Genomic DNA, 55,266 nt, shown 5'->3' with positions numbered 1-55,266 from the left:
TGCAGTGCTCCAGCGGCAGGTCGCTGGTCGCCTCGTAGGTGAGGATCGAACCGACTTCCTGGGCCAGTTCCCGGAAGTTCTTTGTGCTGATATCGGCACGGCGCATCAGGCCGAGCTTGTGGCGGATCAGCGGATGGCGGATCTCTCGAATAGACATGGGGGCGGCTCCGGCGCTCGATTAAACCGACGTAGAGTAAAGCATCGCCGTGCCACGGGCTACGCGGGTTACGTTGATCTCACGACTTGCTGAGCCGGGGGCGGTTGAGTATCGTGCCGACCCTTCGCTTCAGGACCGCGCAGTAGTCTGAGCTGACTGACCGGTCAGGCAGATTGCATAGGCAGCGGGTCGTTTTTTTCAGGCGGTCGAGCGCCTGGCGACTTTTCAACCAGGCCCGTTCCCGCGATTCTGACTTCTCAACGCTAGCCCATCTGGAGAAATGCTCCATGTCCGTCGATCTCGTACACATCCGCCAGATCATGGCCGAAAGCGACTGCCTGTACACCGAAGCCGAAGTCGAAGCGGCCATCGACGCCGTCGCCGGGAAGATCAATGCCGAGCTGGCGGAGCGTAATCCGGTAGTGTTCTGCGTGATGAACGGCGGGCTGATCTTCGCTGGAAAGCTGATGACCAAGCTGAATTTCCCGCTGGAGCTGTCCTATCTGCACGCTTCGCGCTATCGCAACGAAACCAGCGGTGGCGAGCTGTTCTGGAAGGCCAAGCCGGAAATCTCCTTCATCGATCGCGATGTGCTGATCATCGATGACATTCTCGACGAAGGTCACACGCTGGGCGCGATCATCGATTTCTGCCGGCATGCCGGTGCTGCCGCGGTGCACACCGCAGTGCTGATCGACAAGGATCATCAGCGCAAGGCGCGCCCGGATCTCAAGGCCAACTATGTCGGCCTGCGCTGCATCGACCGGTTCATCTTCGGTTACGGCATGGATTACAAGGGCTATTGGCGCAACGCGCCGGGCATCTTCGCCGTCAAAGGACTGTGATATCCGACGCCGCTTTCGAGCGGCGTATCCGATAGCACCTGAGCCACTCTGGCGACCCGAAGTTCGGGTCGCTATGACGCTACGTCGCGGCGTCTTGTTTCGTTTCGTCTCAAACGCTCCGCGGCTGCGTAACGCAACCACACGCATCAGGCGTTTTGCGCTTGCGCGCCTTCCCTTCGCCCCGCCTTCATTTCCTGCGCCGTAGTGCTCGCGACAGCGAGACCGCTCCAGCTACACCTACGACTTTCGGATAAACGTCACAAGTTTGCGTGTCGTTTTGTCACGGCCGCTCTATTTCGGCCTTTGCCGCCCGGGGAATCATGGCTAAGCTCGATGTGCCATACCCCGGCGCGGCGCTGTGCCATCGCGCTCAAATCCAATGCTGGAACGGTCTTTCATACTTAAGGATGACAGGCTAAATCAAACCTTCGTGCGCTTAACCCCCCGCAGACCTCTGGGTAGGGTTGGCGTACATCGAACCAACCAGGAGCGCCTCATGACAAAAACAACAAGGCAAGGAATCTTCCAGCCCACATCCCTCGCTCTGGCGATTGCCCTGAGCACCGCGGCACCGGCTTACGCGGTCAACTTCAACATCGGTGAAATCGAAGGCCAGTTCGACTCATCCATGTCGATCGGCGCCAGCTGGTCGATGGCGGATCGCGACATGGACCTGGTCGGGATCAACAATGGCGGCACTGGTTACACCCAGACCGGCGATGACGGTCGGTTGAACTTCAAGAAGGGCGAGACCTTTTCCAAGATCTTCAAGGGCGTGCATGACCTCGAACTGCGCTATCGCGACAGCGGCGCGTTCGTACGCGGCAAGTACTGGTACGACTTCGAGCTGAAGGACGAGAGCCGCCTGTTCAAGGACATCAGCGACAGCAACCGCAAGGAAGCCGCCCAGTCTTCCGGCGCTGAAATCCTCGATGCGTTCCTCTACCACAACTATTACCTGGGCGAGCTGCCAGGCACCGTGCGTATCGGCCGGCAGGTGGTGAGTTGGGGTGAGAGCACCTTCATCGGCAACTCGATCAACTCGATCAACCCGCTGGACGCCGCGGCGTTCCGCCGTCCGGGCGCGGAGATCAAGGAAGGCCTGATTCCGGTCAACATGCTTTACCTCTCGCAGAGCCTGACCGACCGCCTGAGCATGGAGGCGTTCTATCAGCTGGAGTGGGACCAGACCATTGCCGACAATTGCGGTACGTTCTTCGCGGGCATGGACGTTATCCAAGATGGGTGTACTGATTTTGATGTATCAACGAATGCCATTGCAGGAACTGGGCTCGATCCAATCGCATCTCTTTTAGGACAGGGCTATACGGTTACTGGTGAGGGCATCCGAGTTCCTCGCGGCGGGGATCGGGATGCTCGTGACTCAGGTCAATTTGGCTTGGCACTTCGGTGGCTTGGCGATTCAACCGAGTACGGCGCCTATTTCATGAACTATCACAGCCGGACTCCTGCTCTTAGTACTCGAAACCCAGGGCTGGCTACTTACGGAGCGGTAGGCGGATTTGATCCGCTAACTGGTACTGGGTCGGGCATCGTCGGGGCCACAGCCGCTCAGTTGCTTCCGCTCCTTATGACTGGAGCGATTTCCCAGCAACAATTTGCGGGTTTGCTTCAAGCACAAGGGGCGGGGGTCTTGTTAGGTAACGGGCAATACTTCCTAGAATATCCGGAGGATATTCGCCTCTATGGAGCGAGCTTCTCGACTACGCTTCCGACGGGGACTGCATGGTCAGGAGAAGTGAGTTATCGGCCTAACGCTCCGGTACAAATTAATGCCACGGACCTTGTATCGAGACTCGTTAATCCGGCGTTTGCTGGTCAGGAGCACCGCGGTTATAACCGTAAAGAAATTACCCAGCTACAGACGACATTTACCCATTTCTTTGATCAGGTCTTAGGTTCGGAGCGAGTGACAGTTGTCGGCGAAATTGGTTATACCCATGTTGGGGGGTTAGAGAGCACAAGTGAGCTTCGCTATGGTCGCGATTCCATCTTTGGTCTAGATACACCTGAATACGGTAATCATGGCTTCGTCACAGCCAACTCCTGGGGCTACCGCCTGCGCGCTATCGCCGACTACAACAACGTCTTCGCCGGTATCAACCTGAAGCCGAACCTGTCCTTCTCGCACGACGTCGACGGTTACGGTCCGAATGGCTTGTTCAACGAGGACTCCAAGGCCCTCAGTATCGGTCTGGATGCCGAATACCAGAACACCTACACCGCCAGCCTGTCCTACACCGATTTCTTCGATGGCGACTACAACACGCTGGTCGACCGCGACTTCCTCGCGTTCAGCGTGGGCGTGAACTTCTAAAGGGGGCGTTCGCTGACCGGTGCGTCGGACGGCACATCCGGTCAGCGACAAGTGTTACCGATGGCCTCCGGCCAAACAGATCAGAGGAACTGGAATCGTATGAAAACAACAAGAAAACTGTTCAGTGTCTTGGCTCTTTCCCTGCTCGCCAGCAGCGTCATGGCGGCGGCATCTCCCGAAGAGGCCGCCAAGCTTGGTACGTCGCTGACGCCGCTGGGCGCGGAAAAAGCCGGTAACGCCGACGGCAGCATTCCCGAGTGGACCGGTGGTCTGACGACCGATGCCGCACCGCTGAAAAACGGCCACCTCACCGATCCCTTCAAGGGCGAGCAGCCTAAGCTCGTCATCACCGCGCAGAATGCCGAGCAGCACAAGGACAAGCTGACTGCAGGCCAGCTGGCGATGTTCAAGCGCTATCCGGAAACCTACAAGATTCGCGTGTTCCCGACGCACCGTAGCGCCGCTGTGCCGGACAAGATCTATGAAGCGGCGAAGAAAAGCGCGCAGAACGTCTCGCTGGTCGAGGGTGGAAATGGCGTCAGCGGCTTCACCGAGAGCCGCTACTACGCGTTCCCGATTCCGCAGAACGGCCTCGAGGTGATCTGGAACCACATCACCCGTTATCGCGGTGGCAACGTGCGCCGCAACATCGTCCAGGCGACTCCGCAAACAAACGGTAGCTACACCCTGGTCCACTTCGAGGACGAAGTCGCCTTCCCGAGTGACATGAGCGATCTGGACGCCGAGCGCGCCAAGAACGCGCTGCTGTTTTTCAAGCAGCGCGTGACGGCGCCGTCGCGCCTGGCGGGCAACGTGCTGCTGGTGCATGACTCGCTCGATCAGGTGAAGGACCCGCGTCAGGCCTGGATCTACAACGCCGGCCAGCGCCGTGTGCGGCGTGCGCCGCAGGTCGCCTACGACGGTCCGGGTACCGCATCGGACGGCATGCGTACCACCGACAACTTCGACATGTTCAGTGGCGCGCCGGATCGCTACGACTGGAAACTGATCGGTAAGAAGGAGCTGTACATTCCCTACAACAGCTTCGAGATTGCCTCCAGTGACCTGAAGTACGCCGACATCATCAAGGCAGGGCACGTCAATCAGGATCTCGCGCGCTACGAGCTGCACCGTGTGTGGGAAATCGAGGCGAACCTGAAGAGCGGCGAGCGCAACATCTACGCCAAGCGTCGTTTCTTTGTTGACGAGGACACCTGGACCATCGTCCAGTCGGAGCTGTACGACGGGCGTGGCCAGCTGTGGCGCGTGGGCGAAGGGCACATGCTGCAGTACTACCAGCACAAGGTGCCGGCCTACGCGTTCGAGTCGCTCTACGACATCATTTCCGGCCGCTACATCGCGATCGGCATGAGCAACGAAGAAAAACCGTTCGACTGGGGTTACAAGGCATCCGCCCGTGACTTCACGCCAGCGGCCCTGCGTAACGCTGGGGTGCGCTGAGTCTCGAGCGGGTATGCGGTGTAAAAAGGGCGGCCAGAAGGCCGCCTTTTTTGTGCGCGCAGGGATGAGAGCACGCGCAGAACTGGGTGTGATCTGCGTGCAACGGGGCTGCTGATTGCACAAGCAGGTCGACAAAACGCTGCTGATGCGTCAGGTTGCACAGGTGGAGCGGACCGCCAGCAAGGGATACGCCTGGCCAGCCGCCTGCCATTTCATGGACTGAATATACGAATAAGAGAAACGTTGCCATGTCCGTACGCCTCCTCCCCGATGCGATCAGCGCCGCGACGGCGCAGGCGCAGGTTGCGACCATTCCACGTCTGCCGCCGGCGCATGTTGCGCGGCCGCGGCTCGCCGACGCCTTGCTTGCCGCGGACTGTCGGTTGCGGCTGATCTGCGCACCTGCCGGTTTCGGCAAGACGGTGCTGATGAGCGAATGTGCCCGCCGCATGCCGGCCGATACCACGCTGGTCTGGCTGGATCTGGGTGGTCGATTCTTCTCGCCGCAGGAGCTGTATGCCCAGCTGGCTGCGGCACTGGGCTTTCCGGTTGTGGACGGCGATGTGCAACGGCGGCTGATCGCGCTGCTCGGACAGGTTCGCCAGCCTCTCTGGATCATGCTCGACGATTATCCGCGTGAGGTCTGCCCGGATCTGGACGCCTGTCTGGACATGTTGCTGGAGCAGACCGCTGATTCGGTCAGCTGGTGGGTCAACAGTCGGCGGCAGCCGGCGTGGAAGCTGCCGCGCCTGTTGCTGCAGGGGCATCTGTTCGAACTCGACGCCGCCGCCCTCGCGCTCACCGCCGAGGAGCTGGCTCAGGTTCTGCGCGCCTATCGGCTACAACTGCCCGCGGACAGTTTCCAGCAGCTGCTGGCGGGTACCGAAGGCTGGCCTGCCGGCGTTTGTCTGATGCTGCTCAACGCCGATGAACAGGCGCTGCGCGAACGTCTGCTGGCCGGCACGCCGTTGCTGCGCGATTACATCCAGCGCGAAGTGCTGCAGGGCCAGAGCGAGGATATCCGGCGCGCGTTGTTCGCCCTCGCGCGAATGCCGCGCTTTTCCGCCGAGCTTTGCGACCACGTGCTCGATTGCACCGGCGCCGATTTGCTCGATGTGCTCAAGACCTTCCAGCTGTTCGTGCGGCAGATCGACAACTGCGGCGAATGGTTTCGCCTGTGGCGGCCGCTTGCGCTGCTGCTGCAGCGTTTTCCCGAGGCGACGTCATCGACGCAGGTGCATCTGCGTGCTTGCCAGTGGTTCGCCAGCCGCGGCGATATGCGCGAGGCAGTCGAGCATGCGCTGTGGGCCGGCCAGCCTGAGGTGGCGGCGAACTATCTGCAGCGTTACGGGCAGGAGCAGTTGCTGATCGGCGACAACGTCTCGCATTTTCTCAAGTGGCGCAGCGAGCTGCCGCAGGATCTGTTCGCCAGTACTACGCGACTGATCGTGCTGCAGGGGTGGGCGCTGATCGTGTCCGCGCGGCTCGACGAGGTCGACGACTGCCTGGCCGAACTTGCCAAGTTCTTCCCGCAGCCCGATGCTCGCCGGCAGATCCAGTTGTTGGCGCAATGGCAGGCGCTGCGCGGCTTCCTGGCCCGTTTGCGTGGTGAGCCCGAAGCGCGCGAGCACTGTCTGCAGGCGCTCGAGGTGCTTTCCGATCATGCCTGGGCGCAGCGTGTGCTGTGTCTGCAGGCGCTTACGCAGCACGCGATGGCCGAGAGCGAGCTCGAGCTCGCCCAGCACTACAACAGCGAAGGCATGAAGCTCGCGCGGCTCAAGGGCAGCGTGCTGTACGAGGTGATGCTCAGCGTTGATCGCATCCAGCTGCTGGAGCTGACCGGCGAGTTCGAGCGCGCCGTCGGCGTGCTCGACGAGGCGTTGCGTGCGCTGCGCGACACGGTTCGGCACAGCCCGATCATCGGCCGGCTGCAGCTGCTGCAAGGACATCTGCTGGCGTATCAGGGGCTGGACGAACAGGCCCGCGAGGCCTATCAGCAGGGGCGGTTGGAAACCGAAACCTGCGGCGATTCCTACGCCTTTTTCGGCTACGTCGGCCTCGCCGAACTGGCTGCGCGCAATCATGAATTTGCCGATGCGTATCACTGGTTGCGCGAGGCCGAGCGCCTCACGCAATGGCGACACGTACCGGAGGCGCGCTTTCGCGGCATCCTGCGGCTGATTACTGGCGTCGCCTGGCTGCATCAGGGTGAGCTGAAGAAGGCTCGCACGGCGCTGGAGCAGGTGCGGCAGCTATTCGAGGGCCAGCGCTTCCTGCCGCCGTCGGGGTTCTACGAGCTGCTGCCGCGCTTGCGCCGCTACCTGGCCGTCATCGACATGCTGGAGGGACAGCCGGAGGCGGCAGCCCAGGCGCTGCAAGGGCTGATCGAGCGGAATCTGCGAGCGCAGCGGCTGGGGTTGGCGTGCGAGTGCCGCTTCTCGCTGGCTGAAGCGCTGTTGGCGTGCGGCCAGCCGCTGGAGGCCGATCAGGAGCTGCGCAAGGCGCTCAGCGAGGCGGTACGCCAGCAGCTGGTCAAACCGCTTTACGAGCTGCAGCACCGCCAGCCGCAATGGCTGGCGCGCATCCTTCCGGCGGCGACCCGCGGCGAAAGCCTGCGCGACCGATTGCAGCAGTACGAGCGCGAGCCGGGCGAGGCGCCTGCCTGTGGCGATGACGTGCTGCTGAGCAATCGTGAGCTGACGGTGCTGCGGCTGATCGCGCAGGGCTGCTCAAATCAGGAGATCGCCGAGCAGTTGTTCATCTCGCTGCATACCGTCAAGACGCATGCGCGACGGATCAACACCAAGCTCGGCGTGGCGCGTCGTACCCAGGCGGTAGCCAAGGCCAAGGCGCTGGCCTGGCTCTGAAACGATGCGGGTAAGTCAGGGCTAGCGCCGGTGCCGGGGTTCAGGCGGAGCTGAGCGTGCCGGCTCGGGCGAGCGACATGAAGGGTTTCAGGATGCTTGTTGTTATTGTCGTGGCGGGAGGGCATGGCGAGCGATTTGTCGCCGGCTGAAGGATTACAGCGCGGCGACGCGGGCCCCTTCGGCGAAGCCGGATAGCGGTGGCGACTCGCCACGCTCGATCGTGAGGCTGACCCGCAGGCTGGTGATCAGTCGTTGCAGTTGCTGCGGGTCGCGCCATTGCTCGGCACTGATGAAGCGCTTCACAGCCACGCCCTTGGCGTCGGTGAGCGTCAGTAGAATGCTGCCGTCGGGCTTCTCGATGCTGAAGTTAACGCAGTAGTGCGGCTGGAATGCATCACTGATCCGCTGGAATGAATTCGTCATGCCGGAATACCTGTCTGGAAAGGCTGCGAGTCATTGACCCGGTCTGGGCCCTACAAGTTTCCGCCGCCCGGCCGCCCACGAATCGGGCTCGCTTCAGGCGTCGCGTGGCGGTAGCTCGGCAAGCGCCTCGGCGTTGTTCTTGAATGCTCGGGAGAAGACGTCGCGGTGGCGCGCCATGAAGATGCCGAGATCCTCGCTCTGCTGTTCGTTCAACGACGGCACCGCTTGTTGCAGAACGGTGGCTAGCGCTTCGGCCAGTTCCAGCATCTTGTCGTGACGGTCTGCTTCGGCTTTATCCATGAACAAACGCTCCAGGTCCCGGCTGCTGCGGTATACCACTTCGACGGCCATTAACCACCTCGGCTCAGTTGGCAGATTGATACTGTTTATTCATACAGGATAAAGGCTGAGGTGTCGGATGGGAAGGCGCGTGTTCAATCATCCCCGAAGCGGCCGCGCAGGTTCTCGGCTTGGAACTCCAGCGTGCTGGCGCGATAGCCTGCACGCAGCGGCGGCAGCGGCAGGCAGGATTGCCACTGCGCTCCACTCTGAAGATCACCAGGGCCCTGATAGATGGGGGCGTCGTAGGCGTTCTGTACCAGGTTGGTGCGGGTGCCGGGCACGTGCGCCGTCACATCCCAGCGCAGGCCGCGCAGCGCGCGTCTGCTGTTATTGCGCAGGGTGACGCGCAGCGGCTGCGCGGCTGGGCATGGCCCGGGTGCGTAGCTCAGGTGCAGTTCGAGCCTGCCGAGCAGCTGTCGCTCACGATGCTCTTGCCACAGCACCCAACCAGCTACCAGTCCCAGCATCAGCAGCGCGCCGAGCGAGATCGGCACCGCCCGCAGCGGATAACGCACCAGCAGCACCAGCCAGGTGAGGATGAGTAGGGCGCCGATCAACATGGAATTTCGCTCCTGAAGGCAGTGGCCGAAGCATTCGCTTCGCCCCTCCGAGAGTATTCGCTCGCCCGCCTGGTTGCTGCCGCGCCGGCTGCGGTTCAGTCGGGTTTGCTGCGGCTGGCCAGGCGCTCCAGCGCGGCGCGCAGCCGCGGATCGCGAATGCCTTCGGCGGTTGCGTGAATATTGTCGGCCGCACAGGCCGACAACGGCGTCGTGCGAGGCGGCTGGTGACGCGCCGGGGGCGGCGGCTGCACCTTGAAGTGGATGCGCTCGAGGCCGGCGAACTCCTCGATAGCTTGCAGCTGGCGCAGCAGACGACGTTGCTGATAACGCAGGCGCGTGGCCCAGTGACCGTCAGTCACGATCAACAGCAGGCAGCCTTCGCGCCACGACGCCACGCGGCAGTGCTCGCGGGCGGCCGGCTGTAGCTGGCTTTCCAGCAGGTGCTGCAGGCGATCAATGCGCCGCGCCTCGCCGAACAGCGCGCGCAGCGGTTTCGCTTCGCGGAGCAATGCGCCGGTGGCGCGTGCGGGCAGCGGACGAGAGGCCATGGCGGTTGCCTGAAAGATGGGGCGTTAATGGTAGCAGATGCCTGTAGCCGGCCGGTCGCGCGGCCGCCGTTGTGTCGGTGCGAACGCTGGAAAATCGCGCGTTGCCGGTCCTCCGGGCTGCGCAGTCGTGCTGCTTTCCTCATAGACGTTTCCGAGTAGAATGGCCGCTTTGCACGCTGGCGGGGTCACCCACGGTCGTGCCTCCATCCTCAGCATGGAAGTCCCTGTCGTATGTTTGCGCCTTTATTGAAGAAACTCTTTGGAAGCAAGAACGAGCGTGAAGTCAAACGCATGCTCAAGGCGGTGCAGGCCGTCAATGCACTCGAAGAACAGATGCTGTCGCTCACCGACGAGCAACTGCGCGCCAAGACCGAAGAGTTCAAGGCCCGTCTCGAGAAAGGCGAGACCCTCGATCAGATTCTGCCGGAGGCCTTCGCCGTCTGCCGCGAGGCCGGCAAGCGGGTGATGGGCATGCGTCACTTCGATGTCCAGCTGATCGGCGGCATGACGTTGCACGAAGGCAAGATCGCCGAGATGCGCACCGGTGAAGGCAAGACGCTGGTGGCGACCCTGGCGGTGTACCTCAATGCACTGGCCGGCAAGGGCGTGCACGTGGTCACGGTGAACGACTACCTGGCCCGCCGCGACGCCAACTGGATGCGTCCGCTGTACGAGTTCCTCGGTCTCTCGGTCGGCATCGTCACGCCGTTCCAGCCGCCGGAGGAGAAGCGCGCCGCCTACGCCGCCGACATCACCTACGGCACCAACAACGAATTCGGCTTCGATTACCTGCGCGACAACATGGCGTTCAGCATGCAGGAGAAGAATCAGCGCGAACTCAACTTCGCGGTCATCGACGAAGTCGACTCGATCCTCATCGACGAGGCGCGCACGCCGCTGATCATCTCCGGCCAATCCGAAGACAGCTCCAAGCTCTACCAGCAGATCAACACGCTGATTCCGCGCCTCACTCAGCACATCGAGGAGGAAGAGGGCGTCGTCACCCAGGAGGGCCACTTCAGCATCGACGAGAAGACTCGTCAGGTCGAGCTGAACGAGCAGGGGCATCAATTCATCGAGGAAATGCTGACCCAGGCAGGCTTGCTGGCCGAAGGCGAGAGCCTGTATTCGGCGCATAACCTGAGCCTGCTGACCCACGTCTATGCCGGCCTGCGCGCGCACAAGCTGTTCCATCGCAACGTCGAGTACATCGTGCAGAACAATCAGGTGCTGCTGATCGACGAGCACACCGGTCGCACCATGCCGGGGCGTCGCCTCTCCGAGGGCCTGCACCAGGCTATCGAGGCGAAGGAAGGCCTGCAGATTCAGCCCGAGAGCCAAACCCTGGCCTCGACCACGTTCCAGAACTACTTCCGCCTGTACAAGAAGCTGTCCGGCATGACCGGTACCGCCGACACCGAGGCGTTCGAGTTCATGCAGATCTACGGCCTGCCGGTCATGGTCATTCCGACCAACAAGCCGCTGGCGCGCAAGGATTTCAACGACCTGGTCTACCTGACCCAGGAAGAGAAGTTCGCCGCGATCATCGCCGACATCAAAGAATGCCAGGGGCAGGGGCGTCCGGTGCTGGTCGGCACCGCGACCATCGAGAGTTCGGAATACGTTTCCCAGCTGCTGATCAAGGAAGGCATCGAGCACCAGGTGCTCAACGCCAAGTACCACGAGAAGGAAGCGGAGATCATCGCCCAAGCCGGTCGTCCGGGTGCGGTGACCATCGCCACCAACATGGCTGGTCGCGGGACCGACATCCTCCTGGGCGGCAACTGGGAAGTGGAAGTCGCCAAGCTGGAGAACCCCACTGACGAACAGGTAGCGCAGCTCAAGGCCGAGTGGCAGAAGCGTCACCAGCAGGTGATCGAGTCAGGTGGCCTGCACGTGATCGCCTCCGAGCGTCACGAGTCGCGTCGTATCGACAACCAGCTGCGCGGTCGTGCCGGTCGCCAGGGCGATCCGGGCTCCAGCCGCTTCTACCTGTCGCTGGAAGACAACCTGATGCGCATCTTCGCCTCCGATCGGGTGAAGAACTTCATGAAGGCGCTGGGCATGGAAGCGGGCGAGGCGATCGAGCATCGCATGGTTACCAATGCGATCGAAAAGGCGCAGCGCAAGGTCGAAGGCCGCAACTTCGACATCCGCAAGCAGCTGCTCGAGTTCGACGACGTGGCCAACGAGCAGCGCAAGGTGATCTACCACATGCGCAACAGCCTGCTGGCCGCCGAGGAGATTGGCGAGACCATCAGCGAGTTCCGCGACGAAGCGCTGAATGCCGCCATCAGCCAGCACATTCCGCCGCAATCGCTGCCCGAGCAGTGGGACATCGCCGGTCTGGAAGCGGTGCTGTACAGCGATTTCGGCCTGCGTCTGCCGGTGCAGCAGTGGCTCGACGAAGACGACAAGCTCTACGAGGAAACCCTGCGTGAGCGCATCTCCCAGATGCTGGTCGAGGCCTACCGCGAGAAGGAAGAGCTTGCCGGTGCCGACGCGCTGCGCACGTTCGAGAAGCAGATCGTGCTGCGCGTGCTGGATGATCTGTGGAAGGACCACCTGTCGACGATGGATCACCTGCGCCACGGTATCCACCTGCGCGGCTACGCGCAGAAGAACCCCAAGCAGGAGTACAAGCGCGAGTCCTTTGCGTTGTTCCAGGACCTGCTCGAGTCCATCAAGCGGGACAGCATCCGTGTGCTCTCGCATGTGCAAGTGCGCCGTGAGGACCCTGCCGAGGAGGAGGCGCGCCTGCGTCGCGAGGCCGAGGAGATGGCGCAGCGCATGCAGTTCAAGCACGAGGAAGTGTCCGCCCTGCAGCAGCCAGAAGAGCCCGAACAGGGCGAGCATGTGGCGGAAATCGCGCCGATGCCGGTGCGCACCGAGCCCAAGATCGGTCGCAACGAGCTCTGCCCGTGCGGCTCGGGCAAGAAATACAAGCATTGCCACGGGCAGGTCCAGTAAGCGGTCCCTTCCTCTGTGAACCCGCGCCGCGACCGGTTTTGCCGCTCGCGGCGTTTTTCTCCCTGTTTTTCGGCCTGCGGGCCATCTATGTCTGAAGGAGCGCGCTCATGGCGGTCGGTCTTGGTCCCCTACCTACTCTGCATCCGGTTCCCGGTTTCGAACTCGGCATCGCGTCGGCCGGCATCAAGCGTCCGGGGCGCAAGGATGTCGTGGTAATGCGCTGCGCCGAAGGCTCGCGCGTCGCCGGCGTGACTACCACCAATGCGTTCTGTGCAGCTCCGGTGCTGGTCACCCGCGAGCGCATGGCGGGCGAGGTGCGCTACCTGCTGACCAACACCGGCAACGCCAACGCCGGCACCGGCGCCGATGGCCTGGCCAATGCCCGCCGTACCTGCGCCGCGCTGGCAGCGCTGACCGGCGTCGACGAGACGGCCGTGCTGCCATTCTCCACCGGGGTGATCGGCGAACCGCTGCCGGTGGCCAAGATCGAGGGCGCCCTGCAGGCTGCGCTGGACGATCTGGCCGAGAACCACTGGGCCGAGGCCGCCACCGGCATCATGACCACCGATACCCTGCCCAAGGGTGCCAGCCGCCAGTTCCAGCATGACGGCGTGACCGTCACCGTGACCGGCATCTCCAAGGGTGCCGGCATGATCCGTCCGAACATGGCGACCATGCTCGGCTACATCGCCACCGACGCTAAGGTGGCGCGCGAGGTGCTGCAGGATCTGGTGCGCGATGCGGCGAACAAGTCGTTCAACCGCATCACCATCGATGGCGACACCTCCACCAACGACTGCTGCATGCTGATCGCCACCGGCCAGGCCAAGCTGCCGGAGATCACCTCGGCCTCCGGCGAGCTGTTCGCCAAGCTCAAGCAGGCGGTGTGCGAAGTGTTCATGGAAGTCGCCCAGGCCATCGTGCGTGACGGTGAAGGCGCGACCAAGTTCGTCACCGTGCAGGTCAACGGCGGCGCCAACCATCAGGAATGCCTGGATGTGGCCTACGCCGTGGCCCATTCGCCGCTGATCAAGACCGCGCTGTTCGCTTCCGACCCCAACTGGGGCCGTATCCTCGCCGCCGTCGGCTATGCCGGCGTGCCGAATCTGGATGTCAGCCTGATCGACGTCTATCTCGGCGAAGTCTGCATCGCCAGCCAGGGCGGTCGTTCGCCCAGCTACACCGAGGAGCAGGGCGCGGCGGTGATGGCGCGCGAAGAGATCACCATCCGCATCGAGCTGGGCCGTGGTGACTGCAGCGAGACCATCTGGACCACCGATCTGTCGCACGAGTACGTGAAGATCAACGCCGAATACCGCACCTGACCGCGTAGCACGCCGCAGCCGGGCCTGCTGGCCTGGGCTGCGGTTCTGGAACTCACATGCATCGAATCCATGTCGCGGCGGCGGTCATTCGATCCGCCGACCATCGTGTCCTGATCGCCAAGCGCCCGCTGGAAAAGCATCAGGGCGGCCTGTGGGAATTTCCCGGTGGCAAGGTCGAGGCGGGCGAAACCGTCGAGGCGGCGCTGGCGCGCGAACTGCAGGAAGAGCTGGGCATCGAGGTCACGACCGCGCGCCCACTGATTCAGGTACGTCACGATTATCCTGACAAGCAGGTGCTGCTGGATGTCTGGGAAGTGCTGGCCTTCGCCGGCGAGCCGCATGGTGCCGAGGGCCAGCCGCTGGCCTGGGTCGCCCCCGCGGCGCTGCCCGAGTACGCGTTTCCGGCCGCCAACCAGCCGATCATCGCCGCGGCGCGCTTACCGCACCACTACCTGATCACCCCGGAAAACCGCTCGCCGCGCCAGCTGCTGGACGGCATCGCCGCGGCGCTGGATACCGGTATCCACCTGCTCCAGCTGCGTGCGCCTGGCCTGTCGGATGCGGCGTACCGGGCGCTGGCGATCGACGTGCTGGCGCTCTGTGCCGGCCGCGCGCAACTGATGCTCAAGGGGCCGCTGGAGTGGGCCGTGGATTTTCCGGCGGCCGGCTGGCATCTGAAGTCGGCGCAGCTGCGGCGCATGGCCGCCCAGGGCCGGCCGTTGCCGCCGGAGCGCTGGTTGGCGGCATCCTGTCACGATGCGGCGGAGCTGGCGCTGGCCACGGCAGCCGGCGTCGATTTCGTGACCCTTTCGCCGGTGCAGGCCACCGCAACGCACCCCGACGTGGCCCCATTGGGCTGGCCACGGGCCAGCGAGTTGCTGCTAGGCTTCAACCAGCCGGCCTACCTGCTGGGTGGGCTCGGACATGGCGACCTGACTCGTGCGCTGCATGCCGGTGCGCAGGGGATCGCGGGAATCCGGGCGTTCTGGCCTGACTGAACCCCTGAACGGATCGCCGGTCTTTGCGGATGTAGCATGCAATTGTGACTGCGGCTGAGCTGCGGTGATAGGTAAAGGCTATTCGGTTTATTCCCTTAATCAATTAACCGTATGCGGCTGGTTGCGCTATCGTAGGCCCCGTTAAGTTTTCTGAACCCCCCAAAGGAGTGAGCAGATGTCTCTGATCAACACCCAAGTCCAGCCGTTCAAGGTCAACGCTTTCCACAACGGCAAGTTCATCGAAGTCACCGAAGAATCCCTCAAGGGCAAGTGGTCCGTGCTGATCTTCATGCCGGCTGCCTTCACCTTCAACTGCCCGACCGAGATCGAAGACGCTGCCAACAACTACGCCGAGTTCCAGAAGGCCGGTGCCGAGGTGTACATCGTCACCACCGACACCCACTTCTCGCACAAGGTATGGCACGAGACTTCCCCGGCGGTTGGCAAGGCGCAGTTCCCGCTGATCGGCGACCCGACTCACCAGCTGACCAACGCGTTCGATGTTCACATCGCCGAGGAAGGTCTGGCGCTGCGCGGCACCTTCATCATCAACCCGGAAGGCGTCATCAAGACCCTGGAAATTCACTCCAACGAGATCGCGCGTGACGTCGGCGAGACCCTGCGCAAGCTGAAGGCCGCTCAGTACACCGCCGCTCACCCGGGCGAAGTCTGCCCGGCCAAGTGGAAGGAAGGCGAGAAGACCCTGGCTCCGTCGCTGGACCTGGTCGGCAAGATCTAAGGCATATCGCCGATCTGCCTTGCGTGCTGGCGAGGCCGTAATCCGGCCCTCGCCAACCCAACGCCTGGACGCGAACCGTCCGGGCGTTTTATTTCCTGAATTCCGAACGGGGTACCGCTGCTCATGTTGGACACCAATCTCAAGACCCAGTTAAAAGCCTACCTGGAGAAGGTCACCCAGCCCTTCGAGATCGTCGCGTCCCTCGATGACGGCGAGAAATCCCAGGAACTGCTGAGCCTGCTGCAGGACATCGTCAGCCTCAGCGACAAGATCACCCTCAAGACCGACGGCGACGATGCGCGCAAGCCGTCGTTCTCGCTCAACCGCATCGGCGGCAGCATCAGCCTGCGCTTCGCCGGCATCCCCATGGGCCACGAGTTCACCTCGCTGGTGCTGGCCCTGCTGCAGGTCGGCGGCCACCCGTCGAAGACCGCGCCGGAGGTGATCGAGCAGATCAAGGCGCTGGACGGCGACTACCACTTCGAAACCTACTTCTCGCTGTCCTGCCAGAACTGCCCGGACGTGGTCCAGGCGCTGAACCTGATGGCCGTGCTCAACCCGAACATCAAGCACGTCGCCATCGACGGCGCACTGTTCCAGGACGAGGTCGAAGCCCGGCAGATCATGTCCGTGCCGAGCATCTACCTCAACGGCGAACTGTTCACCCAGGGCCGCATGAACGAGGAAGAGATCCTCGCCAAGCTCGACACCGGCGCCGGCGCGCGTGATGCCGAGAAGCTCAAGGCCAAGGACGCCTTCGATGTGCTGGTGGTCGGCGGTGGCCCGGCTGGTGCCGCAGCGGCCATCTACGCCGCGCGCAAGGGCATCCGCACCGGTGTCGCGGCCGAGCGCTTCGGCGGCCAGGTGCTGGACACTATGGCCATCGAGAACTTCATCTCGGTGAAGGAAACCGAAGGCCCGAAACTGGCCCGCGCGCTGGAAGAGCACGTGCGCGAGTACGACGTCGACATCATGAACCTGCAGCGCGCCAGCCAGCTGATTCCGGCCGGTGACGATGGGCTGCACCGCGTGCAGTTCGAGAATGGCGGCGAGCTCAAGGCCAAGACCCTGATCCTCGCCACCGGCGCGCGCTGGCGTGAAATGAACGTGCCCGGCGAGCAGCAATACCGTGGCCGCGGCGTGGCCTACTGCCCGCACTGCGACGGCCCGCTGTTCAAGGGCAAGCGCGTGGCCGTGATCGGCGGCGGCAACTCCGGCGTCGAGGCGGCCATCGACTTGGCCGGCATCGTCGCTCACGTGACCCTGCTCGAGTTCGGCGAGGAACTGCGCGCCGACGCCGTGCTGCAGCGCAAGCTCAACAGCCTGCCCAACGTCCGCGTGCTGAAGATGGCGCAGACCACCGAGGTCAAGGGCGATGGCCAGAAGGTCACCGGCCTGGTCTACAAGGACCGCGCCAGCGAAGAGGTGCACGAGGTCGAGCTGGAAGGCATCTTCGTGCAGATCGGCCTGCTGCCCAACAGCGAATGGCTCAAGGGCACCCTGGAGCTGTCGCGCTTCGGCGAGATCATCGTCGACGCCAAGGGCCAAACCAGCATCCCCGGCGTGTTCGCCGCCGGCGACGTGACCACAGTGCCGTACAAGCAGATCGTGATCGCCGTCGGTGAAGGCGCCAAGGCCTCGCTGAGCGCCTTCGATCACCTGATCCGCACCTCCGCGCCGGCCTGATTGGCCTAGCGCGCAACGAAGAAGGGAGCCCGCCGGCTCCCTTTTTTTATGCGCGCGGAAGCGCGCGGGCACCGTGACGGATGTTGCCCGGGACGGATCGTTGCGTTCGAGCCAGGGTCTACTTCCCAACAGCCGGCCGGCGCTGCTTGGCAGCGCGGATGCATCGCCGGCGTTGCATACCTGCCCGAGCAGTCCAGGAGCTGTCCACGAAATGATCAATGCCGATACACCGAACCCGCGCCGGGTCGTGATGACCTACGCCAACCGCGCACGCGAGCCCGAGCACGAGCGCCGCGTCCATGCCGCTCTGGCCGAGCGGCTGGCCGGCTTGCTGGGGCTGAACTATGGCGGCGAGTACGAGCCGTCCCGACGTCACGAAACCCAGCCCTATCTGGTGCCGTCCGGCACGGTGACCGGCCAGCGCGAGGCGCAGGAGCTCGGTCTCGCCGCAGAAAACGATCTGTTCGGCGGTGTGGTGCCGCACGCGTTCGTCGAAACCAAGGCCATCACTCATCCGCTGGTGCGCCCTGAGGCGGCGGCACCGTTGGGCTGGTCGCGCGAGTTCGGTGCACGGGTCAGGGACAGCGTGCTGTCCGGCTACAGCGTGTTCAGCCTGGAGGATGCGCACGATGCGGGCCGCCGCCTGCTGCACGAAGGCGCGCTGCGCATCAAGCCGGTGCGCGCCACCGGCGGGCGCGGCCAGCAGCGCATCGACGATCTCGAGGCGCTCGAAAAGGCGCTGGCGGCGCTTGACGAGCGCGAGCTGACGGAATTCGGTCTGGTGCTGGAAGGCCATCTGGAGCAGGTGACCACCTTCAGCGTCGGTCAGGTGCGGGTCGGCGGTCAGCTGGCCAGTTACTACGGCACGCAACGCCTGACCGCCGACAACGGCGGCGAGGAGGTCTACGGCGGATCGGACCTGGTGGTGGTGCGTGGCGACTTCGATGCGTTGCTGGCATTGGACCTGGCCGAGGCCACCCGCCTGGCGGTTCGCCAGGCGCAGGTCTACGACGCTGCGGCCGCCGCTTGCTACCGGGGTTTCTTCGCCTCACGGCGCAATTACGACATTGCGCAGGGCGTCGACGGACGCGGCCAGCCGCGCTCCGGGGTGCTGGAGCAGTCCTGGCGGATCGGCGGTGCGAGCGGCGCCGAAGTCGCTGCGCTGCAGCGTTTTCGCGAGGACGACGCGGTCGCCGTGGTGCGCGCCTCGTCGGTGGAGCTTTACGGCGAACAGCAGGTTCCGCCCGAGGGCGCGACCGTGCTGTTTCGCGGCGACGATGCGGAAGTGGGCTTCATAACCAAATACGTGATGGTGGAGGACTATGGCAACCCATAGCGAGACGGTCGACATCCTCGTCGATGACGAACATATCGCCGGTACGTTCCTGACACCGCCGGAAAAGATGCCTGGCGTGCTGTTCGTGCACGGCTGGGGCGGTAGCCAGCAGCGCGATCTGACGCGGGCACGGGGGATCGCCGGGCTCGGCTGCATCTGCCTGTCGTTCGACCTGCGCGGGCATGCGCAGACGGCGGCGCAGCAGCAGACCGTGACCCGTGAGCAGAACCTGCGTGACCTGCTGGCCGCCTACGATCTGCTGGCGGCGCATCCCCATATCGATCCGGCCGCCATCGCCGTGGTCGGCACCAGTTACGGTGGATACCTCGCGGCGATCCTTACCGCACTGCGGCCGGTGAAATGGCTGGCGCTGCGGGTGCCGGCGCTGTACTGCGACGACGATTGGGACATGCCCAAGCGGCAGCTGGATCGCGACACGCTCAACCGTCTGCGCCGCCGTCATGTGCTGGCCGAGGAGAACCGCGCGCTGGCCGCCTGCGCGGCGTTCCGCGGTGACGTGCTGATCGTCGAGTCGGAAGACGACAGCTATGTGCCGCACGAGACGATCATGAGCTACCGCGCCGCGTTCCAGCGCACCCATTCGCTGACCCATCGCATCATCGATGGCGCCGATCACGCGCTGAGCAGCGAGCGCTGCCAGGAGGCCTACACCTCGATCCTGGTCGACTGGGCGACTGAGATGGTCATCGGCGCGCGCCTCGACGAACGCGCCCATGCCGGCTTCCGTCCGGTGGATGGCGCCTGACCGGGCGCCGGTTCACTGCGGCGGCGTGGGCGGTGGCGGTGGGCCGACGAAGCGGCTCCAGCGGCGGTCCAGCACCTGCTGCTTGAGCACTTCGATGATGTCCACCAGCACCTCTTCCAGCGCCAGATCGGTGTGCTCGTCCTGGTACAGCCAGGCCTCGAAGAATTCGTCGGCGAGATTCTGCGCCAGCGCCTGGAACTGCGGGCCGCGCAGGCCGTCGACGGCGCCCTGCAGCAGGCGGGCGACGATGTCGCGCAGGGCCTGATCGAGGCTGTCGGCCATATGACCGCCGAGCGGCAGCCGGCGCAGCTTATGCATCTGCGGATTGTCGGTGAGTGCCTGGTGCAGCAGGCCGTTCAGGTAACCCTCGATGGCGCCGCGATTGTCCCGATAGCCGACCTCCAGCATGGCTTGCAGGCGCCGCGCCAGATCGTCCAGCAGGCGCTGCTTGCGCGGTCGCACCACTTCGTCGATCAGCCGGCGGGCCAGGTCGTCGCTGGCGCCGATCTCCTGCTGCAGGCGGCCGAACAGCCGGAGCATCACCCGGTCGGCCAGCTCCTCGATCAGCAGCACGTAGTAGCGATTGAGCACGCCGTACACCGCCCAGCCGCGCATGTCGATCAGCCCCAGACGCTGCAGACGCACCAGCAGTGCGCCGATGCGCAGCACCCGCAGCCAGCGCAGGCCGGCCAGCGGAATGCAGCCAAGCACGTCGTACCAGTGGGCGAACGGGTAGTAGTACCAGCGCGCATAGCGCCGCTCGAACAGCGCCACGGTCCAGCCGAGCAGCACGTCGAGGATGAACAGGCTGACGAAGCCTAGATCGATGTACTGCAGGTTGCGATGGATGTGCTGTTCGTAGCGTTCGTGCAGCTGCGGCAGCCAGCGCGCCAGCGCCTCGTTGATCGGTTGCAGAAGGAACAGGCTGTCGAACAGCAGCAGCGCGAGGTTCACGCAGACCAGCAGGACGATGAACGCCTCCCACGCGGCGTGCAGACCCTCGCGGGTGCGCACGCGCGGGTCGAGCGGCCGTTCAGCCACGCGGTGCCTCGGCAGCCTGCCAGAGCACCTCGGCGCAACCCTGGCGCCGCGCGATCAGGCGCGCGGCGACGAACAGCAGATCGGACAGCCGATTGAGATAGCCCAGCAGCTCGCCGCGCAGGGGTTCGTCGGCATTCAGCTGCTGGCAGCGCCGCTCGGCGGTGCGCGCCATGCTGCGGCACAGGTGCGCCTGGGCGATCAGCCGCGAGCCGCCGGGCAGGATGAAGTCCTTCAGCGGGCCGAGTTCTTCGTTCCAGCGGTCGATGGCCGCCTCCAGACGGGTGATTTCCGCAGTCCCGAGGGCCTGGTAGTCCGGCATCGCCAGCTCGCCGCCGAGGTCGAACAGGCGGTGCTGGCAGGGCGCGAGCACCGCCGTCAGCTCGGCCAGCGCTGGCCATTGCGCCTGCGCATCGGCCAGCTCGGCAAGCAGCAGGCCGAGCTGGCTGTTGAGCGAATCGACCTCGCCCATCGCCTCTACGCGTGGGTGGCTCTTGGGCACGCGGCGGCCATCGCCCAGGCCGGTTTCGCCGGCATCGCCGGTACGGGTGTAGATTTTTGACAAACGATTGCCCATGCGGGATTTCCTTGCGTCAGGCATTCGCCGGTTCGACCGGCGTCGCCAGTGGCAGGCGCAGGGTGAAGGTGCTGCCGTAGCCGGGCTGGCACTGCACCTCCATCTGCCCCTGGTGATTGTTGGTGATGATGAAATACGAAACGGAAAGACCCAGGCCGGTTCCCTGACCGACCTCCTTGGTGGTGAAGAACGGCTCGAAGATGCGCTTGCGCACCGCTTCCGGAATGCCGCCGCCGTTGTCCTCGACCTGGATTTCCGCCCACGGCGGATTGAGCCGGGTGCGCAGGATGATGCGTCCGGGCTCCGCGCCGCCGTGCTGGTGGATCGCCTGGGCGGCGTTCTTCAGCAGATTGAGCAGCACCTGCTCCAGCTCGTTGCCGATGCACGGTACGCGGTCGACCTGCGGATCGAAGTCGCGGACGATCTCGATCGACTTGAAATCGAAGCCTTCGACCAGGGCGAAGTCATTGCCGGCGATCTCCAGCGCCTGGTCGATCAGCAGCGGCAACTGGCAGTCGGCCAGCTGGCGGTTGCTCATGCGGCTGAAGTTGAGCATGTGGCTGACGATCTTCGCCGCACGCGAGCCGGCCTGCTGGATGCCGTCGAGCAGCTGCGGCACCTCGCGCTTCAGTAGGTAGAGGTTGACCGCTTCGAGGCTGACGCCGGTTTCGGCGGCGGCTTCGCGATTGCGCTCCAGGTCCGCGGACAGCCGCCGGCGGATGTTCTGGGCGTTGTGCAGGATGGCGCCCAGCGGGTTGTTGATTTCGTGAGCCATGCCGGCCGCCAGTCCGCCGACCGAGAGCATCTTCTCGGACTGCACCATCATTTCTTCCATGTTGATGCGCTGGGTGATGTCGTCGATGCGGATCACCACACCGCGGCCGCCACCGCCCATCAACGGGTAGAAGGTCAGCGCGTAGTGGCGCAGCTCGTCGTTGCGGCGCCAGGTGACGCGCTCGATCTTCTGCACCTGCTGGCGCTCGGAGGTGTGGCGGATCTGCGCGAGGAACGGCTTGAGCGGCTCGAAGGCGATGAACACCGGCTGGTTCAGTGCCTCGTCCAGCGGCGTGCCGGACAGCACGCTGGCCTCCTGATTCCACTGCGTGACGTACAGCTGCTCATCCAGCGCGATGAGCGCCGAGGGCATCGAGTCGATGATGCTGTTGAGGTAGTTCTGGAAGCCGGTGAGCTTCTTCTCGATCTTGCTGCGCACCTGCACCTCCAGCTCCAGCCGGCGATTGGAGGTGCGGGTTTCCTCGGCCAGGTCGCGGGCCTGATCGAAGGCATCCTGCGCATCGTCGCGGGCGCGTTTGAGCTGCTGCTCGCGTGCCTGCATGCGCGACAGCATGGTGTTGAAGGCGTCGGCCAGGCGGCCGATCTCGTCCTGGTTCTTCGGCAGCGCGCGCAGCGAGTAGTCCTCGTCACGCGTGACCTGGCGCGACAGCGCCTCCAGCTCGCGGATCGGCCGGGTAATCAGCAGGCGAATCTGCCGCGCCACCAGCAGCCACAGCAGCAGGCTGGCCAGCAGGATGGCGACGCTGGCGGTCAGGGTGCCGGTGTAGAAGGCGCCGGGCAGCTCACTGCTGGCGACCAGCAGCAGGTGGCCGGGACGCTCGTCGGGTTGCGGCAGCTCGACCAGCAGGCTGGCGCGGATTTCCCCGGCGCGCCAGGCCGCGACATCATCGAGCCGCTCCGGCAGCCGCAGGCGCTCACCGCGCTGCAGCTGCGCCAATTGGTTGCCGGAGGCGTCGTAGATCACCGCGGCACGCAGGGGTGAGTAGCCGTCGAGCCGCCGCAGTGCTGCATCGGCTGCGTCGGTGGAGGCCAGCACCTGCGTGCTCAGCGCCTCGCTGGCGAACAGCTCGCCGATGGTGTGCATGGCCTGCGGCGCCACGCTCTGGCGCGATATCCAGTAAGCGGCGCTGATGAAGGTGAGGTTGGACACCAGCAGCACGGCGGCGAGCAGGACGAGCAGGGCGATCAGCAGCTTGCGGCCGACCGGCAGGTTTTCGAGGCGCTGGCGCAGGGTCATGGCGGCCACGGATGACGTGAAGGACCTGCGCAGGGTAGCGGTGCCTCAGTCGACGGGCAATCCGCGGCGCAGCAGTTCGGCATGCAGGCGCTGCTGCACGGCGGCGAGCGCCGGTAGCTGCAGGCCGAGCCGGGCGGCACTGGCGCAGGCATGGCCGAGCAGGTAAGCGATCTCGGTGCGCTGGCCGCGCGCCACGTCTTGGTGCATCGACGAATAGTTGGCGGCGGTCGCTTCGATCACGCGCAGCACCTCGTCCGCCAGGCCCGTGGCAGCCTCGGGCTGGCCGCAGGCGCGCAGCAGCACGGCGAGTTCGTCGCACAGCGCCAGCACCTGCGCGCGATGGGCCAGCAGCGCGCCGTTGCGGCAGTCGTACAGCACTGTCAGCGGATTGATCGCGCAGTTCAGTGCCAGCTTGCGCCACAGGCGCGCCAGGATGTCCTCGCTCCACTGGTGAGCGATTCCCGCCGCACTCAGCGTCGCCAGCCAGTCCGGCGGCGTGGGGTCCTGCGGATCGCCCAGCCAGTTCTGTCCCTGGCCGGCGAACACCACGTCGAAGTCACCCTGGCGATAGGCGCCTTCGGTGCTGGAGACGAAGATGCAGCGCGCCTGCGGCCAGCGCCGGGCGACGGCCTGCTGGCTGCCGAGGCCGTTCTGCAGCAGCAGGATGTCGCAGCGCGGTGCCAGGCGCGCCGCTACGCCGGCGACCGCGGCTTCGGCGTCGTACGCCTTGCAGGCCACCAGCAGGCGGGTGATTGGCGTCGTCGCGGCGGCCAGTTCGGCCGGAATCGCCAGCCGCTGGGCCTCGCCGCCTTCGCTCAGGCGCAGGCCGCCGGCAGCCTGGTACGCCGCCAGGCGTTCAGGGTTGCGCAGGATCAGCCGTGCCGGCGCGCCCGCGCGGGCCAGACGCGCGGCCCACAGACTGCCGAGGCTGCCTGCGCCGAGGACGTGCCAGGTAGTCATATCAGGCCGGCTGGCGCAGGCGCAGCGGGACGATGCGCCCGGTGCTGTAGGCGCTGGGCAGCAGCGCGCCGGCGCGCTCCAGCAGGGCCGGCGCTTCGAGCGGCAGACCGCGGGCGTCCAGCGTCAGCAGGCCGATGCCGGCCTTGAGCGAAATGAAGCCTTCGCTGCTCTTGAACGGCTTGAGGTTGAGCCCCTCGTGCAGACGCTTGAAGCTGCCCGGCGAGCAGCTCTCGATATCGTCTACCAGCGCCAGCACGCCGAAGTGCTGCTCATCGATGCGCACCAGCACATCCAGCGGGCGCACCAGCTGGCGCAGGCGCGCGGCCACCGCCCGCAGCAGTTCCACCTGAAAGGCCTCGCCGTAGCGCTCGTGCAGCGCTGGCATCTCGGGCAGGCCGACATGCAGGTAGCACAGCGCCGTGTCGCGGTTCGCCATCTGCCGCAGGCTGGCATCGAGGCGCTGCAGCAGGTGACGGGTATTGCCCAGACCGGTGAGCGGGTCGACCAGGCTGTTCTCTTCCAGGCTGGCGACGTTATCGGCGAGGCGGCGGTTCTCCTGCTTGAGCCGTTGCAGCGAGCCGCACAGGCGCTCGGCCGCGCGCACCCGGGGCAACAGCTGGTCATGCATCGCGGCCTTGCTGATGAAATCATCGACGCCGTGGTCGAACGCCTGGCCGAGCACATCGTCACCTTCGCGCCCGGTGAGCAGGATGATGTAGGTGTAGTGGCCGCTGGCGGCATCCTGCTGGCGCACCGCGGCGGTGAGCTGCAGCCCGTCGGTTTGCGGCATCAGCCAGTCGGCCAGCAGCACGTTGGTCGGGCGTTCGGCCATCAGCGCGAGTGCATCGTCCGCGCTGCTGGCGAAGCGGATATCGGTGTAACCAGCCTTACTGAGCGCACGGCCGATCATGACGCTGGAGAACTTGGCGTCGTCGACGACCAGAATCCCGAGGGAGGGGTTGGGCATGGGCAAGCTCAATCAATGGAGAGGGTGGACGTCCTGTCACGCTTTGCCGGGGTACCGGGCGGTATCACGTCGAACGGTTATAATGACGGCGCTTTTTTTACCGTCAAGCCAGGCGCGGGTCGGTCCGTGACCGTCGCGCTATCTATTTCTGGAGGAAGCCCCATGCCCTCGTTCGACGTGGTGTCCGAACTGGACAAGCACGAAGTCACCAACGCGATCGATAACGCGATCAAGGAGCTGGATCGTCGTTACGATCTGCGCGGCAAAGGAACGTTCGAGCAGAAGGAGCTGACCGTGCAGCTGACGGCCGACGCCGACTTCCAATTGGAGCAGATGATCGAGATCCTCAAGTTGAGCCTGGTCAAGCGCAAGATCGACATCCAGTGCTTGGAATACAAGGATCCGTATCCGTCCGGCAAGGTCGTCAAGCAGGAAATCGCACTGCGCGAAGGCATCGACAAGGAGCTGGCGAAGAAGATCGTCGCGCACATCAAGGACGCCAAGCTGAAGGTGCAGGCGGCGATCCAGGGCGAGCAGGTGCGTGTCACCGGCAAGAAGCGCGACGACCTGCAGGAGGCCATCGCTCACCTGCGCGCCAAGGATTTCGGCATGCCACTGCAGTTCAACAACTTCCGCGACTGATCCGGCGCGCCGACACGCCTGTTTCGTTTTCCGCGCCCGGCCAGTTCCGGGCGCCGTTTTTTGAGGAGTCTGTCCGATGGACATGAGTGTGGATTATCTGGTCGGGCTGTCCGAGGCGTGGCTTCCGGTCGTGCTGCAATACGGCAGCAAGGTGCTGCTGGCGCTGATCACGCTGCTGATCGGCTGGTGGCTGATCAATACGCTGACGGCACGGGTCGGCGCATTGCTGCGTCGGCGTCAGGTCGACCCGACGCTGCATGGCTTCATCGGCAGCCTGGCGGGGATCGTGTTCAAGGTGCTGCTGCTGGTCAGCGTCGCCTCGATGATCGGGGTGGAAACCACGTCGTTCATTGCCGCCATCGGTGCCGCCGGTCTGGCGATCGGCCTGGCGCTGCAGGGCAGTCTGGCGAATTTCGCCGGTGGCGTGCTGATCCTGTTGTTCCGGCCGTTCCGTGTCGGCGAGTGGATCGAGGCGCAGGGGGTGAGCGGCACCGTCCACTCCATCCAGATCTTCCACACCGTGCTCAAGACCGGCGACAACAAGACCGTGGTGGTGCCCAACGGCAGCCTGTCCAACGGCCATATCACCAACTTTTCCCGCGAGCCGCGGCGCCGTGCGGAGATCAGCGTCGGCATCGACTACAGCAGCGATATCAAGCTGGCGCGTCGCATCCTGCTGGAGATCGCCGAGGACTCACGCGTGCTGCGCGATCCCGAGCCGGTGGTGGTGGTCACTGCGCTGGGCGACAACGCCGTGACGCTGGTGCTGCGTGTGTGGGCGGCGACCGCCGATGTCGGTGCGGTGACCGCCGACTTCATGGAGCTGGCCAAGGAGCGGCTGATGGCCGCGGGTGTCGGCATTCCATTCCCGCAGCGGGTGGTGCATCTGGTGCAGGGCTGACGGAGGCTCAGGGCCGGGAAGTGGCCTCTTGGCCGGGGTCTTCGGGTTGCCGCAGCCCCCGGCGCCATTGCCAGACGATCAGCACCAGCGTCGGCACACCGAGCAGGGCGGTGACGAGGAAGAAGTCGCTGTAGCCCAGGTGTTCGACCATCACCCCCGAATAGCCGCCGAGCAGGCGCGGCAGCAGCAGCATCAGCGAGCTGAGTAGCGCGTACTGGGTGGCGGAGAACTTCAGGTTTGTCAGGCTCGACAGGTAGGCGACGAACGCCGTCGAGGCCAGTCCACCGCTGAAGTTGTCGCAGGAAATGGTGACGATCAGCATGTTCAGATTGGCGCCCATCTGCACCAGCGCCATGAACATCAGGTTGGTCGCCGCCGAGGCGACGCCGCCGATGAAGAGGATCGGCAGGATGCTGAAGCGCACGATCAGCAGCCCGCCGAATGCCGCGCCGAGCAGGGTCATGATCAGTCCGAACAGCTTGCTGACGCTGGCGATCTGGTCCTTTGAGAAGCCCTGGTCGATGTAGAACACGTTGGCCATCACGCCCATCACGGTGTCCGACATCCGGTAGGTGGCGATCAGTCCGAGCAGCAGTAGCGCCTGCCAGCGATAGCGCAGGATGAAGTCGGTGATCGGCGTCAGGACCGGCCCCATCAGGATGCGCCCGCGTGCCGACAGACAGCCCCAGCAGATCAGCAGATACATGGTGCCGCGCGGCCAGTAGCCGCCCCAGTACGACTGGAACATGCCGGTGGTCGAGACCATCAGGATGATCAGCACGATCACCGAAACCGCCTGGTGGGCGAAATCGAAGCGCGGCGGGCGTTGCTTCTGTCCGGCCTGATGGAGGATGTGGCGCACCGGGATCAGCAGCGAGCGGCCTACCGGCGAGATCGAACCGAGGATGAACAGCGCATAGAGCGTCGCGCGTGGCCAGGCCTGGGCGATCAGCGCGTTGATCATCGCGGGTACGGAAATCAGCAGCACCAGCAGCAGGCCGACGGCGGCGAGCTGGTGGTTGAAGGTGTAGCGCGCCGGTTCGTTGGGCAGCGGTGTGCCAGCATCCGGTTCGCGGATCACCAGGCTGGTGACCAGACCGGGCAGGATCAGCAACGCGAAGGCGAGATAGGTGAAGCTCCATGCCGCCTGGTTGTAATCCAGATTGCTCGAGCCCAGCCACTCGGCGAGGAACAGGGCACCGGCGCTGGCCAGCAGCATGGCGATGCGGTAACCGGTCATGTAGCTGGCCGCCAGGGTCGCCTGCAGCTTGTCCTCGGCGATTTCCAGACGGTAGGCGTCGATGGCGATGTCCTGGGTGGCGGAAGAAAACGCTACCAGTACCGCCAGGGCGATCAGCAGGGTCAGGTTGTGCTGCGGATTGCACAGCGCCATGCCGACCAGGCCGAGGGCGATCAGCGCTTGCGAGAGCACCAGCCACGAGCGTCGCCGCCCGAGGGCGCCGATCCACGGCAGGCGCCATTGGTCGAGCATCGGCGACCAGACCCACTTGAAGGCGTAGGCCAGGCTGATCCAGCTGGCGAAACCGATGGTTTCCCGTGACACGCCCGCTTCGCGCAACCACACCGAGAGTGTGGAGAACACCAGCACGGCGGGCAGTCCCGCGGCGAACCCCAGCAGCAGCAGGGCCAGGCTGGCGGGGCTGGCATAGGCGGCGAGGGCATCGCGCCAGGTTTCACGGGACATACATCGACAATCTGTGGCGGCTGGACGGAGCGCGCACTCTAACCGCTGTGCTCCGTCGAATGCCAGCCGTGGCGACGCATGTCCACGCGGTCGTTGCGGATGGTCAGGCCCTCGGCGCGCAGGCGCATGCGCTGCTCGTGCCCGGCGGGACTGCCGGCCGGCAGACTGAGGCGGCCACCGGCGGCGATGACCCGGTGCCATGGCAGGCGCGTGTCATCCGGCAGTTGCGCCATCAGCCGGCCGACCCAGCGTGCGGCGCGGCCGAGGCCGGCGATGGCGGCCAGTTCGCCGTAACTGATCACCTTGCCCGGCGGAATCTGCGCCATCACCAGATAGACGGCGGCGCGGCGTGCCTCGGCATCGGCGCCGGGCGGTAGCAGGGGCGAAGGCTCGTGCATGTGACGCTTCCTCGGGTGGCAGGCCGTCGTGTTGGAAATGAACCGGATTCCCGTTCGGCGGTCTGTGGTTGCTGGAGCAAGAAGCATAAGGATAATGCCAGCCTTTCAACCGTTTATGACCAGATTTGCTCACTTCTATGTTTTTTCGACCCCTGCTTTGCCTCTCCCTTTGCGCTTTCGCGCTGCCCACCCTGGCCGATACCGTCTGGCTGAAAAACGGTGATCGCCTGACCGGCAAGATCAGCGTGCTCGATGGCGGCAAGCTGCTGATCGAGACCAGCTACGGCGGTTCCATCCCGCTCAAGTGGAACCAGATCGCCACGCTGGAAAGCGATCAGAAACTGCTCGTCAAACAGGGCGATACGGTTGGCGAGGTGGCGAAGTCGCTGCAGGCGTCCGAGCCTGGAAAGGTCACGCTGGTCAACGGCGGCGAGCCACGTACCGTCGAGCTGGCCAGCATCTCGCAGATCATCCATCCCAAGCCGCTGATCCAGGACTTCACCTGGAAGGGCAACGTCGACGTGGCGATGGACTACAAGCGCGCCGAAACCGATACCGATGACTACGACGTGTCTTTCGATACCAAGGCGCGCCACGGTCTCTGGCGGCACAACGGCGCGGCCAGCTACAACCGCGAGTACCGCGACGGCGTCACCGTGACCGACAACTGGGACGCGGAATACGCGCTCGACCGCTTCATCGACGAGCACTGGTTCTGGCAGGGGCGGCTGAATTACAAGCGCGACCAGATCGAGGACGTGCGGCGCCAGCGCACCATCGGTACCGGTCCGGGTTACCAGTTCTGGGACAACGACCTGGGCGCGTTCTCGCTGGCCGCGCTGATTAACCGCAGCGACTACGAGTTCGCCGACGGCTCGGAGGAGGACTTCTACCTCGCCGCGCTGAAGTGGGACTACAACCGTTATCTGGTGGGCAGGACGTTCGAGCTGTTCAGCAGTGGCGAGCTGGGCAAGCCGCTGGAAAACGTCGCCGATTACGCGCTGGATGCCGAGGTGGGGCTGCGCTACAAGGTGACCGACTGGGCCTCGCTGAATATGAAGGCCGAGAAGGACATCATCAGCGGCGCCGAGGAAAGCCTCGACGAAACCCGCTACAGCATCGGCTTCGGCGTCGGCTGGTAACGCGCGCTGAACGTGCCGAAAAAGAAGGGCAGCCCACGGGCTGCCCTTCTTCGTATATAGGCTGCGTCTGACTCACAGGCGCAGACCGCCATCCAGCTCGAGGATGCGCCCGGTGTAGTAGTCGTTCTCGAAGATATAAGCCACCGAATGGGCGATCTCGGCGGGCTTGCCCATGCGCCGGAGCGGAATGCCGGCGGTCATCTTCTCCAGCGCCTCTGGTTTCATGCTGGCGACCATCTCGGTCTCGATGAAGCCCGGTGCCACGCCGGCGACGCGGATGCCGTAGCGCGCCAGCTCCTTGGCCCACACCACGGTGGCCGAGGCCACGCCGGCCTTGGCCGCGGAGTAGTTGGTCTGGCCCATGTTGCCGGCACGGGAGATCGAGGAGATGTTGACGATTGCGCCCTGGCTCTGCAGCTCGACCATCTTCGCCGCGACTTCGCGGGTGCAGAGGAAGACGCCGGTCAGGTTGACGTCGATTACTGCCTGCCACTGCGCCAGGCTCATCTTGCTGATCTCGCCGTCCTTGACCTTGAGCAGCAGGCCATCGCGCAGGATGCCGGCGTTGTTCACCAGCCCGTGCAGGCCGCCGAAGTCCGTGGCCACCTGGGTAACCATCTCGCTGACCTGCGCCTCGTCGGCGACGTTGCACAGGTAGGCGCGGGCATCGCCACCGGCGGCCTTGCAGGCGGCCACGGCTTCGGCCAGGCGTTCCGGGTTGAGATCCACCAGCGCCAGACGCGCGCCCTTGCCGGCCAGATGCTCGGCCATCGCCCGGCCTAGACCCTGGCCGCCGCCGGTAATGATGATGACCTTGTCTTGTAGCTGCATGCCCATCTCCTTCTTGTTGTCTCGCTGCGAGAACCCCGCTCGCGGGGGAAACCGTTATGCTGAACGCCCTGTCGAATCAGCCCTGTGAGGAGCCCCTGTGAGCGCTGAAGCCGCCAAGCATGCCCGACAACTTCTGCTCAAGGAATATCGCGGTGTGCTCTCCACCCACTCCCAGGCCATGCCGGGTTTTCCGTTCGGCTCGGTGGTGCCGTACTGCCTGGACGCCGAAGGCTGGCCGCTGATCCTGATCAGTCGGATCGCCCAGCACACGCGCAATCTCAAGGCCGACGGGCGCTGCTCGCTGCTGGTCGGTGAGCGCGCCGCTGCCGATGTGCAGGCCGCCGGTCGCCTTACGCTGCTGGCCGAAGCACGTCAGCTGAGCGAGGCGGCGGATATCGAGGCGGCCGCGCAGCGCTATTACCGTTATTTCCCCGAGTCGCACGATTACCATCGGGTGCACGATTTCGATTTCTGGCGCTTGGAACCGGTGCGTTGGCGCTACATCGGCGGCTTCGGCGCGATCCACTGGCTGGATCGTGTGGCGCTGGCCAATCCCTTTGCCGCCGGCGATGGCGCAGCGGAGCGGGGTATGGTCGAGCACATGAATGATGACCATGCGCCGGTCATCGCGCGCTACGTTGCCCAGGCCGGCTTGCCTGGCACCGAGCCGGCGCGAATGGCCGGTATCGACAGCGAGGGCTTTCATCTGCGCATCGGTCAGGCGCTGTATTGGCTGCCGTTCGCCGAACCCTGCGAAACACCGCTGGCGGTGCGCCAGGCGCTGGTGGCGATGGCACGAGGCTGAGCGGATTCAGCTTCGCGTCAGGCAGGCTTTCGCATAATCCGCTTACAGACTGCGTCGCGTGTGGGTTGAATTCGGCCTGCGGCGTCGTCATCTACAGGTGACTGGAAGCCTATCTTCCGCCAAGGATCATCGATGCGAATCTTCTTTCTGCTGTTCCTGTTGTTTCCGCTGGCCGAGCTGTACGTGCTGATCAAAGTCGGCAGCTCCATCGGCGCGCTGGCAACCATCCTGCTGCTGGTGCTCAGCGGCATCGCCGGCGTTCTGTTGATGCGCCTGGCCGGCTTCGCCACTGCCTGGCGCGCGCGGGAGCGACTGGCGCGCGGCGAACTGCCCGAGCGCGAGATGCTGCAGGGGCTGATGCTGGCGCTGGGCGGCGGCCTGCTGTTCCTACCGGGGTTCATCAGTGACGTGCTGGCGCTGATCGTGCTGTTTCCGCCGAGCCGCAATTTCCTCTTCCGTCTGGTCAACCGGCGAATCGAGGAGCAGGTGCGCCGCCAGCGTGCCTTTGCCGACGACCTGCAGGCGCGTTCCGGTCCGCAACGGCCGAACGTCATCGAAGGCGAATGGGAGCGCCGCGATCGCGATCAGTGAGTGTCACCTCCGGCATGTCATTCGACATGCCGGTTCTGTTTTCCTGCCACGAAAATTTCATCCGCGCCCCTTGAAATGCTCTTGAACGCCCGCATGTAGCGGACACCGCAAGGTCGCTGTCGTGTTCGACAGTCCGTCTTCTGCGGCTCGCGTAGCGGGCCGCAACCGGCACCGCCGGATTCGTCAACCCGCCGATCACTTGGATTGGCATGGAACAACTCAGTTAGGAGAGATCGACAATGAAGCTTCGTCCTCTGCATGACCGCGTCGTGATTCGTCGCAGCGAAGAAGAAACCAAGACCGCAGGCGGCATCGTCCTGCCGGGCTCCGCTGCCGAAAAGCCGAACCGTGGCGAAGTCGTCGCTGTAGGCACTGGTCGCGTTCTGGACAACGGCGAAGTCCGCGCCCTGGCCGTGAAGGTCGGTGACAAGGTGGTGTTCGGCCCGTACTCCGGCAGCAACACCGTCAAGGTCGACGGCGAAGATCTGCTGGTGATGAGCGAGAACGAAATCCTCGCCGTCGTCGAAGCCTGATCACCGCGAATCTCCATCGATAATTCAAGAATTGAGGATCAATCAACATGGCTGCTAAAGAAGTCAAATTCGGCGATTCCGCACGCAAGAAGATGCTGGTTGGCGTGAACGTCCTGGCTGACGCTGTCAAGGCGACCCTCGGCCCGAAAGGCCGCAACGTCGTGCTGGAGAAGAGCTTCGGTGCTCCGACCATCACCAAGGACGGTGTTTCCGTCGCCAAGGAAATCGAGCTGAAGGACCGCTTCGAGAACATGGGCGCTCAGCTGGTCAAGGACGTTGCGTCCAAGGCCAACGACGAGGCCGGTGACGGCACCACCACCGCTACCGTGCTGGCTCAGGCCATCGTCAACGAAGGCCTGAAGGCCGTCGCTGCCGGCATGAACCCGATGGACCTGAAGCGCGGCATCGACAAGGCCACCATCGCCATCGTCGCCGAGCTGAAGAACCTGGCCAAGCCGTGCACCGACTCCAAGGCCATCGCCCAGGTCGGCACCATCTCCGCCAACTCCGACTCCTCCATCGGTGACATCATCGCCGAAGCCATGGAGCGCGTAGGCAAGGAAGGCGTGATCACCGTCGAAGAAGGTTCGGGTCTGGAGAACGAACTGTCCGTCGTCGAAGGCATGCAGTTCGACCGCGGCTACCTGTCGCCGTACTTCATCAACAAGCCGGACACCATGGTCGCCGAGCTGGACAGCCCGCTGCTGCTGCTGGTCGACAAGAAGATCAGCAACATCCGTGAACTGCTGCCGGTGCTGGAAGCCGTTGCCAAGTCCGGTCGTCCGCTGCTGATCGTTGCCGAAGACGTCGAAGGCGAAGCCCTGGCTACCCTGGTGGTCAACAACATGCGCGGCATCGTCAAGGTTGCTGCAGTTAAGGCCCCGGGCTTCGGCGATCGCCGCAAGGCCATGCTGCAGGACATCGCCATCCTGACCGGCGGTACCGTGATTTCCGAAGAAGTCGGCCTGAGCCTGGAAACCGCTACCCTGGAGCACCTGGGTAACGCCAAGCGCGTCGTGCTGAACAAGGAAAACACCACCATCATCGACGGCGCTGGCGCCCAGGCGGACATCGAAGCCCGCGTTGCCCAGATCCGCAAGCAGGTCGAAGACACCACTTCCGACTACGACAAAGAGAAGCTGCAAGAGCGTCTGGCCAAGCTGGCCGGCGGTGTTGCCGTGATCAAGGTCGGTGCTGGCACCGAAGTCGAAATGAAAGAGAAGAAGGCCCGCGTTGAAGACGCCCTGCATGCGACCCGTGCAGCCGTCGAAGAAGGCGTGGTTCCTGGAGGTGGCGTTGCCCTGGTGCGCGCTCTGCAGGCCATCTCCGAGCTCAAGGGCGACAACGAAGACCAGAACGTCGGCATCGCGCTGCTGCGTCGCGCCGTCGAGGCTCCGCTGCGTCAGATCGTTGCCAACGCCGGTGGCGAGCCGAGCGTGGTGGTCGACAAGGTCAAGCAAGGTTCGGGTAACTACGGCTTCAACGCCGCTTCCGACACCTACGGCGACATGATCGAGATGGGTATCCTCGATCCGGCCAAGGTCACCCGTTCCGCGCTGCAGGCTGCCTCTTCCATTGGCGGCCTGATGGTCACCACCGAAGCGATGGTTGCCGAGATCGTGGAAGACAAGCCGGCCCCGGCCATGCCGGATATGGGCGGCATGGGTGGCATGGGCGGCATGATGTAAGCCGACCGGCCCCTTCGCTGTAAAAGAAAAACCCCGCCTCGTGCGGGGTTTTTTATTGCGCGGGATTTTCGGATGAGAAAAGTGGCATGCCACCGCCGCGCTGACCGTCTGTCGCAAAGCGCGATGGCTCTCCGAGGCTGTACTACGGTCAGTAGACTTCCCTCAGATCAAGGGCTTGCGCGATGAAGCTGGAAATTGCTCGAGGAGTGTTCCTCGCCAGCGCGCTGACCGTCGCCTCGTTGTGCGGCGCGGCCTGGAGCGAACCGACGGCCAACGTGATACGCAGCAGCGAGAGCCGCGACTTCTGCCCGTTGCCAGCGGCGGCAGCCCGGGCGCAACAACTGGCGTTGCAGCCGGATGGCGACCTGCTGCTGTTGCTCTACGGACTCTCGCAGAGCCTGGGTGGGCGTTGAGTGCCCGCCTGAACGGCGCCATGGCGGCGCCTTGAGTAGGCTTGCGGTCAGCCGGCTAGGCGGCGGGTGACGTCGCTCAGCTGCAGTGAGAGGCTGTGCAGGTTCTGGCTGGCCGCCTGGGTGCGCTCGACGTGCTGCTGATTGGTGGTGGCGATCGAGGTGATCTCGGTGAGGTTGCGCGAGATGTCCTCGGCCACCGCGGTCTGCTCTTCGGCCGCCGTGGCGATCTGGCGGTTCATGTCGCGGATGGCTTCGACCGCTTCGGTGATGTTCTGCAGCATCCGTCCGGCTTCGGTGACCTGCTCCACGCCCTGTTCGCTGCGCTGCTGGCCGCTTTCGATGGCGCGTACGGCGTTCACCGCACCGGTCTGGACCGAGTCGATGATCTGGTGGATCTCGGCCGTCGATTCGGCGGTGCGCTGGGCCAGCGTGCGAACCTCGTCGGCGACCACGGCGAAGCCGCGTCCGGCTTCACCCGCGCGGGCGGCTTCGATTGCCGCGTTGAGCGCCAGCAGGTTGGTCTGATCGGCGATGCCGCGAATCACTTCCAGTACCTTGCCGATGCGCTCGCTGTCGCCTTCCAGGCGGCGGACCACTTCGGCAGTGCTGGTGATTTCGCTGCGAATGGCGGTGATGCTTTGGATCGTCGACTGCATGACCGCCTCGCCCTGCTGCGCGGCGTGATCGGCGGCATCGGCGGCGTGCGCCGCATCGCCGGCGTGGCGGGCGACTTCCTGGGAAGTGGCGGACATCTCGTGCATCGCGGTGGCGACCTGATCGGTACGCGAGAACTGCTCGCTCGCGCCCTGCGCCATCAGCGTTGAGATCGCATTCAGCTCGCCGCTGGCGCTATCCAGATTGGCGGCGCTCTGCTGCAGGTTGTTGAAGGTGTCGGCGAGGAAGTCGCGCAGCGTGTTGGCGGCCACCGCCAGCCGGCCGAGTTCGTCGGCTCGTGAGGCGTCCACGCGATTGGCGAACTGGCCCTGGCTGAGGCGGGCGATGTGTTCGATCAGCGAGCGGGTCGGTTCGATGATGTTGCGATTGACCAGCCACAGGCTGAGCAGCCCTACCAGCGCACTGGCAAGCAGCATCACCAGCACGCCGGTGAGCGCGGCGGAGCCGGCGCCCTCGCGGATTTCAGTGGATTGCCGGGCGGCGGTCTGGCGCAACTGGCCGACCAGCTCGCTCATCTGCGCACTGGCGGCGCGGTCGATGCCGGCCACCGCAGCATCGCCTGCGGTCGGGTCGGCATCGGCAGCGACGAAGGCGTCAAAGCCCTTGCGATAAGCCTCGCCGAGCAGACGGTGCTCGTTCTGCAGACGCGCGATCTGGCCCGACAGCGGCGAGCTCTGCGCGCTAACACGTTGCAGCTGACCGAGCAGCTCTTGCACCTTGCGCTCCTGCGCCTGGAACTGCGCCCAGTATTTGTTGCGCTGCTCGGGATTCTTGCCGCGCAACAGGACGTTCTTCCATTCCTGCACCTGAATCTTGAATTCCAGGTTCGCCTCGTCGACCAGCTGCGATTCGCTCAGCGGTCCGTCGAGCAGATCGCCGAAATGTTCGACGTGGTGGGACAGTTGCTGAATGCAGAGCAGGGCGATCACCAGCAGCAACAGCAGGCTGCCGCCGATCAGGGCGAGAATTTGCGCGCGCAACGATTTCTTGAGCATGGAAGGGGCGTCTCGGTGGAGGGAAAAACGAGCGCCCCTTATATCGGCTGCATGCCTTGAAACTTGAGCTCAGATCGCCCGCAAATGATTGTCCCAGAGCCCTGCGGGCAGTTGCAGCGGTTCGCTGCGGATGCGTTCGCCGCGGCAATCGAGCAACCGGCAGCGACTCTGGCCTGAACTGACGACGAAGCCCCGCTCGATCGCCGCGATCCCGGCGCAGTCGGCCAGCGCGATCTCCTCGCGCAGCTGCGCGCTGTCCAGGTCCCAGACGAACACCTTGTTGCCGCGCGGCGCGGTTACCGCCAGCAGGCGCAGTTCGTCGTGAATCGCCAGGCTCGCGGTGTACTGGTTCATGCTCTGGCGCTGCGCCTCGCCCAGCGGGAAGTGTTGGAAGGGCTGGCCCGGCCGCTTGATCGCCAGCAGCGGCACGCGGTCTTGCGGGTCGCCTTCGTACTGCTGGCCGGAGACGATGGTGCCATCGGCCGCGACGGCGAGGTGGCGCACGCTGTTCATCTGCTCGGGGAGCTGCTCCTTGCTGATCAGCGTGCCATCGCGCCGCAGCAGGACCAGGCTCGGCTGCATGGCATCGAGGTTCATCTTCTCGCGGCTGTCGGCTTCGGTGCGGATGCCGCCGTTGGCGATCACCAGGGTTTCGCCGTCCGGCATCCACAGCAGCTGGTGCGGGCCGATGCCGTGCGTCGAGTGTTCGCCAACCCGCTGCAGGCGCTGCTGATCGACGCGATAGACGCCGAGCACGCCGCGCCCCGGATCGCGCGTGTCGTTCTCGGTGGTGTAGAACCATTCGCCGCTGGCGTGGAACACGCCGTGGCCATAGAAGTGGCGTTCCGGCGGCGAGGCCAGCACTTGCAGCAGGCTGCCGTCGCGGCTGTCGAGCAGGTAGCTCTCGCGGCTCGGTCGGCGGCCGACGAACACCACCAGCGGCAGGTGCGGATGCGCGTAGACGTCATGGCAACGCTCGGCGACCGGCGTGGCGAATACGCGGGTGCCATCGAGGCGATAGCCGACCGCATAGTGCCGGCCATCGGCATCGTCGCGGGCGGAGTAGAGGCGCGGGCCGTCGTCATGCCGGGCGATGGCCCAACCGCCGAGCGCGCCGGCGGCGAGCAGGGCGCTGCCGAGGCCGATGAAGGTGCGGCGCTGCATGCTCAGTCTCCGTCGTGGGCGTTGAAGCCGATCTGAATGCCCAGCGCGCGGGCCAGTTCGCTCTGATGCAGGCGATGCACCTGGTCGAGCTGCTGGTACAGCGCGTTCAGCTGCTCACGCCCTGTGCTGTCGGCGAGCAGGGTGGCGAACGGCTGATCGAGGGCGGCCAGTTGCCGGTTCAGCTCGGCGTAACCCTGGTCGATGCGCTGCGCCAGCCCGGCGTGCTCGTCGCCGAGCAGCGAACGCAGGCCGTCCGCCTTGGCGCCGCTCCACAGCTGCTCAGCGCTGGCGAGCGTGGCCGCGAAGCTGGCCAGCGTCGCACCGCTGCGCCAGGCCTCGGCCTGATAGGGCTGCGGCTGTCCCTTGGTCTGCCGGCCGAGCGGCGCACCGAGTTTCTTCTTCAGCCCGTCGAGTCCGTTGATCTGCGCGCGCAGCAGCTCGGCGATGGCCTCGCGCGATTCGGCATAGCGCTCGCTGGGAAATGTCTTGAGCTGTGCAGCCATGCCGTCCGCGTCCTGCCACTGCTGCAGCACGTCGGCGGAGAGTTGCTGCTGATGCGCGCCGATGGCAGTCAGCAGCGGGCAGTAGCGCGACTTGCCAGCGTCGTCGAGGACGATGCCGGTGTCGAACAGCAGGTATTCATAGGCACTGAGCCCCTGCACGACCACGCTGGCATTCTCCAGATCGGCCTGGGTCAGTTGCGGTTTGCTGTCGAGCAACGCGCCGACCTGCCGGGCCACGAGGTTCTTCTTGTCCGGCCAGAACTGCACCTGCCAGGCGCGGTTGCCTTCGGCCAGCGGCCCGACCATCAAAGGCTGCAGGCCGGCCCAGCTGCGTTGCGCCTCGATGAAGGCAGCGCGCGCCTCGTCCAGCGTCTGCTCGCCGGCGCAGAACGCCGTTGCGCTGGCTGCCAGGCGTCGATCGCTCTCCGCCCACTGGGTGTAGGCCGGCAGCAGCACGTTGTCGGTCAGTGCCTGGCTGGTTGCGCCGAACGGCTCGGCTGGCGCGCAGGCGCCGAGCAGCAGGCCGGTGAGCAGGGCGGCAGTCGTGCGCAGGGTGCGATGGGAGTTCATGGCGTCCTCGTGGGCAATCGGTTGCGGCTTCGGCGAGCCGGGGTACGCGGGGCGCGAAGGCATGCGGGCCGCGTTGTCAGAGTGATTCGAGAAAGCGCAGCAGCGCGGCGCGTTCCCGGGCATCGAAGGTCAGTACCGTCTGGCGTGCCGTCTCGGCTTCGCCGCCATGCCAGAGCACGGCTTCGAGCAGCGTGCGGGCACGGCCGTCGTGCAGCAGGCGCGTCACGCCGCCGACGGTAGCGGTCAGCCCAATGCCCCACAGCGGCGGCGTGCGCCATTCGCGGCCGCTGGCCTCGAACTCGGGGCGATTGTCGGCCAGGCCGTCGCCCATGTCGTGCAGCAGCAGGTCGCTGTAGGGGCGGATCAACTGATTGGCCAGCTCCGGCTCGGCGGCGTCGGCGCCGGTGGTGAACTTTGGCGTGTGGCATTTCTGGCAGCCGGCACGGTGGAACAGCGTCTTGCCGGCCAGCACCTCGGGGGCGTCCACATCGCGGCGCGCCGGCACGCCGAGGTTGCGCGTGTAGAACAGCACCTGGGCGAGGATCGGGTCGCTCACTTCCAGCTCGCCGCCATGCGGCAGGGCGAGGCATTCACGCTGTCGCTCGGTGCAGCTGCTGCCGCTGAACAGTCGACTGGTCAGGCCCATGTCGTTGAAGAAGGCGTCGGCGTTCTGCTGGTTGAGGTTCGGCTGGCCGGCCTTCCAGCCGAAACGGCCGATCACGGTCTGCCGGCTGACTTGGTCGAAGACGCGGTTGGCGCGCCCGGAGATGCCGTCGCCATCGCGGTCGCCCGGGTCGGCGTTGGCCAGCAGCGCGTCCTGCGGGATCGCCTCGAGCAGGCCGAGACCGATCATTGGAGGTGCGATCCGTACGGAAAACTGCGTTTGCGGATGCAGCACGCCGTAACCCAGTTCACTCAGGCGCAGTTCGGGCTTGCGCAGTTCCACCTCCTCGCCGTCGGCGAAGCGTACGCGCTGGGTGCTGTAATTCAGGCGAACCCGGCCTTCCGGCGCCACCCCGGGGATGGCCATGTCCTGCAGCTGGCCGCCGTAGACCGGCTCCGGGGCGATACCGCGCTCGCGCAACACCTGCGCATGCTCGGCGCCAGCGGGAATCGACAGGCGGACCAGCAGCGATACCGCGTTGTCGCTGTCGCTTTCCGGCGGATGGCCGCGGCCATCCTTGATGTGGCAGTTCTGGCAGGCGTTGGTGTTGAACAGCGGGCCGAGGCCGTCGCGTGCAGTGGTTGAGGCGGGTGCGATGACCCAGGGATTACGGAAGAAGCTGTTGCCGACGCTGAAGTCCAGGCGACGCAGCGGCGACAGGCTCGCCGACGGCTGGGAGAAAGCGTTCTGGTCGAATTTCATCACGGTCGCACTGCCAGCCGACAGCGCTTCGCCGGGTTCGGCATGCTCGAAGCGTGGCGCTTCGTCGCAGCCAGGCAGGCCGAGCATCAGCAGTGCGAGGGCGGAAATACGAAGCGAGAGGCGCATCAGGCTACCGGCGTGCAGAAAAAAGCGGGGCGCCAGCTTACCAGTCCGACCGGCTTCGAATAAGAGGTATTTTCATTTGGGTGGGAGGCGATTGCGTGATGTGCGCCGAGGCGGGAGGTGCGGACACGGCCTGATGCCGTGCCCGCGCTACACCGATCAGAACTGGTGATCGGCGGTATCCGGGTTGAGATCGCTGATCCCCAGTGTGGCGGCAGCCTGCTCGATGGCGGCGGTCTGCTTGACCAGGGCGGCGATGGCCGCACGGACTTTTTCCTGGCCGGCGTTGTTGTCCGCGGCGATCAACTGGTCGAACGCTTCGCCGTCCGCGGCACTCTGCACCAGTACCTGCAGCTTGGCTTCGGTGGTTTCCAGGTCGGTCTTCAAGGTGCTGTCGACTTGCGGATCGACCGCCTGCACCAGCGAAGCCAGGCTCGCGCCCTTGAGGGTGCTGCCATCCACGCGCTGGTACTCGCCCAGGTAGATGTTGCGGATGCCCTTGGCGTTGTAGAAGTGCGAGTTGTGGGTGTTGTCGCTGAAGCAGTCGTGCTCGTCTTCGGTGGAGTTGGCCTCCAGCGCCACCTTCATGCGTTCGCCGGCCAGCTCGCCGAGCGAGAGGCTGCCCATGCCGAACAGCATCTTGCGTACGCCGTTCTGGGCCGGCTCGGCTTCCAGGGTCGCGCGGTAGTTATCGGCGACGCCGGCCTGCCACTGCCCGACCATCTCGGCCAGATCGCTGACCAGCAGGTCGGTGACGGCCTTCAGGTAGGTGCGGCGACGGTCGCAGTTGCCGCCGGTGCAGCCTTCGCCGTTGATGAAGTCACTGGCCGGGCGCTGGCCGGCACCGGGGTTGCTGCCGTTGAGGTCCTGGCCCCAGAGCAGGAATTCGATGGCGTGGTAGCCGGTGGCGACGTTGGCTTCGGAACCGGCCAGTTCGTTCAGGCTGGCCAGTTTCTCGCCGGTGATTTCGCTGACGTCGAGCTTGTCTTCGCCGACCTGCACTTCGCGGTTAGCGATGATGTTGGCGGTCGCGCCGGGGTTGCCGAGGGCATGCTGATAATCGCCCTTGACGTAGTCGATCAGGCCCTCGTCCAGCGGCCAGGCGTTGAGCTGGCCTTCCCAGTCATCGACCACGCTGTTGCCGAAGCGGAATACTTCGGTCTGCATGTAGGGCACGCGTGCTGCCAGCCAGGCGTCCCTGGCTGCCTGCAGGGTGGCATCGCTGGGGTTGGCGAGCAGCGCGTCCACGGCCTGCTGCAGCTTGATGCCGGTGGCATGGGCGTCGCTGAACACTGCCAGGGCGAGGTCGGCGTAGTGGCTGACCACCGCTTTGGCGGCCTGTTCGTCCAGTTTCGGTGCGCTCGCGGCGGGCTGGGCCTGGCTGGTAGCCGGCGCAGTGGCGGCCTGCTCGGTGGTTTTCTGGTCCTCGCCGCAGCCGGCAAGAGAGACGGCAACGGCCAGCAAGGTCGCGGTGGCCCAGGTGGGGGTGCGTAGCATGAGCGGGTTCCTTTTTGCGTTCGAACGATGATCGATCCGGCTGGCGACGCCTGCACCGCCGTGACGGCCTTTAATAATGCGAAAGATTTGCATTTTGTGCAAAGGCAATGCGTGCGCCGGCTCTCTCTTCGAAATGGCGCTGGCCGATAGAATGCTGGCACTTTTGAATCGCCGGACTTTCATGGAGAAGCCCAGATGAACCTGACGCTCGTAGTTGTGGCAGTGCTGACGTTCCTCGTCGTCGCCTATGCGGTGACCCTCTACAACGGCCTGGTGCGCCTCAAGCACGGGGTCGGCAAGGCCTGGGCGAACATCGACGTGCTGCTGCGCCAGCGCCACGAGGAGCTGCCCAAGCTGGTTGAGGCCTGCAAGCAGTACATGCAACACGAGCGCAGCACGCTCGAGCGGGTGATCCGTGCGCGCGGCGCGGTGGCCGACGCGCGCGCACAGGGTGACATCGCCGCGCTCGGGGCGGCAGAAACGGGCCTGCGCGCCGGTCTCGGCCAGTTGTTCGCGCTCGCCGAGAACTACCCGCAGCTCAAGGCCGATGAGAGCTTTCGTCACCTGCAGCAGCGCATCAGCGGGCTGGAAAGCGGTATCGCCGATCGGCGCGAGCTGTACAACGAGGCCGTCAACCTGAACAACGTGCGCATCGAGCAGTTTCCGGACGTGCTGCTGGCACGTGCGTTCGCCTTCGGCCCGGCTGCGCTGCTGCAGTTCGACGAGGCGCAGAAGGCCGATGTCGATCTGCGTGCCCTGTTCGGCTGATTCGCGTGGATTTCGCTACGTTGCTCGCCTTCGTCGCAGCCGCTGGGCTGTGCGTGGCGGGCGGCTGGGTATGGGTGAGTCGCTGGTCGCGGATTCGCCATCTGCAGGACACGCCGACCTCGCGCATTCGTTCGGCTGCGCAGGGGTATGTGGAACTGGTCGGCGTTCTGCGTGAGAGCGGCGCGACTCCGCTGACGGCACCGTTGAGCGGCCAGCCGTGTCTGTGGTGGCGCTACCGCATCGAGGAATACGGCGGGACCGGCGAGCGGCGCAGCTGGCGGGTGATCGAGCGCGACACCAGCGAAGCCTGGCTGCGCCTGGCGGATGCCAGCGGCGAGTGCCTGATCGATCCGCGCGGCGCCGAAGTACTGCCGGCCTGGCGCCGTGTCTGGACCGGAGATCAGCGCCATCCGCGCGGGCTGCCGGCGCACGGCTGGCTGGATTGGCTGAACGGCGGTCGGCAGTACCGCTACGTCGAGGAGCGCTTGCACGCGGGTGAGCCGCTCTATGCCATCGGTGAGTTTCGTACCGTCGGTGGTGGCCGTCAGGGGCTCGACCAGGAGCAGGCGCAGGCGGAGGTGATCCGCCAGTGGAAAGGCGATTTTGCCGGCCTGCTGCAGCGTTTCGACCGCAATGGCGATGGCCAGCTCGACGAGCAGGAGTGGCGCCACGTCAGGCTGGCAGCCGGGCTGGAGGCGGAGGACCGCCACCGCACCGCGAGCAGCGCGCCGGCCACCGCTCACCTGACGCGTCCGCAGCAGGCGCAGCCGTTCGTGCTCTCCAGCCACGGCGAGGAGGTGCTCGCCCGGCGCTTCTACTGGCAGGCCGCGGCCGGCGCACTGGCCTGCCTCGGCGGTGCGCTGTGGCTGGCCGCCCAGCTGGGCGTCAGCCACTGGTAGCGTTGTTCAAGCCCTGAGCTTCTCGCAAATCCAGATAGTGTGCCGGGTGCCGCGGTTGCCGTGGGCGAATACCTGGACTTCCTCGGCCTTGAAGCCGGCCCTGGCCAGGCGTTGCGAAAAACCGCGATCGGCGCTGGCCGACCACACGGCGAGGATGCCGCCGGGGCGCAGGGCGCGGGCACAATTGGCGAGCCCGTCGGTCGAGTAGAGCCAGCTGTTGCTCTTCTGCGTGAGCCCCTCGGGGCCGTTGTCGACATCCAGCATGATGGCGTCGAAGCCTTGCGGTTGACGTTTCAGCACGCCGGCGACGTCCTCGTTGAGCACGCGCGTACGCGGGTCGCGCAGTGGGTTGCCGGCTTTCTCGCCGAGCGGGCCGCGGTTCCATTCGATGACCCCCGGAACCAATTCGGCGACGTTCACCTCGGCATCGCTGCCCAGGTGGCGGAGTGCCGACGCCAGGGTGAAGCCCATGCCCAGACCACCGATCAGCACGCGCGGCTGCTGGCGGGCCTGCAGCCGGCGGCAGGGGATTTCTGCCAGTGAGTCTTCCGAGCCGTGGGTGCGGCTGTTCATCAGCTGGTTGCCGCTGCCACCCTGGATCTTGATGACGAAGTCCTCGCCATATTCGAACAGGCACAGCGCGCCGCCGTTATCGGGGATCTCGGCAGTATCGAGCAGTACGAAGCGTTTCATCGGTGTCTCGGCAAAGGCCAGGTGGCTGGCCGGTAGATGGGCGGTGCAACGCTGGGTCACAGCGGTGCTGAGTTGACTGCCTGGCCGACGTGGCGGGATTGTTCCAGCAGCGCGGCCATTTCCCGCGCCTGCAGTGGCTTGCTGTAGTAATAACCCTGGCCTTCCTCGCAACCTTCGGCGATCAGATAGGCTTCCTGCTCCGGCGTCTCCACGCCTTCGGCGATGACCGTCATGCCCAGGCTGCGACCCAGCTGAATGACCGCGCGAACGATGGTGGCGCCCTCGTCCTGGCCGATGTCCTGAACGAAGCTCTTGTCGATCTTGATCTTGTCCAGCGGCAGGCTCCTGAGGTAGCTGAGCGAGGAATAGCCGGTGCCGAAGTCGTCGATGGCGATCAGCGCACCGGATCGCCGCAGGCTCAGCAGGTTGTGCCGGGCCGCCTGGATATCCTCCATCAGCCCGGTTTCGGTGACTTCCAGCTCCAGGGTTTCGGCCGGTAGCTGATGCCTCTGCAGCAGGTCGCTGATCATCTGCGGCAGGCCGCTGTGGTGCAGCTGGACGGTCGACAGGTTGACGGCCATGCGCAGGCCGGTGAAGCCGAGCCCACGCCATTCCTGCAGCTGGCGGCAGGCCTGGTCGAGCACCCAGGCGCCGATCGGGATGATGCTGCCGTTCTGCTCGGCCACCGGGATGAACAGGTCGGGCGGCACCAGCTTGCCCTGGTGTTTCCAGCGCAGCAGCGCTTCGACACCGGTGATGCAGTTCCGCTGGTAATCCACCTGCGGCTGGTAGACGAGGAAGAACTCGCCGTGCGCCAGCGCCTCGCCGAGGTCCTTCTCCAGCTCGCGACGCGCGCGCATTTCGCTGTCGATGCTGGCGACATAGAACTGGTAGCGGTTGCGCGAGCGGTTCTTGGCCAGCGTCATGGTCTGCTCGGCCTTCTGCAACAGCTTCTCGGTGTCGCCGCCGTCTTCCGGGTACAGCGTGACGCCGATGGTGCCGTGCAGACGGATACGCTGGCCGTCCACTTCCAGCGGCGTTTCCAGGTCATCCAGCAGGGTCTGCGCCAGTTCGGCGGCCTCGTAGGGCTGCTCGATTCCCGAGAGGACCAGCACGAACTGATCGCCGCCCAGGCGTGCCAGGGCGTCCAGCCGACCGCCCAGCGAGCGCAAACGGTCGGCCAGCGCCAGCAGCAGGTGGTCACCGGTGCGATAGCTGAACTGCTCGTTGATGCCCTTGAAGTCGTCCAGCCCGAGGCAGAGCACCGCGACGCGTCGTTGCAGGCGGCGTGCTTCCTCGAGGATGTGATCGAGCTGGCGCTGCAGCTGTTGGCGGTTGGGCAGGCCGGTGAGGGGGTCGTACTGCGTCATGTGCTGCAGGCTGCTCTCGGCCTGCTGGCGCAGTTGCATGTTGTGTTCGATGGCGGCGAGCAGACCGTTGGCGGTCTCGACCCAGAGGCCTAGTTCGTTGCGTTCGTGGCCCTTGATTAGCGGTAGTTTGTGCGCGCCGGGGCGGTCGGGATTGATGCGCGCCAGGTGCTCGATCAGCTTGGTCAGTGGGCGCGTCAGCAGCCATTCGTAGATGAGGAACAGCACCAGGCCAAGGGTCAGCGCGCGCAGGACGCCGATGATGGCGATTACCACCGAGTCGCTGATGAATTCCTGGCCATAGCGGGCGGTGTCGAGGGTGATGCGCAGGTCGCCATAGTGCTCGTTGTACGGTTCGCGGCCGATCAGCGGAATGGAGAACTGCTGATCGCGGCCGAGGATCGGATCGGTCAGCCAGCGCGATGACAGCGTCAGCAGCGGACGCGACTTGTGTGCCAGCACTTCCTCGCCGGCATGGCCGATCGAGGCTTCGCGGATGGATTCGTGCTGGAACAGGCCTTCCATCACCTGGCTGCCCATTTCCCGGTCGAGGCTGTAGATCGCCTGCGTCGAGGGGTCGCGCGTCATGCGCAGGATACGTTGCGCATCGTCGGCGATGAGATGGCGGGTCTTGTAGGCCCCGAAGATGATCTGCGCACAGCTGAGAACCAGCCCCACGGCCAGTGCGGACAGCAGAACCACTCGCAGGAGTCTTCGTGACAGGCTATTGCGCAATTCCAGCTTCAAGAGAAGATCCCTTTTCCGTGCCGGTGCTTGGTTGCGCAAGTATTGATAGTCATGGCGGTGTCGTCAAAAAACCTTGTGATCGAACTATGACGCTAAGGTCGGGCATGCCTCGCAGCGCGCACGGCATGCTCGGGCGATGCTTGCGCTACCTGTGTCACATCGGCCGGGTTCTGCCGGGCTTGAACGAAAAATGCCCGCAACTGACGAAGCGGGCATTTTTCTGGTGACTGGCCTGGCTGTCCGGCTCGCAGGCGTGCACGGACAGCCGGAGCGGCTAGATCAGCCGGCGAAGTTTTTCGCGACGAAATCCCAGTTGACCAGGTTCCAGAACGCTTCGACGAACTTCGGACGGGCGTTGCGGTAGTCGATGTAGTAGGCGTGTTCCCACACGTCGCAGGTCAGCAGCGGCTTGTCGCCTGCGGTCATCGGGTTGCCGGCGCCGATGGTGCTGGCCAGGCCCAGGCTGCCGTCGGACTTCTTCACCAGCCAGGCCCAGCCGGAGCCGAAGGTGCCGATGGCGGTCTTGGTGAACTCTTCCTTGAACTTGTCGAAGGAGCCGAAGGAGGCATTGATGGCGTCAGCCAGTGCGCCGCTCGGCTGGCCGCCGGCGTTGGGCGCCAGGCAGTTCCAGAAGAAGGTGTGGTTCCAGACTTGAGCCGCGTTGTTGAAGATGCCGCCCGAGGAGGACTTGATGATGCTTTCCAGGTCCTTGCCTTCGAACTCGGTGCCCGGAACCAGGTTGTTCAGGTTGGTCACGTAGGCAGCGTGGTGCTTGTCGTGGTGGTAGTCCAGGGTTTCGGCGGACATGTGCGGCTCGAGAGCATTCTTAGCGTACGGCAGCGGCGGCAATTCGAAAGCCATGATGTATCTCCTACTCAGGTGTCGAGGACATGATGCGGCGGGCGTGGGGCAGCTGCTGTAGGGACAGAGGCGAATGCTGTTCGCACACTGTTCGTCTCGGCTGTTCTCCCTTCGCGCACCGCGATCTTTGCGCGAACTCTGGCCGTTCACGGTCGGCCGGACTGGCGGGCTGAAGCTCAACCCGCGAACGCCGGATCATAGCACCCACCCTGCGGCAAAACCACGCGGCAACTGTGTGGGCAAACCTGCTCCGGGCCCTTGCGGCGCAGCTTTCGATGCGCGCCCGCGCGGGAGTCGCCATGCGTGGACCCCGCTGCGGCGGGGTCGTTCCTTCCGTTGACCGCGACTAGCCGTTCAGTCGGGTACGGCCAGTTGCAGCGCCACGGCGAACATCATTGCGGCGACGCCGACGTCGATCAGCCGCCAGGTCAGCGGGCGTGCCAGCCACGGCGCGAGCCAGGCGCCGCCGAGGGCGAGGGCGAGGAACCACAGCATCGACGCGCTCGCCGCGCCCAGCGTGTAGGCACCGGGTGCCGGCTGCTGCGCACCGAGCGAGCCGATCAGCAGCACCGTGTCGAGATAGACGTGCGGATTGAGCAGGGTCACCGCCAGCGCGGCGAGCAGCACCGTGCGCCGCGAGCGCCGTTCGCCGTTGCCTTGTTGCTGCAGTGCCTGCGGCCGCACGGCACGGCGTAGCGCCGCGATGCCGTACCACAGCAGGAAGGCCACGCCGCCCCAGCGGGTGATCGCCAGCAGCGTCGGATTCTGCGCCAGGATCGCCGCCAGGCCGAATACACCGAGGCTGATCAGGATCGCATCGCAGAGCACGCAGAGGGCGGCGACCGGCAGGTGATGCTCGCGGCGCAGGCTCTGCGCGAGGACGAAGGCGTTCTGCGCGCCGATGGCGACGATCAGTCCGGCGGTGACCGCCAGCCCGTTCAGGTAACTGCTCCAGAGGGTTCCCATGCTTGCCGCCTTGTCGAAGTTCAGGCTGGCAGTCTGGGGGGAGGAGGAATATAAGAGAAACGAATCTTCGTTAACCCTCATTAGGAAAACAGATGTTCGATTACAAGCTGCTCGCCGCGCTGGCTGCGGTGGTCGAGCAGGCCGGTTTCGAGCGCGCCGCCGCGGTGCTCGGCCTGTCGCAATCGGCGGTGTCGCAGCGCATCAAGCTGCTCGAAGCGCGGGTCGGCCAGCCGGTACTGCTGCGCGGCGCGCCGCCCCGGCCGACCGAGCTGGGCCAGCGGCTGCTCAACCATGTGCAGCAGGTGCGTCTGCTGGAGCGTGACCTGCAGGGCCAGGTGCCGACGCTGGATGAGAATCGTCTGCCCGAGCGACTGCGCATCGCGCTCAATGCCGACAGCCTGGCGACCTGGTGGGCCGAGGCCGTCGCGCCGTTCTGCACCGAGCATGCGGTGCTGCTCGATCATGTGGTGGAGGACCAGGCGGTCGGCTTGAAGCGCATGCGTGCGGGCGAGGTGGCCGGCTGTGTCTGCGCGGCCGAGCGACCGCTGGCCGGTGCACGCAGTCAGTATCTGGGTGCGATGCGTTACCGCGCGCTGGCCAGCCCGGCATTCCAGCGGCGCTACCTCGGCAGCCAGCCGAGCGCCGAGACGCTGGCGCGCGCGCCGGCCATCGTGTTCGGCCCCGATGACCGCCTGCAGCATCGCTACATGGCTTCCATCGGCGGTACGGACGGCTTCATCCACCATCTGTGTCCGTCGTCCGAAGGCTTCGTGCGGATGCTGCAGAGCGGGCTTGGCTGGGGGTTGGTGCCGCAGTTGCAGGTGCGCGGCGAACTTGCGCGTGGCGAACTGGTCGATGTGCTGTCCGGCCCGCCCATCGATGTGCCGCTGTACTGGCATCACTGGCGCAACGGCGGCGCGCTGCTGGATGAACTGACCCGTCACCTGTTGCGTTGTGCCGGACGCTGGTTGGTGACCGAGTGAGATCGCGCGCCTGGCAGGCTGTCGCAGAACCACCCGCAACCATCGGCTGGTTCATGCCGTTTGCGGCCGGGCGGTAGCGCGGCCGGCAGGCGAATGAAGCGAGCGGGGCTCGCCTACGGCGCGTGATCTGCGTTGTTTGCCTGGCCGGAGTGTGGGTCCGACATCCGTGTCGGCAGGCGTCGATCCGCTGGCAGGAAGGTATGAGCAAGCGGCGTACCAGCTTGCCGTTTCATCCTCATTTTTCCGCGCGACCGCACCGGCAGGCGCGTGCCATGCGGGTCGGGCTGCTGGTGAGCGCCACGTTTGGTGCACCCGTCGGGGCTGGCCCTTGCAGCCGTGCGCAGCGCCGGTGCGCGCTGCCTCGTGACGGTGCAGTGCCACCGCGCCGCCGTGCCTGCTGTGGCATGACCGAATCGTTATACTGCGCGCTGTTTTTTTGCTTCGCGCCATCCTGGAAGGTATCCCATGCGCAACGATGCTCACGACGAACTGGACCATATCCCCAGCCTCTCTGCGGCCCGGGATCGCGAAGAGCCCTATCCGGCGCCGGATCTGGAGCCGCTCCACAAGCCTGCCGTCGAGCGTGGCGAAACCGGGCGCGCGCGGCAGAAGCGTCGCGCGGGCAGTACCGCGCCGCTGTGGGTGCTGGTGGTGGTGCTCGCGGTCTGCCTCGGCGCGTTCGTCTGGTGGAGCTTCCAGCGCATGGCGGCGCTGGAGATGCAGCTAGTGGCCACTCAGGACAGCTTCGCGCGGATCAGCGAAGACGCCGCGGGCCGCCTGCGCGACATTTCCGGCAAGGTCGTGGCGACCGAGTCCAACGTCACCACGGAAAGCGAGGCGGTGAAGCTGCGCATCAAGCAGCTCGAACAACAAGTGATCGAGCTGACCCGCAAGCAGCAGGCTTTCGCCACCGAGCAGCAGAGTCTGGCCGGTAAGCAGGGCAATCAGGATCAGCGTCTCCAGGAGCAGGGTAAGCGTCTCGACGGGCTGGATGGCGAGCTGCGCACCCAGCAACAGACGGGCGCGACGCTGGCCGCGGACCTCAAGACGCTGGGCAGCGAACAGGCCGCGCTGAAAACGGCGCTGGGCACGCAGGACCAGCTGCGTAGTCGCGTCGATGCGCTGGGCAAGGATGTTGCCGCTCTGCAGCAGCGCGGCAACCCGAGCCAGGCGATCAGCCGCCTCGAACAGGACCTGCTGGTGTTGCGCAGCGAACTGGAGAACCGTCCGGCGGCCAGCTCCAACACGGCCGAATTCGATGCCTTCCGTGCTCAGGTCACCCGCAACATCACCACACTGCAGAGCCAGATCGCCAACCTGCAGGGCCAGCTCGACGCGCGCTGACGGCGAGCAGGGGCAACCGCAAGGGTTGCCCCGAACGGCTTACAGATCCCAGCTGAGCGACAGGTTCAGGCCGTGATCGCGGTTGTCGTTGCCGCGATAGTGGTAGTTGGCCCGCAGCGCCAGATCAGTGGCCAGCTGATGCGTCAGGCCGACACTGAAGCGCGTCTGGTCGCCGCTCGGCACCGCGCCGGGTAGCTCGAAGCTGTTGCCGGGCACGCTGTTGAGCGACATGCGCAGGTCTTCCGGATCCTCGTCTTCACGCTCCACTTCACGAGCCACTTCGCCGTACACGCGGGTGCGCTCGCTCAGGGCCAGATCGCCGAACAGACCGAGCGACAAGCGCAGCGAGTCGCGCTCCTGATCGGCGAAGGTCATCGCGGTGGAACGCTCGCCGTGCTCGCTATAGCCGTCCACCTCCACGCGCTGGTAGTTCGCACCGATGAAGGGGCCGAACTGCATCGCATCCTGCGGCTGCATCAGGTTGAAGCCGACCTTGCTGCCGAGTGCCCAGACCTGCCCGTCGGTGGAACCCTTTTCGACGCGCTCGCTGATGCCCAGCGCAAAGCGCCGTTGCAGATCGTGGTAATCCAGATGGCCGCCGCTGAGGGTGAAATCGGCGAACAGGCGATCCTGCTCGTAACGGGCAAAGGCGGTCGCCAGGTAGCTGCGCATGTCGTAGTCGGATTCGCCAGCGCCGAGGCTGATGTCGTTCTCTCCGATCGCCAGGCTGAGGCCGGCCAGCCATTGCTCGCTTAGGCGGTGGGACAGGCTCAGCGACAGCGACTGGCTGTCGCCGTCGCCACTGCCGTAGCCGTCGAAGTCCGGGCTGCGATAGCCGCCGCCGGCCTGGATGCGCCATTCGCCGACGGGCTGCCAGCGGCCGCGCTGGGCCATCAAATCCTGATCGAGCTGTTGCAGCTGCGCGCGCAGCGCCGCCTGGCCCATCTCCGGCAGGCGCGAGATCTCCCAGGGCGCCGCGACGATCGAATACAGGTAGTCGGCGCTGATGCGATGCAGCGCGGTGGTCGGGTGCACGGCATCGTTGAACAGCAGGCGATCCGAGTCGGGGGCGCTGCCGGTGCGGCCATAGGTCGGGTCGGCCAGACAGCTGTCGCCGGAGAAGCACACGGCGTTCTGGTTGATGTCGGCGGCGAAGCCGAATTGCGCCAGGTCCGCGCGTACTTCTTCCAGCAATAGACGGCTGTTGAGCAGCACGTAGTTGGCGCCGGAGCCGCGCAGCTGTGCCTCGAGTTCGGCGTTGTACTGGTCGCTGAGCGCATTGAGCTGGACGCTGTCAGTGAAGGTGCCGAGCGGGGTGCTGCCGACGTCGGGCAGATCGGAGACGATGATGTAACGCGCACCGGCTTCGGCCAGCGCGCTGACGCCGGCCACCAGGTCGCCGGCCGCGGCAGCCATGGTGATCGGCCGGCTGCCGAGCTGGAAGATGTCGTTGGCGCCGCCGTTGAGGTAGTACAGCGCATTCGGGTCGGCCTGCGGGTTCTCGACCAGGTAGCCGGGACGCGAGCGGCTCAGGCCGCCGGTGGCTACCGTCGAGGTGCCGGTGATGGAATCGAGGATCTGGTCGGTGCGGTAGCCGCCGACGGCGTAGTTGGTGCCGTCCGGGTTGCCGGTCAACAATTGCGGCAGCAGTGGCGTGGAGGGCAGCGAAGTCAGCCCCAGACGCTCGGCCAGCAGCTGGGTGGCGACTTGACCACCGTATTCGACGTTGTTGTCGCCATAGGTCGGGCCGGTGCGGTTGGTGAAGCGCAAACCACCGGTCGGGTTGCTGCCCAGCAGCGGGCTGCCGACGTCGGGGAAGTTGCCGGCATCGCTGAGCGAGTCGCCGAAGTTGATGAACTGGCTGAACGGGCCGTCGGCGGCTGCGGCGCTGCTGGCAAGGATGGCCAGCAGCAGCGCGGCCAGCGGTCTTGTCGTCGAATGCATCGGGTGTCTCCCTTCTTGTTGTTGTTCTGCTGCGCGCTCGGGCGCCCGTTCAAGCTAGCCACGGCGGAGCGACGGCGACAGCGCACAAAAGGGCGATTCGTCGGGACCGGCTGTCGCCCGAAAGACGGACAGCGCGACAGGTGCACGAAAACCCCTCTGGTTCTTGCCCTGGCTCAATGAATCGATTCCCCGCTCCGCTAGGATCGCGCTGCTGGCCGGAAGCCATCATGCGCAACCCAGGGATTTCACAGGGTGCGGCAATGGCCGGGGCTGAACGCGTGTTCCCTGCCGTGGATAGAACAACAATGACTGCACTGATCGATCTGCTTCGCTCACGTCTGACCACGCTGCTGCCCAGCGAGCTGAAAAGCAGCGAGCTGCGCCACCTGTTGACGCCGGTCGGCCATCCCATGCTGCTCTGCCAGCGCCGCGCGATGATGATCGTCGACCGCGTGCGGCTGTTCGCCTTTCTCTTCGCCGTGCTCACGCCGCTGTGGAGCATCATCGACCTGCTGGTCTTCGACACGCCGCTGTGGGCGCGGTTGGCGGGTTTTCGCCTGTTGGCGTGTCTGGCGTTCACCTGGCTGCTGCTGTTCTACCGGCCGAGCGGCAACCTGTTCGACGCCTACCGGGCCATCGCGATCCTCTTCGCCATCCCGACGGTGTTCTACATCGCCTCGCACACGCTGCTGGGTTCCTACCAGCTGGCGCAGTTCTCGGCGGTGGTCGGTGCCGGCTATGCGTTCCTGCCGTTCGTGCTGATGGCGGGACTGACGATCTTCCCGTTGACGCTGGTGGAAAGCCTGGTGCTCGGCATGCTGTTGCTGATGGCGCAGGCGCTGGCCGGCTACCTGAGCTGGGCGACGTTGAACTGGCCGTCGTTCGCCGGTGCCTTCTGGCTGCTGATCCTGATCGCCGGCGTTGCCAGCCTGGCGGGCATGAGCCAGCTGGCCTTCATGATCGCGCTGGTGCGCCAGGCCATCCGCGATCCGCTGACCGGCATCTTCTCGCGCGGCAGCGGCGAGGAAATCCTGCGCCTGCAGTGGGACTCGGCGCAGCGCACCGGTAGCCCGCTGGCGCTGGCCTTCATCGATCTGGATCACTTCAAGGCGATCAACGACAACTACGGCCACGAGGCCGGCGATGCCGTGCTGCGCGATGCCGCGCGCAGCCTGGTGGCGACGCTGCGTGGCTCCGACAGCCTGGTGCGCTGGGGTGGCGAGGAGTTCCTGCTGATCATGCCGGACACCGACCTGCAGCAGGCGCACCGGGCGCTCGCCCGGCTCGCCGGTAACGGCCTGGGCGTACGCCCGGATGGCCAGCCGTTGACCGCCAGCATCGGTCTTTCCGAGCGCCTGGCGGACGTCGCCGAGGACTACCGCCAGCTGCTGGAGATCGCCGACCAGCGCATGTACCAGGCCAAGTCCGGCGGCCGCAACCGCCTGCACGGCCATGCCGAATACACGATGGGTCAGCCCGTGGCGGCGGTGCTGGAGGGCTAACTCCCGGCTTTGGCGGGCGAGGTGTCGGCGACCGCGAAGACATGTCGCAGGTAGCTGACGAACGCTGGGTCGCGGCACAGGGTCTTGCCCGGCGAGTCGGAAATCTTCGCCACCGGCTGGCCGTTGCATGCCGTCATCTTGATCACCATGTTGGTGGGCTCCACGCCGGCGATGTCGCAGGTCAGCCCGGTGCCGATGCCGAAGCTCGGCCGGCAGCGCCCGGCTAGCGCCCGCAGGATCGCCAGCGCCCGGGGAAAGTCCAGGCCGTCGGAAAACACCAGCTGGCGGCTGCGCGGGTCGATGCCCAGGCTTTGGTAATGGGCGATGGCTTTCTCCGCCCAGATCAGCGGGTCGCCCGAATCATGGCGCAGGCCATCGAATAGCTTGGCGAAGTACAGATCGAAGTCGCGCAGGAAGGCGTCCATGGTGATGCAGTCGGTCAGCGCGATCCCCAGTGCGCCACGATATTCACGCACCCAGCAGTCCAGTGCCGCGCGCTGGCTGTCGATCAGCCGCGGGCCGAGCTGCTGGTGCGCCATGATCCATTCGTGTGCCATCGTGCCCATCGGCCGCAGATCGAGCGTTCGCGCCAGGTGCACGTTGCTGGTACCGACGAAGTCGCCGGGGAACGTTTGTGCGAGGCGTTCGACCACCGCGGTCTGCACCGCATAGGAAAAGCGCCGGCGGGTGCCGAAATCCGCCAGCTTGAACTCGGCCAGTTCCTCGACCGTGGCTTGCTCGCGCAGCCAGGCACACTTGGCGTCCAGCCGTTCGAGCGCCTGCTCCGGCCCCACCTGCGGATAACGGACGCGATTGCGCACCTCGCTGATGATCGCCAGCAGCGGCACCTCGAAGAGGATCACGTGCAGCCACGGGCCGCGCAGGTGGATCACCAGCTCGCCCGCTTCGACCTCCAGGCGCACGTAACGCAGGTCGAAGCGAAACAGGCCGAGAAAGCGGATGAAGTCCGGCTGCATGTAGGGGACGCGTTCGAGGAAGGCCAGTTCCTCGGCGCTCATCGCCAGCTCGGCAAGCGCCTCGATCTGTTCGCGTACCGCGCCAAGATACGGGCTGAGGTCTTCCTCCGAGCGGCAGCGGAATGCCCACTCCACCTCGGCGTTGGGGTAGTGATGCAGCACGGCCTGCATCATCGTCAGTTTGTAGAAGTCGGTGTCCAGCAGACTCTGGATGATGGCGGGATTGTTCACGGTTGCGTTCCTGGCTGCGGTGCCATGCACCTTGCCGCTCGGAACGGCATCTGGCAAGAACGATGCCGGTGGAAACAAAAAGCGCTAATTAACTGGGCGATATACGGTGCAACCGGCTGTCGGCTTTTTGTTCTGTCGAAAAGTTGTGAGTTTTATGAGTAGCACTGTTGGCCGAATAATATTCGAGCGCCATCAATAAATATTGATAGTTTGGGGTGGTTAAATTGCAGGCAATAAAAAAGGCAAGAGCCGAAACTCTTGCCTTTTTTACTACCGCGGTCGGCAGCTTTGTCAGCTACTGCGGCCACCGCCGTGGCTGTTCTGGCCACCCTTGCGGCCTGCCTCGGACGCCTTCTCGCGGTCGTTGGCGAAGTTGCCGCCGCTGTTGTGCCCGCCTTTGCGGCCGGCTTCGGATGCTTTCTCTCGATCGTTGGCGAAGTTGCCCGGGTTGTTATTTGCCATGTCTTTTTCTCCTCAGTTGGATAGAGACTTTGGAAACGGCCAATG

49 protein-coding genes (1 of these 49 running past the window's edge) are annotated in these 55,266 nt (G+C 65.2%); 24 read left to right on the top strand and 25 right to left on the bottom strand.

Going from position 1 to position 55,266, the window contains the following annotated elements:
* Nucleotides 1-157 carry the 5' portion of a uracil phosphoribosyltransferase gene (gene upp, locus AC0ZJQ_RS14780; protein WP_008567044.1) on the bottom strand. Its footprint begins 482 nt before the window's first position, so only the first 157 of its 639 coding nucleotides appear in the window; its start codon is at nt 155-157; its stop codon lies off the left edge, out of view.
* Between the two features lie 287 nt (nt 158-444).
* On the opposite strand from upp, the gene AC0ZJQ_RS14775 reads away from it, so the two are divergent.
* The 4 genes from AC0ZJQ_RS14775 to AC0ZJQ_RS14760 all read left to right on the top strand — a co-directional run bounded on the left by AC0ZJQ_RS14775 (nt 445) and on the right by AC0ZJQ_RS14760 (nt 7,668).
* Nucleotides 445-1,002, top strand: coding sequence for a hypoxanthine-guanine phosphoribosyltransferase (locus tag AC0ZJQ_RS14775; RefSeq protein WP_008567043.1), 558 nt, complete (start codon nt 445-447; stop codon nt 1,000-1,002).
* A 496-nt stretch (nt 1,003-1,498) separates the two neighbouring features.
* The gene (locus AC0ZJQ_RS14770) at nt 1,499-3,340 is read left to right on the top strand and encodes a DUF1302 domain-containing protein (RefSeq protein ID WP_237265070.1); all 1,842 of its coding nucleotides are present in this window, start codon (nt 1,499-1,501) and stop codon (nt 3,338-3,340) included.
* 99 nt (nt 3,341-3,439) lie between these two features.
* Nucleotides 3,440-4,801, top strand: a complete 1,362-nt coding sequence (locus tag AC0ZJQ_RS14765; RefSeq protein WP_237265071.1) for a DUF1329 domain-containing protein — start codon at nt 3,440-3,442, stop codon at nt 4,799-4,801.
* 248 nt (nt 4,802-5,049) lie between these two features.
* Nucleotides 5,050-7,668 (top strand): LuxR C-terminal-related transcriptional regulator, encoded by a 2,619-nt coding sequence (locus tag AC0ZJQ_RS14760; protein WP_237265072.1) that lies wholly within the window; start codon nt 5,050-5,052, stop codon nt 7,666-7,668.
* A gap of 153 nt (nt 7,669-7,821) precedes the next feature.
* Here the strand turns inward: AC0ZJQ_RS14760 and AC0ZJQ_RS14755 are convergent, their stop codons facing one another.
* The 4 genes from AC0ZJQ_RS14755 to AC0ZJQ_RS14740 form a co-directional block, all read right to left on the bottom strand.
* Nucleotides 7,822-8,091, bottom strand: a complete 270-nt coding sequence (locus tag AC0ZJQ_RS14755; protein ID WP_102828706.1) for a DUF3509 domain-containing protein — start codon at nt 8,089-8,091, stop codon at nt 7,822-7,824.
* Between the two features lie 93 nt (nt 8,092-8,184).
* A complete protein-coding gene (locus tag AC0ZJQ_RS14750; protein ID WP_008567037.1) occupies nt 8,185-8,442 on the bottom strand; it encodes a YebG family protein in 258 nt (85 codons plus the stop codon).
* Nucleotides 8,443-8,525: 83 nt separating this feature from the next.
* Entirely contained in the window at nt 8,526-8,993 is a 468-nt protein-coding gene (locus AC0ZJQ_RS14745) for a multidrug transporter (RefSeq protein WP_237265073.1), read from the bottom strand.
* A 95-nt stretch (nt 8,994-9,088) separates the two neighbouring features.
* The gene (locus AC0ZJQ_RS14740) at nt 9,089-9,541 is read right to left on the bottom strand and encodes a DciA family protein (protein WP_213661738.1); all 453 of its coding nucleotides are present in this window, start codon (nt 9,539-9,541) and stop codon (nt 9,089-9,091) included.
* Between the two features lie 231 nt (nt 9,542-9,772).
* Between AC0ZJQ_RS14740 and secA the strand changes: the two genes are divergently transcribed.
* The 7 genes from secA (at nt 9,773) to AC0ZJQ_RS14705 (ending at nt 19,361) form a co-directional block, all read left to right on the top strand.
* Complete coding sequence (gene secA, locus AC0ZJQ_RS14735; RefSeq protein ID WP_476476850.1) at nt 9,773-12,511, top strand: preprotein translocase subunit SecA; 2,739 nt, start codon at nt 9,773-9,775, stop codon at nt 12,509-12,511.
* Nucleotides 12,512-12,618: 107 nt separating this feature from the next.
* On the top strand, nt 12,619-13,836 hold the full coding sequence (argJ, locus tag AC0ZJQ_RS14730; protein WP_102828710.1) for a bifunctional glutamate N-acetyltransferase/amino-acid acetyltransferase ArgJ: 1,218 nt from the start codon (nt 12,619-12,621) through the stop codon (nt 13,834-13,836).
* Nucleotides 13,837-13,892: 56 nt separating this feature from the next.
* On the top strand, nt 13,893-14,834 hold the full coding sequence (locus AC0ZJQ_RS14725) for a Nudix family hydrolase (protein ID WP_476476849.1): 942 nt from the start codon (nt 13,893-13,895) through the stop codon (nt 14,832-14,834).
* Nucleotides 14,835-15,009: 175 nt separating this feature from the next.
* On the top strand, nt 15,010-15,573 hold the full coding sequence (ahpC, locus tag AC0ZJQ_RS14720; RefSeq protein WP_003288553.1) for an alkyl hydroperoxide reductase subunit C: 564 nt from the start codon (nt 15,010-15,012) through the stop codon (nt 15,571-15,573).
* Nucleotides 15,574-15,696: 123 nt separating this feature from the next.
* Nucleotides 15,697-17,259, top strand: a complete 1,563-nt coding sequence (ahpF, locus tag AC0ZJQ_RS14715) for an alkyl hydroperoxide reductase subunit F (RefSeq protein ID WP_476476848.1) — start codon at nt 15,697-15,699, stop codon at nt 17,257-17,259.
* A gap of 211 nt (nt 17,260-17,470) precedes the next feature.
* Complete coding sequence (locus AC0ZJQ_RS14710) at nt 17,471-18,595, top strand: DUF3182 family protein (protein ID WP_476476847.1); 1,125 nt, start codon at nt 17,471-17,473, stop codon at nt 18,593-18,595.
* A complete protein-coding gene (locus AC0ZJQ_RS14705; protein ID WP_008567028.1) occupies nt 18,582-19,361 on the top strand; it encodes an alpha/beta hydrolase family protein in 780 nt (259 codons plus the stop codon). The genes AC0ZJQ_RS14710 and AC0ZJQ_RS14705 overlap by 14 nt, the downstream gene beginning before the upstream one ends.
* Nucleotides 19,362-19,373: 12 nt before the next feature.
* Here AC0ZJQ_RS14705 and AC0ZJQ_RS14700 read toward each other — a convergent pair whose 3' ends face one another.
* From AC0ZJQ_RS14700 to AC0ZJQ_RS14680, 5 genes are read right to left on the bottom strand one after another with little or no spacing between them, the layout of a single operon-like run.
* The gene (locus tag AC0ZJQ_RS14700; RefSeq protein ID WP_008567742.1) at nt 19,374-20,402 is read right to left on the bottom strand and encodes an ion transporter; all 1,029 of its coding nucleotides are present in this window, start codon (nt 20,400-20,402) and stop codon (nt 19,374-19,376) included.
* Nucleotides 20,395-20,976 carry a cob(I)yrinic acid a,c-diamide adenosyltransferase gene (locus AC0ZJQ_RS14695; protein WP_167138010.1) on the bottom strand — a complete coding sequence of 194 codons (582 nt, stop codon included), beginning with the start codon at nt 20,974-20,976 and terminating at the stop codon, nt 20,395-20,397. Before AC0ZJQ_RS14695 ends, AC0ZJQ_RS14700 begins: the two co-directional genes overlap by 8 nt.
* A gap of 16 nt (nt 20,977-20,992) precedes the next feature.
* Nucleotides 20,993-23,008 carry an ATP-binding protein gene (locus AC0ZJQ_RS14690; protein WP_314019652.1) on the bottom strand — a complete coding sequence of 672 codons (2,016 nt, stop codon included), beginning with the start codon at nt 23,006-23,008 and terminating at the stop codon, nt 20,993-20,995.
* A gap of 45 nt (nt 23,009-23,053) precedes the next feature.
* On the bottom strand, nt 23,054-23,968 hold the full coding sequence (locus AC0ZJQ_RS14685) for a putative 2-dehydropantoate 2-reductase (RefSeq protein WP_476476846.1): 915 nt from the start codon (nt 23,966-23,968) through the stop codon (nt 23,054-23,056).
* A 1-nt stretch (nt 23,969) separates the two neighbouring features.
* Nucleotides 23,970-24,935: a response regulator gene (locus AC0ZJQ_RS14680; RefSeq protein WP_008567738.1), complete on the bottom strand. Its 966-nt coding sequence runs from the start codon at nt 24,933-24,935 to the stop codon at nt 23,970-23,972.
* Nucleotides 24,936-25,097: 162 nt separating this feature from the next.
* Here AC0ZJQ_RS14680 and AC0ZJQ_RS14675 point away from each other — a divergent pair, with 162 nt between their 5' ends.
* Together AC0ZJQ_RS14675 and AC0ZJQ_RS14670 are read left to right on the top strand one after the other, a co-directional pair.
* Nucleotides 25,098-25,577, top strand: coding sequence for a YajQ family cyclic di-GMP-binding protein (locus AC0ZJQ_RS14675; RefSeq protein ID WP_102828717.1), 480 nt, complete (start codon nt 25,098-25,100; stop codon nt 25,575-25,577).
* 76 nt (nt 25,578-25,653) lie between these two features.
* On the top strand, nt 25,654-26,478 hold the full coding sequence (locus AC0ZJQ_RS14670) for a mechanosensitive ion channel family protein (protein WP_008567736.1): 825 nt from the start codon (nt 25,654-25,656) through the stop codon (nt 26,476-26,478).
* A gap of 7 nt (nt 26,479-26,485) precedes the next feature.
* Here AC0ZJQ_RS14670 and AC0ZJQ_RS14665 read toward each other — a convergent pair whose 3' ends face one another.
* Together AC0ZJQ_RS14665 and AC0ZJQ_RS14660 are read right to left on the bottom strand one after the other, a co-directional pair.
* On the bottom strand, nt 26,486-28,183 hold the full coding sequence (locus tag AC0ZJQ_RS14665) for an AmpG family muropeptide MFS transporter (protein ID WP_102828719.1): 1,698 nt from the start codon (nt 28,181-28,183) through the stop codon (nt 26,486-26,488).
* Nucleotides 28,184-28,221: 38 nt separating this feature from the next.
* Entirely contained in the window at nt 28,222-28,581 is a 360-nt protein-coding gene (locus AC0ZJQ_RS14660) for an MGMT family protein (protein WP_008567734.1), read from the bottom strand.
* A gap of 137 nt (nt 28,582-28,718) precedes the next feature.
* On the opposite strand from AC0ZJQ_RS14660, the gene AC0ZJQ_RS14655 reads away from it, so the two are divergent.
* Nucleotides 28,719-29,723 carry a DUF481 domain-containing protein gene (locus AC0ZJQ_RS14655; protein ID WP_476476845.1) on the top strand — a complete coding sequence of 335 codons (1,005 nt, stop codon included), beginning with the start codon at nt 28,719-28,721 and terminating at the stop codon, nt 29,721-29,723.
* Nucleotides 29,724-29,795: 72 nt separating this feature from the next.
* Here the strand turns inward: AC0ZJQ_RS14655 and AC0ZJQ_RS14650 are convergent, their stop codons facing one another.
* Nucleotides 29,796-30,554, bottom strand: coding sequence for an SDR family oxidoreductase (locus AC0ZJQ_RS14650; protein WP_043297513.1), 759 nt, complete (start codon nt 30,552-30,554; stop codon nt 29,796-29,798).
* A gap of 97 nt (nt 30,555-30,651) precedes the next feature.
* Here AC0ZJQ_RS14650 and AC0ZJQ_RS14645 point away from each other — a divergent pair, with 97 nt between their 5' ends.
* The 5 genes from AC0ZJQ_RS14645 to AC0ZJQ_RS14625 all read left to right on the top strand — a co-directional run bounded on the left by AC0ZJQ_RS14645 (nt 30,652) and on the right by AC0ZJQ_RS14625 (nt 34,584).
* Nucleotides 30,652-31,359, top strand: a complete 708-nt coding sequence (locus tag AC0ZJQ_RS14645) for a HugZ family pyridoxamine 5'-phosphate oxidase (protein WP_314019649.1) — start codon at nt 30,652-30,654, stop codon at nt 31,357-31,359.
* Between the two features lie 132 nt (nt 31,360-31,491).
* Nucleotides 31,492-31,950: an FxsA family protein gene (locus AC0ZJQ_RS14640; RefSeq protein ID WP_043297515.1), complete on the top strand. Its 459-nt coding sequence runs from the start codon at nt 31,492-31,494 to the stop codon at nt 31,948-31,950.
* A 239-nt stretch (nt 31,951-32,189) separates the two neighbouring features.
* The gene (locus tag AC0ZJQ_RS14635) at nt 32,190-32,483 is read left to right on the top strand and encodes a co-chaperone GroES (RefSeq protein WP_003294630.1); all 294 of its coding nucleotides are present in this window, start codon (nt 32,190-32,192) and stop codon (nt 32,481-32,483) included.
* A 47-nt stretch (nt 32,484-32,530) separates the two neighbouring features.
* On the top strand, nt 32,531-34,171 hold the full coding sequence (groL, locus tag AC0ZJQ_RS14630; RefSeq protein WP_155550187.1) for a chaperonin GroEL: 1,641 nt from the start codon (nt 32,531-32,533) through the stop codon (nt 34,169-34,171).
* A 182-nt stretch (nt 34,172-34,353) separates the two neighbouring features.
* Nucleotides 34,354-34,584: a hypothetical protein gene (locus tag AC0ZJQ_RS14625; protein WP_102828721.1), complete on the top strand. Its 231-nt coding sequence runs from the start codon at nt 34,354-34,356 to the stop codon at nt 34,582-34,584.
* Nucleotides 34,585-34,631: 47 nt separating this feature from the next.
* Here AC0ZJQ_RS14625 and AC0ZJQ_RS14620 read toward each other — a convergent pair whose 3' ends face one another.
* The 5 genes from AC0ZJQ_RS14620 to AC0ZJQ_RS14600 all read right to left on the bottom strand — a co-directional run bounded on the left by AC0ZJQ_RS14620 (nt 34,632) and on the right by AC0ZJQ_RS14600 (nt 41,477).
* Nucleotides 34,632-36,254, bottom strand: coding sequence for a methyl-accepting chemotaxis protein (locus AC0ZJQ_RS14620; protein WP_476476844.1), 1,623 nt, complete (start codon nt 36,252-36,254; stop codon nt 34,632-34,634).
* A 69-nt stretch (nt 36,255-36,323) separates the two neighbouring features.
* On the bottom strand, nt 36,324-37,418 hold the full coding sequence (locus tag AC0ZJQ_RS14615) for a DUF1513 domain-containing protein (protein ID WP_476476843.1): 1,095 nt from the start codon (nt 37,416-37,418) through the stop codon (nt 36,324-36,326).
* 2 nt (nt 37,419-37,420) lie between these two features.
* Complete coding sequence (locus AC0ZJQ_RS14610; protein WP_155550190.1) at nt 37,421-38,491, bottom strand: imelysin family protein; 1,071 nt, start codon at nt 38,489-38,491, stop codon at nt 37,421-37,423.
* Between the two features lie 76 nt (nt 38,492-38,567).
* Entirely contained in the window at nt 38,568-39,983 is a 1,416-nt protein-coding gene (locus AC0ZJQ_RS14605) for a di-heme oxidoreductase family protein (protein WP_165595339.1), read from the bottom strand.
* Between the two features lie 156 nt (nt 39,984-40,139).
* Nucleotides 40,140-41,477, bottom strand: a complete 1,338-nt coding sequence (locus AC0ZJQ_RS14600; RefSeq protein ID WP_165595340.1) for an imelysin family protein — start codon at nt 41,475-41,477, stop codon at nt 40,140-40,142.
* A 195-nt stretch (nt 41,478-41,672) separates the two neighbouring features.
* Here AC0ZJQ_RS14600 and AC0ZJQ_RS14595 point away from each other — a divergent pair, with 195 nt between their 5' ends.
* Complete coding sequence (locus AC0ZJQ_RS14595) at nt 41,673-42,245, top strand: LemA family protein (protein ID WP_008567718.1); 573 nt, start codon at nt 41,673-41,675, stop codon at nt 42,243-42,245.
* Between the two features lie 5 nt (nt 42,246-42,250).
* The gene (locus tag AC0ZJQ_RS14590; RefSeq protein ID WP_165595341.1) at nt 42,251-43,144 is read left to right on the top strand and encodes a GIDE domain-containing protein; all 894 of its coding nucleotides are present in this window, start codon (nt 42,251-42,253) and stop codon (nt 43,142-43,144) included.
* A 6-nt stretch (nt 43,145-43,150) separates the two neighbouring features.
* On the opposite strand, the gene AC0ZJQ_RS14585 is transcribed toward AC0ZJQ_RS14590, so the two are convergent.
* The 4 genes from AC0ZJQ_RS14585 to AC0ZJQ_RS14570 form a co-directional block, all read right to left on the bottom strand.
* On the bottom strand, nt 43,151-43,837 hold the full coding sequence (locus AC0ZJQ_RS14585; RefSeq protein WP_008567716.1) for a spermidine synthase: 687 nt from the start codon (nt 43,835-43,837) through the stop codon (nt 43,151-43,153).
* A 56-nt stretch (nt 43,838-43,893) separates the two neighbouring features.
* Nucleotides 43,894-45,951 (bottom strand): putative bifunctional diguanylate cyclase/phosphodiesterase, encoded by a 2,058-nt coding sequence (locus tag AC0ZJQ_RS14580; protein WP_476476842.1) that lies wholly within the window; start codon nt 45,949-45,951, stop codon nt 43,894-43,896.
* Between the two features lie 279 nt (nt 45,952-46,230).
* A complete protein-coding gene (locus AC0ZJQ_RS14575) occupies nt 46,231-46,812 on the bottom strand; it encodes a superoxide dismutase (RefSeq protein WP_008567714.1) in 582 nt (193 codons plus the stop codon).
* A 354-nt stretch (nt 46,813-47,166) separates the two neighbouring features.
* A complete protein-coding gene (locus AC0ZJQ_RS14570; RefSeq protein ID WP_213661720.1) occupies nt 47,167-47,778 on the bottom strand; it encodes a LysE/ArgO family amino acid transporter in 612 nt (203 codons plus the stop codon).
* 92 nt (nt 47,779-47,870) lie between these two features.
* Between AC0ZJQ_RS14570 and AC0ZJQ_RS14565 the strand changes: the two genes are divergently transcribed.
* Together AC0ZJQ_RS14565 and AC0ZJQ_RS14560 are read left to right on the top strand one after the other, a co-directional pair.
* Entirely contained in the window at nt 47,871-48,761 is an 891-nt protein-coding gene (locus AC0ZJQ_RS14565; RefSeq protein ID WP_155550196.1) for a LysR family transcriptional regulator ArgP, read from the top strand.
* 465 nt (nt 48,762-49,226) lie between these two features.
* Nucleotides 49,227-50,105, top strand: a complete 879-nt coding sequence (locus tag AC0ZJQ_RS14560) for an ATPase (protein WP_138300311.1) — start codon at nt 49,227-49,229, stop codon at nt 50,103-50,105.
* A gap of 39 nt (nt 50,106-50,144) precedes the next feature.
* Here AC0ZJQ_RS14560 and AC0ZJQ_RS14555 read toward each other — a convergent pair whose 3' ends face one another.
* Nucleotides 50,145-52,049 carry an autotransporter domain-containing protein gene (locus AC0ZJQ_RS14555; RefSeq protein WP_476476841.1) on the bottom strand — a complete coding sequence of 635 codons (1,905 nt, stop codon included), beginning with the start codon at nt 52,047-52,049 and terminating at the stop codon, nt 50,145-50,147.
* Nucleotides 52,050-52,354: 305 nt separating this feature from the next.
* Here AC0ZJQ_RS14555 and AC0ZJQ_RS14550 point away from each other — a divergent pair, with 305 nt between their 5' ends.
* Nucleotides 52,355-53,551, top strand: a complete 1,197-nt coding sequence (locus tag AC0ZJQ_RS14550; protein ID WP_102828732.1) for a GGDEF domain-containing protein — start codon at nt 52,355-52,357, stop codon at nt 53,549-53,551.
* Here AC0ZJQ_RS14550 and pncB read toward each other — a convergent pair.
* Together pncB and AC0ZJQ_RS14540 are read right to left on the bottom strand one after the other, a co-directional pair.
* The gene (gene pncB / locus AC0ZJQ_RS14545; RefSeq protein ID WP_232249207.1) at nt 53,548-54,702 is read right to left on the bottom strand and encodes a nicotinate phosphoribosyltransferase; all 1,155 of its coding nucleotides are present in this window, start codon (nt 54,700-54,702) and stop codon (nt 53,548-53,550) included. The genes AC0ZJQ_RS14550 and pncB overlap by 4 nt on opposite strands.
* A 348-nt stretch (nt 54,703-55,050) precedes the next feature.
* A complete protein-coding gene (locus tag AC0ZJQ_RS14540) occupies nt 55,051-55,221 on the bottom strand; it encodes a con-10 family general stress protein (protein ID WP_003290130.1) in 171 nt (56 codons plus the stop codon).
* Between the last annotated feature and the right edge of the window lie 45 nt (nt 55,222-55,266).

It is taken from the genome of Stutzerimonas sp. 21-1 (assembly GCF_056336065.1).
Note: the sequence above shows the minus strand (reverse complement) of the source record. Positions and strands in the feature narration are given on the sequence as shown.

What these genes read in the sequence shown, in the direction of transcription:
- AC0ZJQ_RS14650 (WP_043297513.1), bottom strand. Translation starts at nt 30,554, where the DNA reads ATGCAGCTACAAGACAAGGTCATCATCATTACCGGCGGCGGCCAGGGT.
- AC0ZJQ_RS14620 (WP_476476844.1), bottom strand. Translation starts at nt 36,254, where the DNA reads ATGCTCAAGAAATCGTTGCGCGCGCAAATTCTCGCCCTGATCGGCGGC.
- AC0ZJQ_RS14585 (WP_008567716.1), bottom strand. Translation starts at nt 43,837, where the DNA reads ATGAAACGCTTCGTACTGCTCGATACTGCCGAGATCCCCGATAACGGC.
- AC0ZJQ_RS14560 (WP_138300311.1), top strand. Translation starts at nt 49,227, where the DNA reads ATGCGCAACGATGCTCACGACGAACTGGACCATATCCCCAGCCTCTCT.
- AC0ZJQ_RS14675 (WP_102828717.1), top strand. Translation starts at nt 25,098, where the DNA reads ATGCCCTCGTTCGACGTGGTGTCCGAACTGGACAAGCACGAAGTCACC.
- AC0ZJQ_RS14550 (WP_102828732.1), top strand. Translation starts at nt 52,355, where the DNA reads ATGACTGCACTGATCGATCTGCTTCGCTCACGTCTGACCACGCTGCTG.
- AC0ZJQ_RS14705 (WP_008567028.1), top strand. Translation starts at nt 18,582, where the DNA reads ATGGCAACCCATAGCGAGACGGTCGACATCCTCGTCGATGACGAACAT.
- AC0ZJQ_RS14690 (WP_314019652.1), bottom strand. Translation starts at nt 23,008, where the DNA reads ATGACCCTGCGCCAGCGCCTCGAAAACCTGCCGGTCGGCCGCAAGCTG.
- groL (WP_155550187.1), top strand. Translation starts at nt 32,531, where the DNA reads ATGGCTGCTAAAGAAGTCAAATTCGGCGATTCCGCACGCAAGAAGATG.
- AC0ZJQ_RS14695 (WP_167138010.1), bottom strand. Translation starts at nt 20,976, where the DNA reads ATGGGCAATCGTTTGTCAAAAATCTACACCCGTACCGGCGATGCCGGC.
- AC0ZJQ_RS14665 (WP_102828719.1), bottom strand. Translation starts at nt 28,183, where the DNA reads ATGTCCCGTGAAACCTGGCGCGATGCCCTCGCCGCCTATGCCAGCCCC.
- AC0ZJQ_RS14745 (WP_237265073.1), bottom strand. Translation starts at nt 8,993, where the DNA reads ATGTTGATCGGCGCCCTACTCATCCTCACCTGGCTGGTGCTGCTGGTG.
- AC0ZJQ_RS14605 (WP_165595339.1), bottom strand. Translation starts at nt 39,983, where the DNA reads ATGCGCCTCTCGCTTCGTATTTCCGCCCTCGCACTGCTGATGCTCGGC.
- AC0ZJQ_RS14555 (WP_476476841.1), bottom strand. Translation starts at nt 52,049, where the DNA reads ATGCATTCGACGACAAGACCGCTGGCCGCGCTGCTGCTGGCCATCCTT.
- AC0ZJQ_RS14635 (WP_003294630.1), top strand. Translation starts at nt 32,190, where the DNA reads ATGAAGCTTCGTCCTCTGCATGACCGCGTCGTGATTCGTCGCAGCGAA.
- AC0ZJQ_RS14685 (WP_476476846.1), bottom strand. Translation starts at nt 23,968, where the DNA reads ATGACTACCTGGCACGTCCTCGGCGCAGGCAGCCTCGGCAGTCTGTGG.
- argJ (WP_102828710.1), top strand. Translation starts at nt 12,619, where the DNA reads ATGGCGGTCGGTCTTGGTCCCCTACCTACTCTGCATCCGGTTCCCGGT.
- AC0ZJQ_RS14710 (WP_476476847.1), top strand. Translation starts at nt 17,471, where the DNA reads ATGATCAATGCCGATACACCGAACCCGCGCCGGGTCGTGATGACCTAC.
- secA (WP_476476850.1), top strand. Translation starts at nt 9,773, where the DNA reads ATGTTTGCGCCTTTATTGAAGAAACTCTTTGGAAGCAAGAACGAGCGT.
- AC0ZJQ_RS14565 (WP_155550196.1), top strand. Translation starts at nt 47,871, where the DNA reads ATGTTCGATTACAAGCTGCTCGCCGCGCTGGCTGCGGTGGTCGAGCAG.
- AC0ZJQ_RS14660 (WP_008567734.1), bottom strand. Translation starts at nt 28,581, where the DNA reads ATGCACGAGCCTTCGCCCCTGCTACCGCCCGGCGCCGATGCCGAGGCA.
- ahpC (WP_003288553.1), top strand. Translation starts at nt 15,010, where the DNA reads ATGTCTCTGATCAACACCCAAGTCCAGCCGTTCAAGGTCAACGCTTTC.
- AC0ZJQ_RS14640 (WP_043297515.1), top strand. Translation starts at nt 31,492, where the DNA reads ATGCGAATCTTCTTTCTGCTGTTCCTGTTGTTTCCGCTGGCCGAGCTG.
- AC0ZJQ_RS14615 (WP_476476843.1), bottom strand. Translation starts at nt 37,418, where the DNA reads ATGCAGCGCCGCACCTTCATCGGCCTCGGCAGCGCCCTGCTCGCCGCC.
- AC0ZJQ_RS14755 (WP_102828706.1), bottom strand. Translation starts at nt 8,091, where the DNA reads ATGACGAATTCATTCCAGCGGATCAGTGATGCATTCCAGCCGCACTAC.
- AC0ZJQ_RS14540 (WP_003290130.1), bottom strand. Translation starts at nt 55,221, where the DNA reads ATGGCAAATAACAACCCGGGCAACTTCGCCAACGATCGAGAGAAAGCA.
- ahpF (WP_476476848.1), top strand. Translation starts at nt 15,697, where the DNA reads ATGTTGGACACCAATCTCAAGACCCAGTTAAAAGCCTACCTGGAGAAG.
- AC0ZJQ_RS14750 (WP_008567037.1), bottom strand. Translation starts at nt 8,442, where the DNA reads ATGGCCGTCGAAGTGGTATACCGCAGCAGCCGGGACCTGGAGCGTTTG.
- AC0ZJQ_RS14655 (WP_476476845.1), top strand. Translation starts at nt 28,719, where the DNA reads ATGTTTTTTCGACCCCTGCTTTGCCTCTCCCTTTGCGCTTTCGCGCTG.
- AC0ZJQ_RS14610 (WP_155550190.1), bottom strand. Translation starts at nt 38,491, where the DNA reads ATGAACTCCCATCGCACCCTGCGCACGACTGCCGCCCTGCTCACCGGC.
- AC0ZJQ_RS14570 (WP_213661720.1), bottom strand. Translation starts at nt 47,778, where the DNA reads ATGGGAACCCTCTGGAGCAGTTACCTGAACGGGCTGGCGGTCACCGCC.
- pncB (WP_232249207.1), bottom strand. Translation starts at nt 54,702, where the DNA reads ATGATGCAGGCCGTGCTGCATCACTACCCCAACGCCGAGGTGGAGTGG.
- AC0ZJQ_RS14625 (WP_102828721.1), top strand. Translation starts at nt 34,354, where the DNA reads ATGAAGCTGGAAATTGCTCGAGGAGTGTTCCTCGCCAGCGCGCTGACC.
- AC0ZJQ_RS14725 (WP_476476849.1), top strand. Translation starts at nt 13,893, where the DNA reads ATGCATCGAATCCATGTCGCGGCGGCGGTCATTCGATCCGCCGACCAT.
- AC0ZJQ_RS14765 (WP_237265071.1), top strand. Translation starts at nt 3,440, where the DNA reads ATGAAAACAACAAGAAAACTGTTCAGTGTCTTGGCTCTTTCCCTGCTC.
- AC0ZJQ_RS14670 (WP_008567736.1), top strand. Translation starts at nt 25,654, where the DNA reads ATGGACATGAGTGTGGATTATCTGGTCGGGCTGTCCGAGGCGTGGCTT.
- AC0ZJQ_RS14760 (WP_237265072.1), top strand. Translation starts at nt 5,050, where the DNA reads ATGTCCGTACGCCTCCTCCCCGATGCGATCAGCGCCGCGACGGCGCAG.
- AC0ZJQ_RS14595 (WP_008567718.1), top strand. Translation starts at nt 41,673, where the DNA reads ATGAACCTGACGCTCGTAGTTGTGGCAGTGCTGACGTTCCTCGTCGTC.
- AC0ZJQ_RS14680 (WP_008567738.1), bottom strand. Translation starts at nt 24,935, where the DNA reads ATGCCCAACCCCTCCCTCGGGATTCTGGTCGTCGACGACGCCAAGTTC.
- AC0ZJQ_RS14575 (WP_008567714.1), bottom strand. Translation starts at nt 46,812, where the DNA reads ATGGCTTTCGAATTGCCGCCGCTGCCGTACGCTAAGAATGCTCTCGAG.
- AC0ZJQ_RS14740 (WP_213661738.1), bottom strand. Translation starts at nt 9,541, where the DNA reads ATGGCCTCTCGTCCGCTGCCCGCACGCGCCACCGGCGCATTGCTCCGC.
- AC0ZJQ_RS14600 (WP_165595340.1), bottom strand. Translation starts at nt 41,477, where the DNA reads ATGCTACGCACCCCCACCTGGGCCACCGCGACCTTGCTGGCCGTTGCC.
- AC0ZJQ_RS14775 (WP_008567043.1), top strand. Translation starts at nt 445, where the DNA reads ATGTCCGTCGATCTCGTACACATCCGCCAGATCATGGCCGAAAGCGAC.
- AC0ZJQ_RS14770 (WP_237265070.1), top strand. Translation starts at nt 1,499, where the DNA reads ATGACAAAAACAACAAGGCAAGGAATCTTCCAGCCCACATCCCTCGCT.